Annotated in this window: 52 protein-coding genes and 1 riboswitch; of the genes, 38 read left to right on the forward strand and 14 right to left on the reverse strand. The window is 43.2% G+C overall.

Translation table 11 applies throughout. The annotated features are described in order from the left end of the window. Window positions 1-243, forward strand: a 243-nt coding sequence (locus ACFQ38_RS07185) for a hypothetical protein (protein WP_381480212.1), incomplete at its 5' end; no start/stop codon positions are given. 229 nt (window positions 244-472) lie between these two features. Further along, window positions 473-1723, forward strand: coding sequence for an erythromycin esterase family protein (locus ACFQ38_RS07190; RefSeq protein WP_381480213.1), 1251 nt, complete (start codon window positions 473-475; stop codon window positions 1721-1723). Window positions 1724-1806: 83 nt separating this feature from the next. Here the strand turns inward: ACFQ38_RS07190 and ACFQ38_RS07195 are convergent, their stop codons facing one another. Beyond that, window positions 1807-2172, reverse strand: a complete 366-nt coding sequence (locus ACFQ38_RS07195) for a PH domain-containing protein (RefSeq protein ID WP_381480214.1) — start codon at window positions 2170-2172, stop codon at window positions 1807-1809. 146 nt (window positions 2173-2318) lie between these two features. Continuing rightward, a riboswitch (cobalamin riboswitch) is annotated at window positions 2319-2499 on the forward strand. A 176-nt stretch (window positions 2500-2675) separates the two neighbouring features. On the opposite strand from ACFQ38_RS07195, the gene ACFQ38_RS07200 reads away from it, so the two are divergent. The 7 genes from ACFQ38_RS07200 to ACFQ38_RS07230 all read left to right on the forward strand — a co-directional run bounded on the left by ACFQ38_RS07200 (window position 2676) and on the right by ACFQ38_RS07230 (window position 9367). Next, window positions 2676-4898: a ribonucleoside-diphosphate reductase subunit alpha gene (locus tag ACFQ38_RS07200; RefSeq protein ID WP_381480215.1), complete on the forward strand. Its 2223-nt coding sequence runs from the start codon at window positions 2676-2678 to the stop codon at window positions 4896-4898. Beyond that, window positions 4883-5332: a flavodoxin gene (locus tag ACFQ38_RS07205; RefSeq protein ID WP_381480216.1), complete on the forward strand. Its 450-nt coding sequence runs from the start codon at window positions 4883-4885 to the stop codon at window positions 5330-5332. The genes ACFQ38_RS07200 and ACFQ38_RS07205 overlap by 16 nt, the downstream gene beginning before the upstream one ends. Then, window positions 5278-6339 carry a ribonucleotide-diphosphate reductase subunit beta gene (locus tag ACFQ38_RS07210; RefSeq protein WP_336823529.1) on the forward strand — a complete coding sequence of 354 codons (1062 nt, stop codon included), beginning with the start codon at window positions 5278-5280 and terminating at the stop codon, window positions 6337-6339. The genes ACFQ38_RS07205 and ACFQ38_RS07210 overlap by 55 nt, the downstream gene beginning before the upstream one ends. A 266-nt stretch (window positions 6340-6605) precedes the next feature. After that, complete coding sequence (locus tag ACFQ38_RS07215) at window positions 6606-7430, forward strand: GNAT family N-acetyltransferase (RefSeq protein ID WP_381480217.1); 825 nt, start codon at window positions 6606-6608, stop codon at window positions 7428-7430. 66 nt (window positions 7431-7496) lie between these two features. Continuing rightward, complete coding sequence (locus ACFQ38_RS07220; RefSeq protein WP_381480219.1) at window positions 7497-7898, forward strand: hypothetical protein; 402 nt, start codon at window positions 7497-7499, stop codon at window positions 7896-7898. A gap of 110 nt (window positions 7899-8008) precedes the next feature. Then, window positions 8009-8704 (forward strand): S41 family peptidase, encoded by a 696-nt coding sequence (locus tag ACFQ38_RS07225; protein ID WP_381480220.1) that lies wholly within the window; start codon window positions 8009-8011, stop codon window positions 8702-8704. 153 nt (window positions 8705-8857) lie between these two features. Continuing rightward, window positions 8858-9367 carry a YfiT family bacillithiol transferase gene (locus tag ACFQ38_RS07230; protein ID WP_336823526.1) on the forward strand — a complete coding sequence of 170 codons (510 nt, stop codon included), beginning with the start codon at window positions 8858-8860 and terminating at the stop codon, window positions 9365-9367. Window positions 9368-9453: 86 nt separating this feature from the next. Here the strand turns inward: ACFQ38_RS07230 and ACFQ38_RS07235 are convergent, their stop codons facing one another. From ACFQ38_RS07235 to ACFQ38_RS07245, 3 genes are all read right to left on the reverse strand, one after another. Continuing rightward, complete coding sequence (locus ACFQ38_RS07235) at window positions 9454-10161, reverse strand: ABC transporter permease (protein ID WP_381480221.1); 708 nt, start codon at window positions 10159-10161, stop codon at window positions 9454-9456. Next, window positions 10158-11006 (reverse strand): ABC transporter ATP-binding protein, encoded by an 849-nt coding sequence (locus ACFQ38_RS07240; protein ID WP_336823524.1) that lies wholly within the window; start codon window positions 11004-11006, stop codon window positions 10158-10160. Before ACFQ38_RS07240 ends, ACFQ38_RS07235 begins: the two co-directional genes overlap by 4 nt. A 241-nt stretch (window positions 11007-11247) precedes the next feature. Beyond that, window positions 11248-12261 (reverse strand): LytTR family transcriptional regulator DNA-binding domain-containing protein, encoded by a 1014-nt coding sequence (locus ACFQ38_RS07245; RefSeq protein ID WP_381480223.1) that lies wholly within the window; start codon window positions 12259-12261, stop codon window positions 11248-11250. A gap of 300 nt (window positions 12262-12561) precedes the next feature. Between ACFQ38_RS07245 and ric the strand changes: the two genes are divergently transcribed. The 13 genes from ric (at window position 12562) to ACFQ38_RS07310 (ending at window position 26646) form a co-directional block, all read left to right on the forward strand. Continuing rightward, a complete protein-coding gene (ric, locus tag ACFQ38_RS07250; protein ID WP_381480224.1) occupies window positions 12562-13263 on the forward strand; it encodes an iron-sulfur cluster repair di-iron protein in 702 nt (233 codons plus the stop codon). A 678-nt stretch (window positions 13264-13941) separates the two neighbouring features. After that, on the forward strand, window positions 13942-17556 hold the full coding sequence (locus tag ACFQ38_RS07255; protein WP_381480225.1) for a nitrate reductase subunit alpha: 3615 nt from the start codon (window positions 13942-13944) through the stop codon (window positions 17554-17556). Further along, complete coding sequence (narH, locus tag ACFQ38_RS07260) at window positions 17546-19153, forward strand: nitrate reductase subunit beta (protein ID WP_381480226.1); 1608 nt, start codon at window positions 17546-17548, stop codon at window positions 19151-19153. The genes ACFQ38_RS07255 and narH overlap by 11 nt, the downstream gene beginning before the upstream one ends. Next, on the forward strand, window positions 19146-19715 hold the full coding sequence (gene narJ / locus ACFQ38_RS07265; RefSeq protein ID WP_381480227.1) for a nitrate reductase molybdenum cofactor assembly chaperone: 570 nt from the start codon (window positions 19146-19148) through the stop codon (window positions 19713-19715). Before narH ends, narJ begins: the two co-directional genes overlap by 8 nt. Further along, window positions 19708-20400: a respiratory nitrate reductase subunit gamma gene (gene narI, locus ACFQ38_RS07270; RefSeq protein ID WP_336823518.1), complete on the forward strand. Its 693-nt coding sequence runs from the start codon at window positions 19708-19710 to the stop codon at window positions 20398-20400. The genes narJ and narI overlap by 8 nt, the downstream gene beginning before the upstream one ends. A gap of 27 nt (window positions 20401-20427) precedes the next feature. After that, the gene (locus ACFQ38_RS07275) at window positions 20428-20892 is read left to right on the forward strand and encodes a GAF domain-containing protein (RefSeq protein WP_381480228.1); all 465 of its coding nucleotides are present in this window, start codon (window positions 20428-20430) and stop codon (window positions 20890-20892) included. Continuing rightward, on the forward strand, window positions 20889-21938 hold the full coding sequence (locus ACFQ38_RS07280) for an ATP-binding protein (RefSeq protein WP_381480229.1): 1050 nt from the start codon (window positions 20889-20891) through the stop codon (window positions 21936-21938). Before ACFQ38_RS07275 ends, ACFQ38_RS07280 begins: the two co-directional genes overlap by 4 nt. A gap of 76 nt (window positions 21939-22014) precedes the next feature. Next, complete coding sequence (locus ACFQ38_RS07285; RefSeq protein WP_336823515.1) at window positions 22015-22662, forward strand: response regulator transcription factor; 648 nt, start codon at window positions 22015-22017, stop codon at window positions 22660-22662. 15 nt (window positions 22663-22677) lie between these two features. Then, window positions 22678-23217: a hemerythrin domain-containing protein gene (locus ACFQ38_RS07290; RefSeq protein ID WP_381480230.1), complete on the forward strand. Its 540-nt coding sequence runs from the start codon at window positions 22678-22680 to the stop codon at window positions 23215-23217. A 65-nt stretch (window positions 23218-23282) separates the two neighbouring features. After that, entirely contained in the window at window positions 23283-23447 is a 165-nt protein-coding gene (locus tag ACFQ38_RS07295; protein WP_381480231.1) for a hypothetical protein, read from the forward strand. Between the two features lie 73 nt (window positions 23448-23520). After that, entirely contained in the window at window positions 23521-25032 is a 1512-nt protein-coding gene (locus ACFQ38_RS07300) for a nitrate/nitrite transporter (protein ID WP_381480232.1), read from the forward strand. Window positions 25033-25080: 48 nt separating this feature from the next. After that, window positions 25081-26100 (forward strand): ThiF family adenylyltransferase, encoded by a 1020-nt coding sequence (locus ACFQ38_RS07305; protein ID WP_381480233.1) that lies wholly within the window; start codon window positions 25081-25083, stop codon window positions 26098-26100. A gap of 36 nt (window positions 26101-26136) precedes the next feature. Further along, window positions 26137-26646, forward strand: coding sequence for a MogA/MoaB family molybdenum cofactor biosynthesis protein (locus ACFQ38_RS07310; protein WP_336823510.1), 510 nt, complete (start codon window positions 26137-26139; stop codon window positions 26644-26646). 4 nt (window positions 26647-26650) lie between these two features. Here ACFQ38_RS07310 and moaC read toward each other — a convergent pair whose 3' ends face one another. Next, window positions 26651-27142, reverse strand: coding sequence for a cyclic pyranopterin monophosphate synthase MoaC (gene moaC, locus ACFQ38_RS07315; protein WP_381480234.1), 492 nt, complete (start codon window positions 27140-27142; stop codon window positions 26651-26653). Between the two features lie 120 nt (window positions 27143-27262). Between moaC and ACFQ38_RS07320 the strand changes: the two genes are divergently transcribed. Genes ACFQ38_RS07320 through moaA form a run of 6 tightly spaced genes read left to right on the forward strand, consistent with a single transcriptional unit; the run spans window position 27263 to window position 31277 of the window. Further along, window positions 27263-28519 (forward strand): molybdopterin molybdotransferase MoeA, encoded by a 1257-nt coding sequence (locus tag ACFQ38_RS07320; protein ID WP_381480235.1) that lies wholly within the window; start codon window positions 27263-27265, stop codon window positions 28517-28519. Further along, window positions 28516-29028 carry a molybdopterin-guanine dinucleotide biosynthesis protein B gene (mobB, locus tag ACFQ38_RS07325; protein WP_381480236.1) on the forward strand — a complete coding sequence of 171 codons (513 nt, stop codon included), beginning with the start codon at window positions 28516-28518 and terminating at the stop codon, window positions 29026-29028. The genes ACFQ38_RS07320 and mobB overlap by 4 nt, the downstream gene beginning before the upstream one ends. Further along, window positions 29015-29461 (forward strand): molybdenum cofactor biosynthesis protein MoaE, encoded by a 447-nt coding sequence (locus ACFQ38_RS07330; RefSeq protein ID WP_381480238.1) that lies wholly within the window; start codon window positions 29015-29017, stop codon window positions 29459-29461. The genes mobB and ACFQ38_RS07330 overlap by 14 nt, the downstream gene beginning before the upstream one ends. Continuing rightward, window positions 29458-29691 (forward strand): molybdopterin converting factor subunit 1, encoded by a 234-nt coding sequence (gene moaD / locus ACFQ38_RS07335; protein WP_381480239.1) that lies wholly within the window; start codon window positions 29458-29460, stop codon window positions 29689-29691. The genes ACFQ38_RS07330 and moaD overlap by 4 nt, the downstream gene beginning before the upstream one ends. After that, window positions 29691-30260, forward strand: a complete 570-nt coding sequence (gene mobA, locus ACFQ38_RS07340; RefSeq protein WP_381480240.1) for a molybdenum cofactor guanylyltransferase — start codon at window positions 29691-29693, stop codon at window positions 30258-30260. Before moaD ends, mobA begins: the two co-directional genes overlap by 1 nt. Before the next feature lie 6 nt (window positions 30261-30266). After that, window positions 30267-31277, forward strand: a complete 1011-nt coding sequence (gene moaA / locus ACFQ38_RS07345) for a GTP 3',8-cyclase MoaA (RefSeq protein WP_336823503.1) — start codon at window positions 30267-30269, stop codon at window positions 31275-31277. A gap of 75 nt (window positions 31278-31352) precedes the next feature. Here moaA and ACFQ38_RS07350 read toward each other — a convergent pair whose 3' ends face one another. Both ACFQ38_RS07350 and ACFQ38_RS07355 read right to left on the reverse strand, forming a co-directional pair. Continuing rightward, a complete protein-coding gene (locus ACFQ38_RS07350; protein ID WP_336824311.1) occupies window positions 31353-32882 on the reverse strand; it encodes a solute symporter family protein in 1530 nt (509 codons plus the stop codon). Next, window positions 32879-33262: a DUF485 domain-containing protein gene (locus tag ACFQ38_RS07355; protein WP_336824312.1), complete on the reverse strand. Its 384-nt coding sequence runs from the start codon at window positions 33260-33262 to the stop codon at window positions 32879-32881. The genes ACFQ38_RS07350 and ACFQ38_RS07355 overlap by 4 nt, the downstream gene beginning before the upstream one ends. Window positions 33263-33617: 355 nt before the next feature. On the opposite strand from ACFQ38_RS07355, the gene ACFQ38_RS07360 reads away from it, so the two are divergent. Beyond that, on the forward strand, window positions 33618-33974 hold the full coding sequence (locus ACFQ38_RS07360; protein WP_336824313.1) for a CidA/LrgA family protein: 357 nt from the start codon (window positions 33618-33620) through the stop codon (window positions 33972-33974). Continuing rightward, window positions 33971-34648: an LrgB family protein gene (locus tag ACFQ38_RS07365; RefSeq protein ID WP_336824314.1), complete on the forward strand. Its 678-nt coding sequence runs from the start codon at window positions 33971-33973 to the stop codon at window positions 34646-34648. Before ACFQ38_RS07360 ends, ACFQ38_RS07365 begins: the two co-directional genes overlap by 4 nt. A gap of 360 nt (window positions 34649-35008) precedes the next feature. On the opposite strand, the gene hutG is transcribed toward ACFQ38_RS07365, so the two are convergent. After that, window positions 35009-35968 (reverse strand): formimidoylglutamase, encoded by a 960-nt coding sequence (gene hutG, locus ACFQ38_RS07370; protein WP_381480241.1) that lies wholly within the window; start codon window positions 35966-35968, stop codon window positions 35009-35011. A gap of 83 nt (window positions 35969-36051) precedes the next feature. Here hutG and ACFQ38_RS07375 point away from each other — a divergent pair, with 83 nt between their 5' ends. From ACFQ38_RS07375 to ACFQ38_RS07390, 4 genes are all read left to right on the forward strand, one after another. Next, the gene (locus ACFQ38_RS07375; RefSeq protein ID WP_381480243.1) at window positions 36052-37494 is read left to right on the forward strand and encodes a helix-turn-helix domain-containing protein; all 1443 of its coding nucleotides are present in this window, start codon (window positions 36052-36054) and stop codon (window positions 37492-37494) included. A gap of 195 nt (window positions 37495-37689) precedes the next feature. Continuing rightward, complete coding sequence (gene hutU / locus ACFQ38_RS07380) at window positions 37690-39363, forward strand: urocanate hydratase (RefSeq protein ID WP_381480244.1); 1674 nt, start codon at window positions 37690-37692, stop codon at window positions 39361-39363. Continuing rightward, window positions 39360-40613: an imidazolonepropionase gene (gene hutI / locus ACFQ38_RS07385; RefSeq protein ID WP_381480245.1), complete on the forward strand. Its 1254-nt coding sequence runs from the start codon at window positions 39360-39362 to the stop codon at window positions 40611-40613. The genes hutU and hutI overlap by 4 nt, the downstream gene beginning before the upstream one ends. A gap of 109 nt (window positions 40614-40722) precedes the next feature. Then, window positions 40723-42042: a YjiH family protein gene (locus ACFQ38_RS07390; protein WP_381480246.1), complete on the forward strand. Its 1320-nt coding sequence runs from the start codon at window positions 40723-40725 to the stop codon at window positions 42040-42042. A 337-nt stretch (window positions 42043-42379) separates the two neighbouring features. On the opposite strand, the gene ACFQ38_RS07395 is transcribed toward ACFQ38_RS07390, so the two are convergent. Continuing rightward, the gene (locus ACFQ38_RS07395) at window positions 42380-43174 is read right to left on the reverse strand and encodes a TIGR00266 family protein (protein WP_336824320.1); all 795 of its coding nucleotides are present in this window, start codon (window positions 43172-43174) and stop codon (window positions 42380-42382) included. 66 nt (window positions 43175-43240) lie between these two features. Continuing rightward, on the reverse strand, window positions 43241-44128 hold the full coding sequence (locus ACFQ38_RS07400) for a TetR/AcrR family transcriptional regulator (RefSeq protein WP_336824321.1): 888 nt from the start codon (window positions 44126-44128) through the stop codon (window positions 43241-43243). Between the two features lie 209 nt (window positions 44129-44337). Between ACFQ38_RS07400 and ACFQ38_RS07405 the strand changes: the two genes are divergently transcribed. The 4 genes from ACFQ38_RS07405 to ACFQ38_RS07420 all read left to right on the forward strand — a co-directional run bounded on the left by ACFQ38_RS07405 (window position 44338) and on the right by ACFQ38_RS07420 (window position 49954). Further along, window positions 44338-45855, forward strand: a complete 1518-nt coding sequence (locus ACFQ38_RS07405; RefSeq protein WP_336824347.1) for a DHA2 family efflux MFS transporter permease subunit — start codon at window positions 44338-44340, stop codon at window positions 45853-45855. A gap of 166 nt (window positions 45856-46021) precedes the next feature. After that, complete coding sequence (locus ACFQ38_RS07410) at window positions 46022-47500, forward strand: aldehyde dehydrogenase family protein (protein ID WP_336824322.1); 1479 nt, start codon at window positions 46022-46024, stop codon at window positions 47498-47500. Between the two features lie 65 nt (window positions 47501-47565). Next, window positions 47566-48732 (forward strand): saccharopine dehydrogenase family protein, encoded by a 1167-nt coding sequence (locus ACFQ38_RS07415; protein WP_381480247.1) that lies wholly within the window; start codon window positions 47566-47568, stop codon window positions 48730-48732. A 31-nt stretch (window positions 48733-48763) separates the two neighbouring features. Then, entirely contained in the window at window positions 48764-49954 is a 1191-nt protein-coding gene (locus tag ACFQ38_RS07420; protein WP_336824324.1) for an acyl-CoA dehydrogenase family protein, read from the forward strand. A gap of 130 nt (window positions 49955-50084) precedes the next feature. Here the strand turns inward: ACFQ38_RS07420 and ACFQ38_RS07425 are convergent, their stop codons facing one another. The 4 genes from ACFQ38_RS07425 to ACFQ38_RS07440 all read right to left on the reverse strand — a co-directional run bounded on the left by ACFQ38_RS07425 (window position 50085) and on the right by ACFQ38_RS07440 (window position 53882). Continuing rightward, the gene (locus ACFQ38_RS07425; protein WP_381480248.1) at window positions 50085-51281 is read right to left on the reverse strand and encodes a M20 family metallopeptidase; all 1197 of its coding nucleotides are present in this window, start codon (window positions 51279-51281) and stop codon (window positions 50085-50087) included. A 1-nt stretch (window position 51282) separates the two neighbouring features. Continuing rightward, window positions 51283-52143, reverse strand: a complete 861-nt coding sequence (locus ACFQ38_RS07430) for a MetQ/NlpA family ABC transporter substrate-binding protein (RefSeq protein WP_336824326.1) — start codon at window positions 52141-52143, stop codon at window positions 51283-51285. A gap of 61 nt (window positions 52144-52204) precedes the next feature. Continuing rightward, a complete protein-coding gene (locus tag ACFQ38_RS07435) occupies window positions 52205-52867 on the reverse strand; it encodes a methionine ABC transporter permease (RefSeq protein ID WP_381480249.1) in 663 nt (220 codons plus the stop codon). After that, entirely contained in the window at window positions 52857-53882 is a 1026-nt protein-coding gene (locus ACFQ38_RS07440) for a methionine ABC transporter ATP-binding protein (RefSeq protein ID WP_381480251.1), read from the reverse strand. The genes ACFQ38_RS07435 and ACFQ38_RS07440 overlap by 11 nt, the downstream gene beginning before the upstream one ends. Window positions 53883-54003 lie beyond the last annotated feature (121 nt).

Consider the following 54003-nt stretch of genomic DNA (forward strand, 5'->3'; position numbering starts at 1 on the left):
GAACGGAAAGCGACGGTTGTCAGGGGTTCCCCATTTATTCTCCAACCAGAAAGGGACTATCACAGAAAATCAGTTTTCACTGACTTTCTGGACAGCCCCTACAGTCTGGGTTGTTTTTATGGGGAATATTGGTCAAATGGTGATAAATCTTGGCTGAGCAGTGATAACGATTATCAGAGTGGTGATACGTTTCTCACTATAGGAAATGGCCAGAAATTCATTCCAAATCATCTCGAATTGTAGCCTTTCGATGACTAATTGCTCGAATCGTTGGTAAACACGCCCGCATCGGTGTTAACGGTCGAAGAAACGGTGGTAAACACGTCCGAATCGGTGGTAATGGCTCAAGAATCGGTGGTAAACGTACGTGAATCGGAGGTAAACATAATCTTCGTTGAAATAGACTTGATTCATCCTTCTCGGTTTCCATACTGCCACCATGGGTATGCTATCGATAGAGGAGGGGATTAGTTTGTCGAAAAGATTAGTGTCTGCCATCCAAGAGTATGCCTTCCCGTTAAATGATCAAGCACTTGAGATAGTTTTGAACACAATTGGGGATGCCCGAATGGTCCTGCTCGGTGAAGCAACGCATGGAACTTCTGAGTTTTACAAAGTTCGCATGGCATTATCCAAACGGCTTATTCAGGAAAAAGGGTTCACTATTATTGCGGTAGAAGGAGATTGGCCGTCCGCCCAAGCGGTCAATCGCTATGTGAAAGGTTTTGATAAAGAAGGAAAATCCGCTCAGCAATTGCTGAAACAATCCTTCAATCGCTGGCCGACTTGGATGTGGGCGAATGAAGAAGTTGCGGTGCTTGTTGAGTGGTTGAAACGTGAAAATGAAGGAAAAGCTGCAGCAAATAAAACAGGATTTTACGGAATCGATATGTATAGCCTATATGAATCAATCGATGAATTGCTTCGATTTCTAAGAGAGAATCCACAGTTTCAAGCGGATTTGGAGTTGGCGAAAAAGGCGTTCTCCTGTTTTGAGCCGTATAACCGGATGCCAGAGCATTATGCGCTGTCGACTGCCCACTTCACGGATGAGTGCATAAGTGAAGTTTCCAGTTTGCTGACAACGATCCGTAGCCATGAGGATCTTTATTCGAATGAGCAGGAGAAGGACTTGAATATGACGATGAATGCATTAGTCGCGAAAAATGCAGAATCATATTATCGGGCGATGATGCAGGACGACGCCATCTCTTGGAATATACGCGATATGCATATGATGGAGGCGATCGACGAGATTTTGAACTACCATGGCGACGATGCAAAAATCATCATTTGGGAGCACAATACTCATCTCGGCGATGCTTCGGAAACTTCGATGGCCGACCATAAAATGATTAATGTCGGGCAGCTCATCCGCGAAAAGTATGGAAGGAAGGACACATTTGCCATCGGCTTCGGAACGTATGAAGGATGCGTCATTGCTGGCGAAGGCTGGGGGGAGCCTCATCAAAAAATGAACGTTCCACCCGCCAAATTCAACTCATGGGAAGGGCAGATGCATGCAGCGAATCCTAAGGATCAAGTTATCTTGTTTACAGAGGAAAACCGTCATTTATTCAATGAATGGATTGGCCATCGCGCTATCGGAGTTGTCTATAACCCGGAGTTTGAAGCGTATGGGAACTATGTATCGTCAAGGGTTGGCAGCCGTTACGACGGGTTTATGTTCATGGATAGGACGAATGCGTTGGAGCCTTTGTAAAAAGTATACAAACTGGATTCAGTGGAATCAAAGCTTTACGGAATCCAGTTTGAGTGTCCTTTTTTATTGGATTGTTGGTGATTTTATAAGATTGCATTTGCGATGATTTTATCTAATTTACGGATATCAACTTTTTTATTCAAATTTAATTTAAGCTTGCCTGCTTTTGTCCATAATTCAATTTCAGCATTCAAATCAATTTTTCCTGCATTTTCACTTGAATACATAATGATTGAGCTGAAAGGTATCGTATAGATTTCAACTTTTTTGCCCGTAAGTCCTTGTTTGTCCGCAATTATAAATCTTTTGTTCGTAACAACTGCAACATCACGAATTGTTTTGTATGCAACTTCGGCAACTTCACCTTCAATAAGTAATTCAGCGATGTCATCTGGAACGGGTACTTCTTCTGTGAATGTCCAAGCTGTAATAGCTGTTAAATCGGCCATTTGCAATTCTCCTTTTTTCTATTTATCATCACATATGAAAGATCAAAAGTATAGAAAAAGCTAAAAAACTTTCAAAATATCTTTTTACCTATTTACGATTAAACCACAACATGTTAGGGTAGTAGATGTACATAAGACACAATATATAGTATTGAACGATGGAATGGTACCGTTATCGGTTTAAAAAGGGAATCCGGAAATCCGGAGCTGTCCCCGCAACTGTAATCGCCGACGACCGTCTTGAAAACCACTGCAATCGTGATTGCGGGAAGGGAGACGGGAGAATGAAGCGTTAGCCAGGAGACCTGCCGTCCGTCGTCAAGCAACACTTTCTTCGGGGGTTGAGAGGTGGAAGCGAGCGGGTTTGCTGTTTTCATTTTTCATGAAAGTGTAAATGAGGGCTTCCCGAATTGTTTCCTACACAACATCTATGCGCGATGACGCTGCCGAAGAGGTGGCATCATCGCTTTTTTGCGTTTCATTTTAGGAGGGAGAATCAAAAGATGACCATTTTTACGAGAAAAACAGCAGTTGAAGAGAGACTGACAGCGCTACAGGAAGAGTTTGGGTACGATAAAATTGCATTATTAGAAAAGGCTAGCGAACGCTATAAAGAGCGTAATCCGGGACACAGTGACTCCGAGTGGACAAAAGCAATGATTTTGGAAGCACTTAGCAATATTGATGAAGTTTCTGGCTATTGGACATTCGTGGCAGCGAGGCTTTATTTGCGGGAAATGTATACACAAATAAAGCAGTTATGTGGACGCGAGCCTTATTCGGATTTTGTTGCACATGTTGAAGATCTTGTTGCAAAGGGTCTTTATGCGCCCGAACTTTTGGAGAAGTATACGCGCGAGGAGCTTTCTGCTATTGGGAAATTGATCGACCCGGAAAGGGACAAGCTATTTACATATATCGGTTTGAAAACTTTAATGGACCGCTATGCAGCAGTTGACTATAACAAGCGTCCTGTTGAATTGCCGCAGGAACGTTGGCTCGTCATTGCGATGACGCTAATGCAAAATGAAACGGACGACCGGAATGTCAAAATTGCGGAAGCTTATTGGGCGATGAGCAATTTATATATGACTGTTGCGACACCGACGCTTGCGAACGCGGGCAAGCCGCATGGCCAGTTGTCGAGCTGCTTCATCGACACGGTTGATGATTCATTGTTAGGTATTTATAACAGCAACACGGATGTTGCGAACTTATCCAAGTATGGTGGTGGCATCGGGGTTTATATGGGAAAAGTACGCTCTCGCGGAGCTGCGATTCGAGGTTTTAAAGGTGCATCGAGCGGTGTTTTACCTTGGATTAAACAATTGAACAATACGGCAGTGAGCGTTGACCAATTGGGGCAAAGACAAGGCGCAGTCGCGGTTTATTTGGATGTGTGGCATCGAGACATTTATACTTTTTTGGATTTGAAATTGAACAACGGAGATGAAAGATTGCGTGCGCATGACATCTTTACAGGCGTCTGCCTTCCTGATTTGTTTATGGAGAAGGTAAAAAGCAGGGGAGACTGGCATTTGTTTGATCCGCATGAAGTGCGCACAGTGATGGGCTATTCTCTTGAAGATTACTATGATGAAAAGCGAGGAAGCGGCTCATTCCGTGAGAAGTATGAGGAATGCGTCAATCATCCGGAATTAACAAAAGAAACCGTTCCCGCGATTGAAATCATGAAGCGTATTATGCGCAGCCAGCTTGAAACGGGTACGCCGTTCATGTTTTATCGCGATGAAGTGAACCGCATGAATCCGAATAAGCATGAAGGAATCGTCTATTCAAGTAACTTATGTTCAGAAATCCTTCAAAACATGAGCGCAACGACGTTTGAATCTGTGAAGCTTGAAGATGATGTCATCGTTACGAAATCGAAAGCGGGAGACTTTGTCGTATGCAATCTCTCCTCTATCAATCTTGGAAAAGCGGTTCCAGCAGGCGTTTTAGAAAGGCTGATTCCAATTCAAGTGCGGATGTTGGACAACGTCATCGAGCTGAATAAAATCCCGGTGCTTCAGGCACAACGGACAAACGGGAATTATCGCGGCATCGGCCTTGGAACATTCGGCTGGCATCACCTTTTGGCAATTTCCAATATCCGATGGGAATCGGAAGAGGCAGTACAATTGGCGGATCAGCTTTATGAAAAGATCGCATATTTGACAATCAAATCCTCAATGGAACTTTCAAAGGAAAAAGGGGCATATCCTTTATTCGAAGGATCCGACTGGCAAACGGGAACATACTTTGAGCGGAGGGGCTATGATTCGATGCAGTGGCGTGAACTGCGAGTCGATGTCGCAACAAACGGTATGCGCAACGGCTACGTAATGGCGGTTGCCCCGAATAGTTCAACATCGGTCATTGCTGGCTCGACTGCTTCGATCGATCCGATTTTCAAGCCGTTCTATCATGAAGAAAAGAAAGATTATAGACTTCCTGTCATTGCCCCGGATTTAGATCATAATACGTACGATGTCTATCGCAGATCCGCGTATGTAGTCGATCAACGCTGGTCCATCAAGCAAAATGCAGCAAGGCAGCGACATATTGATCAGTCGATTTCATTTAATATTTATGTTCCGAATAATATCCGGGCTTCTGTGTTGCTTGACCTCCATTTACAAGCATGGGAATCAAACATGAAAACTTCTTATTACATGCGGTCGACCGCTTCGGATATAGAGGAGTGTGAATGGTGCCATTCTTAATCGCTTATGCATCTTGGAGCGGCAATACAGAGGAAGTGGCGGAAATCATTGAGGAGAAGCTGTTACAAGGGGGAATAGATGTAGTAGTACATCGCATCGGTACGGTCCCTGTCCCGGATGTTCGGCAGTTTGATGCAATGATCATCGGCAGCTTTACTTGGGACCGGGGAGCGACGCCTGACGAAGTGAAAGATTTCGTCGCAGACGTTGGCTACAAACCGGAGCATGTATATGTCTTCGGAACTGGCGATACACAATTTGGCGGAGATGATCTCTTTTGTAATGCGGCAGTCAAATTGGCGTGGTTTTATCATTCTGCCATTGCACCGCTCAAAATCGAGCAAAGTCCGCGCGGTTCACAGGAGCAAACAGTCATTGAATGGTCGAAAGGAGTAGTGCAACATTGGAAACACTTACACGCGTTAAAGTGCTGAATCCAGCACATCCAAACAAATCAACGGCAATTTTCGGAGGAAAGGCAAGCGGCATTTTAAACTGGAATGACTTGGCGCATCCGCATTTCTATACACTGCGCCAGCGCATCCGTGCACTTTTCTGGACGGCAAATGAAGTGGATATGACACAAGATGTTAAGCAATTCCCGAATTTATCGAAAGGCGAACAAGAAGCGTTTCTGAAAATCATTGGTTTGCTTGCAACGTTGGACGGTCCGCAAACCGTTATTGCGATGAAAATTGCAGACTTTGCAACGGATCCATCCGTCAAATCGATTATGGCGACAATCGCCGACCAGGAGAGCGAGCATAACCATAGTTATGCATACGTCTTATCGTCGGTCACGACGTTGGACAAGCAGACAGCTTCTTTTGAAATGGGACGTACCGATGAAGTGCTTATGAAACGGAATGAGCGGATTGTGGATATTTACAACGAATTTGCAGAAAATCCAACGATTGAAACAGTGCTGAAGGCAATGATCTACACAACATTGTTGGAAGGACTCTTTTTCTACAGCGGATTCGCTTTCTTTTATAATTTGGCACGCCATCAGAAAATGGTTGGAACGTCTACGATGATTTCTTATATTAACCGTGACGAGCTCCAGCATGGCAAGGCAATTAGTGACATTTTCCGTGCCGCACTATCTGAAAATCCGGAGTACAACACCGAACAGTTCACAGAGTGGATTTACGATCAATTCCGTCATTCTGTCGATCAGGAGATCATCTGGAGCCGCTATGTATTGAAAGACATCGAAGGCATCGATCTCGATGAAATGGCGGGTTACGTGAAATACCGCGCCAACAAAATGCTTCGCATGTTGGGATTAAGCGAAATCTACCCGGAATTCACGGACAATCCGATGAAATGGATCCGCGCCTACGTCGATAATTTTGATGACACGAAAACGGATTTCTTTGAACAGACGTCAAGACAATACGTGAAGACGAGCGATTTGAATGGGTTTGATGATTTGTAAGGCGTTCCGTTTTCAGTGCGAGAAAAGTAAGAACTCATAAAATAAATAGCATTGGGATACAATTCGGAATGAATTTGTATCCTTTTTGCGTTGCCATTCATTCAATTGACATAGAACTCTATTGTCACAATACTTTATAGACAGTTAAGTAAAATTGAACAATTCAGTGTATAATTATTTTAGTGTCTCATATATAGTTATACGAGCTACAGGGTTGGTAGAAATAGCATTGGCAAATAAGAAATAAAAGAGGAGGGAGACGTACTATGATCATAGAATTGGATAAAGCCGAATATCGCAAATGCAGAAAAATATTACACGAACAAGGGCAATTAGAAGCGTTAGCAGTTGTTGAAAATATAAATCCGGGCCGTATTTTTGTGGATGATGGCAACAATCCTGCATCAGGACTGATATGGTTAGGGAATAATGATGGATTCATATTTTTTGGAAGTGAACAAAACGAGAGTTTCACTAGCGAAATAAATGGATTTATTGACAATACAATTAGACCGGAAGCTAAAAAAGTCCAATTGAAATGGTTTGAAGCAATGGGTAATCATGAAAAATGGGGTCCTGTCATAGAGGCAATATTTGAGCATCGTAAGTTGGGAAGTTGGAATCAAAAGGTTTATACACTACACCTGGAAGATTATCGAGAACAATCCGTACCCATTACAGAGTTCGGATATGAAGTGTTGCAGATCGAGGAAGAGCTTTTTACTGATGAATCCATAAAAAATATTGACTTTTTGCAATCAAAAATAGTAGAGTTTTGGCCCTCAGTTGAAGCTTTCTTTAGAAGTGGAAAAGGGTACTGTATCATTCATCAAAATGAAGTCGTAAGTGTTTGTTTTTCAGGTTTTGTCGCTGGCAATGTTCATGGCATTCATATTGAAACCGTAAAGGCTCATCAAGGGAAAAAACTAGCCCAAAGGATCGCCCATCGTTTCGTCAAAGATTGTCTGGAGAACAAGATCATTCCCTATTGGGATTGCATGGAAATGAACAAACCTTCTGTTGCTGTCGCAGAAAGCTTAGGGTTTAAAAATGTGTTTAACTATGTTGGATATGAGTTTCCATTGGAGTGATTGTTCATTTACAGTTTTATTGTGCTATAAATAAAACTATGTATAAGGCTTTGATGGTGATAATGATTGAAAAAATTATTAATATTAATGTTATTTCTGTTACTGGTTGGTTGTTCCAATCAAAGTAATCATTTGAATGTGAAGGAATTGAAAGAGGATCTAAATTATCTGAATGAAAAACTTAATGAAATTCATCCGGATATAGAGAAAATTGAATATGTCTCAAAAAAAGTAGATGAATATAGAAGTTCACTAACAGAAGAAGTATCCGAAAATTATTTTAAGGTGAAGATAATGGAGATACTCGCAATACTTGGGGATTCCCATACGGGTGTGTTAATAGATGAGAAAACGACTAAATTACCGATTCAACTTTTGAATTTGGATTCGGAAATTATTATTATCAGTAGTAGCAGTCAAGTGGCAAAAAAAGGGATAAGGTCCTTCAAATATCAGGGAAAAATATAAACGTAGTAATAAATGAGCTAAGAAAATATATATCTTATGATAATGAAGCTTGGTTTCAGCACCAGATTAATTTTCTGACCCTGGATTTTTTGCTGGAGTCGCTGGGCCTTTTGGAACAAAACAAAATCATTTTAACAGTAGAAAGAGATGGTGAAATAATAGAATATGAAATAGGCTTTGATAAAATTGAGAAAGACAAAGAGGGACCTCCCTATAACTGGGAAATAAAAATGCAAAACAGTATTAAAATAGGATATTTTAAACTAGTTGATTCAATATATAATCAACATTATGAATCGACAATTGATCAATTTTTTGACTCCGTGGATAAAAACAATATAGAAAGTATTTTAATTGATTTAAGGTTTAATAGCGGTGGGGATTCAAGAGTTATAAATTCTTTTTTGAAACACTTAAATGTTGATTCCTACAGACTTTACAACGATTCATCTGTAAGGCAACATAACGGTGATTATTCAAAAGATATTTATATTCTTACGGATTCGGGAACTTTTAGTTCTGGTGCAATGTTTGCAACTATTATGAAAGATAATGGTTTGGGTAAAATTATAGGGGGACCAGTGGGTCAAAACCCTACACATTTTGGCGATCCATTACTGATTGAATTGCCGAATTCAAATATAAAGATTGCAATCTCCCAAACAAAATTTATAAGACCAGCCACTAAGGATGAAAAGAATACTTTACTAATTGATATGCCTATATCGAAAACAGCAGAAGAGCTTTTAAATGAAGAGGATCGGCAATTGGAAAGGGCACTTGATTCAATTGTTAATCAGAACTAAATCACTTATGTTGAATCGAAATGTTTTTTATAGATACTGCTTCTATTTTGAACAGTAAAGGAAGGGCATCTTGGTTACGTTTGGAAATGGTGAAAATTAATGAATAGGAAGAAGAGGGAATGACCTATTTAATTATGAAAAGGGGGATTTAAAATGGATGTGCAATTTCCGATTGGGAAATTACAAGTTCCTGAAAAAGTAAATTTCGAAGATGTTCAAAAATGGTTAAAGGAAATCGAAACCTATACGGACCGATTGCGAGACACTGTTGACTCATTAAACGATGAGGAATTAAGCAAAACTTATCGTGATGGCAGCTGGACAGTTCGTCAACTTGTTCATCATATTGCGGATTCCCAGTTAAATATGTATCAACGTTTGAAGTTGGCTTTAACTGATGAAAATCCCGTAGTGCCCGCCTTTGATCAAGACAAATGGGCTGTCCAGCCGGATACCAACTTGCCTGTAGAAAGTTCGATTAAAATGTTGGAAGGAATCAACGAGCGCGTCGTATCTTTAGGTCATCACTTAACCGAGAATCAATTGGAGCGGATTTTCACTCATCAAGAAAACGGTGAAATCGCAGTTGCAACAAAAATTGCAAAGCTTTGTTGGCACGAAGAGCATCATTTGGCCCATATAAAAATCGCATTATCCAAATGACATCATATGTATCTAATAGGCAGCAAAACCGCTCGGAATAGGAGCGGTTTTGTTTGTTATATAGCATTTCAATAATCCCTCTTCACTTAATCTACCATTCTCCTCCGATAAATAGCGATCGTCAAAACTGCAAATACAACAACCCAGGCAAGAATAACAACCAGATTCGATAAGACATCACCGAATCCTGCACCTGTTTCCACAGCGGTGGCAATTTCGATTAGCTGAGCGTTCGGCATATAGTTAGCCGCCTTTAATACAGGATATTTGTCGGCAAATACAGCGATGAATGAACCGAATGTGAATATGCCGATGACGGGCAATACATAGACGGATGCTTCCATTACTGATTTTGCGAAAAGGCCAACTAATGTGCCTAAAGCAATGTAGAAAAGAGCGGAAATGATGAACGATAGAGTAATAACAAAAATGTTTTGCGGATAGTAATCGCTAAGGAATGCGCTGACTACGATAACGACCATCGTTAGAATGAATGATAGCAAACTTTTGCCGCTCAATATTTCAGCAGTGTTGGCAGGTGATAGCATAAGGCCACGCAACGTATTCTTTTCCTTTTCTTCAGCAATTAAGCAGCTTTGCACAAATGCGCCGACCATTGCAAACGTCATGTTGAAAATCATATAGTACGCGTCAAGCGATTCGACACCTATCCTGCCGTAAAAGGCAGCTAATAAAGGCGGCATGAAAATGACGACTGATACAGCCATATTCCGTGAAAAGTCCTTATAATCCTTTATTAAAATTGCGCTCATCCGCTTCCATGAAAATGTCATATTAGTTCCCTCCCAGTCACTTTTACAAAAATATCCCCTAAAGTCGGCTCATTCGAATGAATCGTTGCTACTTCATTTCGTTTCATATGCTCAAACAAAACTTGGGCTCCTTCAACACCTGTCGGAATAACAAGCTTTTCATCATTTTTCAGTTCAACTGTAATCGTTGAATCAGAATGTTGCTTTCTAAGATTATTTGGTGTATCCAATAACTGGATTTTCCCTTTATTTAGGAATGCAATTCGATTACATAGCGTTTCTGCCTCGTGCATATCATGCGTCGTCAGAAAAATGGTCGTTCCTTTTTCATTAAGAGCACGCAGCCCTTTGTAAATATGCACCGTATTCGCAGGATCTAATGCCGATGTTGGTTCATCCAAAAATAGGAGTTCAGGCTCATGTAGCAAAGCACGAGCAAGCGTCACTCTTTGTTTCATTCCTTTTGATAATGCAGCAACCCGTTTTGATTTCTCATCTACTAAATTGACAGATTCCAACACTTCTTCGATTTTCTTATGAGGCACATCATATAAATCGCAATAGAGCTTCAAATTATCGTAAATTGATAATCGTACATATAGGCCACTATTGTCAGTCAACACGCCAAATCGCTTTCGAAAAGCAGGCTTCTTTAACATTGAGACTGGTTCTCCGAACACCTTCGCAACGCCGCTCGTCGGGTTTAACTGTCCTGTCAATATTTTAATAGTAGTTGTTTTTCCTGAACCACTCGGCCCTAAGAAACCAAAAATTTCGCCTTTTTTAACTTGGAAACTGACACTTTCTATTGCAGTTTGATTGGCGAAAATCTTTTCCAGTCGTTCAACTTCTATAATGTTTTCCATCTCGCTTCCCCCTATGTCGTTTTGAGGTCGATTTGCTAACCTGATTCAAGCTTATAGGAGTGCGGGAGAAGGGGCATTATATTCTCCGTGAAAAGAGCGAATTGGCATCTAATAAGAGCAATTTTCCGGTTGAATGAAATTGTTTTTTTTTATGAACGGAGTCTATTTTGACTTGAAATTTCCATGGATAAGTCACATTTCGTCGAATTATTTCCGGGGAAATAAAACATGATTCTACAAATTAGAGCCCTAACCTATCTCTTAACGTAGCCATTTTTGTTTTTGACAATGGCACATTTGATTTTGGGGCATCATCTAATATGAGACTGTAGCTGTTTCTTGTCCACGTAATAATTTCCCGAACCTTTTGCAAATTGACGATATATGACCGATGGCAACGGAAAAAGCCGAACGGCGACAGTCGCTCTTCTAAATCATTTAATGTGAAAACGCTTGGAAAGGATTCTCCTTTTATATGTAAAAAAGATTGCCCATCACTGCTTTCTATGTAGTCAATCTCCAACGGATCAAATAACACGATTTTATCGTTTACTTTCGTCGGTATTTTTTCTAAACGGACAGGCTGAATAAGTATCGGCTCTGCTATAGTTTCCTCTATATCTTCTTTTGGGTTTTCGATCGAAACATTGTGTAAACCGTTTTCATCTAAACGGTACACTTCATCTGCGCTCGTAATTGCGCTTTCGAGGTTCATTGTCAAAATGAATATCGTTTTTCCACGTTTTTTAAGCGACTGGAGGATCGATAGAAAAATACGTTTTGATTCAAGATCAATGTTTTGGTCAGGTTCCTCTAATAGAAAGATATCTGGATCCTGTAAAAGTACACAGCCAAATTGAACCCGTTTTCTTTCTGAAAAGGATAATTGTTTAATTTTCACTTTACGCATCGCTTCCAATTGAATCGCACGGATTGTCTCATCTACAGATGTATCTGAATGATATAGCCTCTGTGTGAACCGCAACATTTCTTCAACAGTTAACCTTTCATATAATCCACTCTGCAAAAAAAGAAAACCAATTGTTAATTTCTTTTCCGAAAAGCTGCTCCCACCAATTAAAATTTCTCCATTTGATAACACCGTTCTTCCAAGCAACAGTTCGATCAACTGTTCACGGATATTGACGTTTGAATGCACAGCCGCAATTTTTCCTGGATTGACCAATAAATCAAAAGCAGGGAAGATGACCGAATCAAGAACCCGCTTTTCTGCTTTGATAAAGTGAAGTGACACATCATAGCCCCCGTTTTTTGAACTCTTTTTTCTAAAAATAGTATACCAGTATTTGAGTGCTTTCAAAACGCGCTGATGAAAAGAAGGACCGTAATGAACAGATAGATCCAAAGGATCCCATTCGTACTTTTGAACAAAAAGTGTCAGCTTGGAAGCGGCAACATACCAGACTTCGTACTTCCGAACTTTCATCTTTTAACAGATTGCTGCCGAAATAGGCATTTCCCTAATATCGGAAGCATGCAGGCTTCGTTATGATGGGAAGCAAGAAGAGTTGAAAATTTGAAGGAGGAGTTATCGATGAGCCAACTTACAATTGAAACAAATGTCTCTGAAATCGTTACTGTTCTGCCTCAAAGCGCTGATTTGTTCCGTAAGCTGCGGATTGACTACTGCTGTGGGGGCAAAATTTCACTTCGGGAAGCCGCGGAACAAAGGGAGCTTGCCCCGATCGATGTGCTGGCGAAGGTACAAAAAATGGAGGAGAAATGGGTAAGTCGCCAAAGTATGCATCCTTCTTCATTCGGAGAAAAGACTTTGGTTGCTTACATACAAGAAAAATATCATGAAAGCTTGCGTGAAGAGCTTCCGTTATTGTCTCCTTATGTTACAAAGGTGGCCCGTGTGCATGGAGAACGTGATCCACATTTATTGAAGGTGCTGGAGATTTTTAATACATTGCGCAAAGAATTGATCGATCATACCGATGATGAGGATTTAAATGTGTTTCCGATGATACTAAAATTCTTCGAGAATCCGTCAGAAGAATTAAAGTATAAACTTAGACCACATGTAGCGGAGTTAGAAGAGGAGCATGACAATACAGGTGCACTTTTCCATGAGTTAAGGGAAATTACTAATCATTTCACTCCGCCTAAGGACGCCTGCGGAACGTATCGCCTCGTTTATGCGCGTCTCGAACAATTGGAGAAGGATACATTTGAACATGTCCATTTGGAAAACAATATTCTATTTGAACGAGTGAAAACTCATTTAAATTAATGAATAATTTAAAATAATCGATTTTTTGCATCGATTAACGAAGCTTTGTTGATGGGAGTGGAAGTTGGGCTAGAGCAGATCGTTGAGAACACGGTAACGAAGATCGGGTTCTACGAACAAAAGAGAAGTACTAAAAGGGAGGGCGCAGTTTAATTGCTGAGAAAATAGTAGGAACTCATATCCCTTTTTGATCACTTTGTTGGTGGAAAGCAACCATCATAAATGGAAATTAACAATCTCTACGTCTTGTTGTTAACAATAATTGTTAAAGCTAACTTGAATCTTTATGACAAAAAGTTGCCGAAATGGTGACTTTTTTGTTTGAATCATGTGAACAAAACCAGAAATAGGGAAAACCCTAATGGTTCTATTTTGATTAATCTTTAACATGTAACGTATAAGGCGATGATACAGCTTGTTGACAAACGCTCGCATACTGCGAATCGAACAGCGAAGGGTTCGATTTGCCTCTTACGCGCCCTTTATGGAAAGATGTCGCGCATCTATACTGCCTTCCTTGACAAGCGTTTTCAAGCCAAGCTGGGCAAACACCTATCTCATAACTGAAATCCTTAAAAAGACTGTAGACAAAGTAAAAAGATACTTTGACTACAGTCTGGATAGTACGTCTCTTTCTCATGATTACTGCCATTCTGATAGAGGGAGTGAAATGGTTCTATGTCTAAGAACAAGTTTAGTATGAAGTATTTTAAGCCGGTGGAACGCTATTCAGGCAATTGGTCAGTGCTTGAAGAAAAAAGTCGTGATTGGGAAAACATGTACCGTCAACGTTGGTCGCATGACAAAGTTGTTCGTACGACGCATGGAGTTAACTGTACGGGATCTTGTAGCTGGAAGGTTTTCGTAAAGAACGGCATTATCACTTGGGAAAATCAGCAAATTGATTATCCATCATGTGGCCCTGATATGCCGGAATTCGAGCCGAGGGGTTGTNGAGGAAAATTATGGCGTATGTGGAGTGAGGCACTTTCTGAACATAAGCACCCAATTAAAGCTTGGGCGAGTATCGTTGAAGATCCCGTCAAATCGACAGAATACAAAAAAGCGAGAGGAAAAGGCGGGCATGTTCGGATTCATTGGAATGACGCCAAGATTTTAATCGCCGCGCAATTGATTTACACAATCCAAAAATATGGACCTGATCGGATTGCCGGGTTTACGCCGATCCCTGCAATGTCGATGATCAGCTACGCTTCGGGGGCACGCTTCATTTCATTATTAGGCGGTGAGATGCTTAGCTTTTACGACTGGTATGCAGACCTACCGCCATCTTCACCGCAAATTTGGGGAGAACAGACAGACGTGCCTGAATCGAGCGACTGGTTTAACGCAGGTTACATCATTATGTGGGGCTCGAACGTACCGCTCACTCGTACCCCTGATGCGCATTTCATGACGGAAGTACGGTATAAAGGAACGAAAACAGTCTCGGTCGCTCCGGATTATGCGGAAAGCGTTGTCCATGCTGACGATTGGATTTCTCCACACCCGGGTACAGACGCAGCTGTTGCACAAGCGATGACTCATGTCATCTTGGATGAATTCTATGAAAAGCGGAAAGAGCCAATGTTTATCGATTACGCAAAACAGTATACGGATATGCCGTTTTTAATCATTTTCGAAGAGCATGAAGGGGGCTATAAAGCGGGGCGGTTTTTGCGAGCGAGCGACATAGGTCAAGAATCTGAGCATGCGGAATGGAAGCCACTCATATTCGATGAAGTGAAAAATGAAGTAATTGTGCCGAACGGAACGATGGGGCAACGTTGGGAAAAAGATACCGATTGGAATTTGATCCTTGAAAATGAAGATGGCACAAAAATTGAACCGGCGATGTCCGTTGTTGACCACGGCGCCGAATGGAAAGAAATCCAGTTCCCTTACTTTGACAATGGCGGCAATGGCGTTTTCACTCGCGCTATTCCAGCGAAGAAAGTGAAGTGTGCTGACGGAACTGAGCGTTACGTTGCAACTGTGTACGACGTCATGATGAGTCAATACGGCATCCAGCGTTCAGGCAGCAAATGGGATGCGAAAGGCTACGATGATGCCGAATCATTTTACACACCTGCATGGCAGGCGAAGGTAACGGGCGTTAAGCCTGAATTGGTCGTTCAAATTGCTCGTGAGTTTGCTCAAAACGCGATCGATACGAACGGAAGATCAATGATTATTATGGGAGCGGGGATCAATCATTGGTTTAATAGCGATACTATCTATCGTTCAATTTTAAACTTAGTGACGCTGACGGCATCCCAAGGAAAAAACGGCGGGGGCTGGGCGCACTACGTTGGTCAGGAGAAATGCCGTCCGATCGAAGGCTGGAGCACAATTGCATTTGCTCGTGATTGGCAAGCACCGCCAAGATTGCAAAATGGAACGTCTTTTTTCTACTTCGCGACTGATCAGTGGAAGTATGAAGAAGGAGGAACGAGTTCGTTATCTTCACCGTTAGGCAAGAAATCCCGTTACGAGCATCCGGCGGATTATAACGTATTGGCTGCAAGATTAGGATGGCTGCCTTCTTATCCGCAATTCAATCGGAACAGCCTTATGCTGACAGAAGAAGCAGCAAAAGCGGGCAAAAAGACAACGAAAGAGATTGTCGATTACACAGTTGAACAATTAACATCAGGCAAGTTGAATTTTGCAATTGAAGACCCGGATGCACCTGAAAACTTCCCAAGATCATTGTTCGTCTGGCGTTCAAACTTAGTGTCCAGTTCGGCAAAAGGGCAAGAGTATTTCATGAAGCATTTATTTGGGGCATCGTCTGGATTGTTGGCAAAGCCAAATGAGGATATGAAGCCGGAAGAAATCGTCTGGCGGGATGAAGTGGAAGGAAAGTTGGATCTGCTTGTAGCACTGGATTTCCGGATGACGACAACACCGTTATATGCAGATCTCGTCCTTCCTGCGGCAACTTGGTATGAAAAAGTCGATTTGTCATCGACTGATATGCACCCATTTGTTCACCCGTTCAATCCGGCTGTCGATCCATTATGGGAATCGCGCTCGGATTGGGATATCTTCCGGTCATTGGCGGAAACGTTCTCACATATGGCGCAAACGTACTTGCCGGGCATTTACAAGGACTTGGTGACAACGCCATTGGGCCATGATTCCGTTCAAGAAATTGCACAACCATATGGAGAAGTGAAAGACTGGAAAAAAGGTGAGGTAGAAGCAATCCCCGGAAAAACAATGCCTAATATGACAATGGTCGAAAGGGATTTTACGAAAGTGTACGACAAATACATTACGTTAGGGCCCCTTTTATCGACTGGAAAAGTTGGTGCACATGGCGTCTCGTTCTCCGTAGCGGAAGAGTATGAAATGATGAAAGCGATCAATGGCATTTATGAAGATGAAACAATAAAGGATGGCTTGCCGAAGCTCTACACTGCGAAAAACGCCGCGGAAGCTATTCTTACACTATCATCCGCAACGAACGGCCGTGTATCGCAACGTGCTTTTGAAGCTGCGGAAAAAGATACGGGAGTAGAGCTGAAAGATATTTCGGCAGATCGTGCAGCGGAGCGTTTCACGTTTGCAAGCATTACCGCACAGCCGAGGGAAGTCATTCCAACACCTGTTTTCAGTGGCTCGAACAAGATGGGTAGACGTTACTCACCATTCACGACAAATATAGAGCGGCTCGTTCCATTCCGAACATTGACGGGAAGGCAGCACTTCTATATTGATCATGAACTGTTCCTTGATTTCGGAGAATCTTTGCCGGTTTATAAGCCGACTTTGCCGCCGATGGTGTTAGGACCAAAAGACAAGCAGATTGTCGGTGGCCAAGATTCACTCGTTTTACGATATTTGACGCCGCATGGTAAATGGAACATCCACTCGACGTATCAAGATAACCAACATATGTTGACGTTATTCCGAGGTGGTCCAACTGTTTGGATTTCAGATCTTGATGCAGCCGAACACGACATCGAAGACAATCAGTGGCTGGAAGTATACAACCGGAACGGCGTCGTGACGGCAAGGGCTGTTATCAGTCATAGAATGCCGAAAGGGACGATGTTCATGTACCACGCACAGGATAAGCATATTCAAGTGCCCGGATCGGAAATTTCGGCAGAGCGTGGAGGAAGCCATAACGCACCTACACGAATTCATATGAAGCCGACGCAAATGGTAGGAGGATATGCACAGCTCAGTTACGGATTCAATTATTACGGGCCGATCGGTAATCAGCGTGATGAATACGTAGCGGTCCGCAAGATGAAGGAGGTAAACTGGCTTGAAAATTAAAGCTCAAGTAGCAATGGTGATGAATTTGGACAAATGCATCGGTTGCCACACGTGTAGCGTTACATGCAAAACAACTTGGACAAATCGGGAAGGCGCGGAATACATGTGGTTCAACAATGTTGAAACGAAGCCTGGAATCGGATATCCAAAACATTGGGAAGATCAGGAAGTCTATAAAGGTGGCTGGGAGCTTGTAAACGGCAAGCTTCAGCTGAAGTCCGGATCCAAAATGTCCAAAATTGCCTTAGGGAAGATTTTCTACAATCCAGATATGCCCGAAATTAAGGATTACTATGAACCTTGGACGTATGATTATGAAAAGCTGACAACCGCGCCAGAACAAGAGCATACACCTGTGGCAAGAGCGAAATCGGTCGTTTCAGGAGAATATATGGACCTCGAATGGGGGCCGAACTGGGAAGATCAATTGGCTGGCGGACATATTACAGGACCGGAAGACCCGAACATTAAAAAAATAGAAGATGACATTAAATTCAATTTTGAACAAGCATTCATGATGTATTTGCCAAGATTGTGCGAACATTGCTTAAATCCAAGTTGTGTCGCGTCCTGCCCTGCAGGGGCCATCTATAAACGCGAAGAGGACGGTATCGTCTTAGTCGATCAGGAGGCATGCCGCGGCTGGCGCTATTGCATGACGGGCTGTCCGTATAAAAAGGTATATTTCAACTGGAAGACGAATAAGGCGGAAAAATGCACATTTTGCTTCCCGAGAATAGAGTCCGGATTGCCAACTGTATGCTCAGAAACTTGCACAGGCAGAATTCGCTACTTAGGCGTTCTATTATATGATGCAGACCGCGTGTTAGAAGCAGCATCAACGCCAAATCCGCAAGACCTTTATAAAGCACAATGTGATTTGTTTTTAGATCCGAATGATCCAGAAGTGATTGAGCAGGCAAGAAAAGACGGCATCTCGGAAGATTGGATTGTAGCTGCACAAAATTCGCCTGTTTACAAGTTGGCGATTGAGTACAAATTAGCTTTTCCATTACATCCAGAATACCGGACATTGCCGATGGTTTGGTACGTGCCACCGCTTAGCCCGATTATGAACTATTTTGAAGGGAAAGATTCAATCAAAAATCCGGATATGATTTTCCCGGCAATCGAAGAAATGCGCATCCCGATCCAATACTTAGCAAATATACTAACTGCGGGCGATACGGAAACTGTGAAGGAAGGATTGCAGCGTATGGCAATGATGCGTGCTTATATGCGTGCCGTATCGTCAGGAAAAGAGTTCGATGAATCAAAATTAGAGCGGGTCGGTTTGACTGCTCGCCAAACGAAGGCGATGTATCGGCTGCTTGCAATCGGTAAGTACGAAGATCGCTTTGTTATCCCGACTTCTCATAAAGAGGGGAGCATGAACGTATACCGCTCACAAGGTTCTACGGGTTATAACGAACAGATGGGTACACACGGTGAGAGCATCTCCAACTCACCAAGCCAATTTGGCTATTCGATGATGGGTGCTGATGGAAGCTGTGATGGCTGTGGACCGATTGCAAAGGGCAAAACAGGCAAGGAAATTTATGAAGAAAACTTCTACGGGGGGATTTGGCGTGATTGATTTAAACCGCCTTTACGATGAAAAAAGCGTCTTCGACTTTTTCGCTCATCATTTGTCCTATCCCGAGAAACAAATTTTCCATCCTGCGGCATTGGAAGAGTCAATTGACTCTTCTGATCCCGCCTATCCGGACGTAAAAAAATATTGGGACGCAATGCATGAATTAAGTCTTGATGATATTAGACAGTTGTATACAGAGACTTTTGATTTCGAGAAGCAGTGCACGCTGTTCATGACTTATGTGAAGTATGAGGATTCGAAAGAACGAGGGCAAATGCTTGCCCGATTGAAAGTTTTATATGAAATGTTCGGTTTGTTGATGCCGGACAATGAGTTATCCGATTTCCTTCCGCTTATGTGTGAGTTCATCTATGCTGCGGATTGGAAAGGAGATCCCCGTGCCCAGCAGAGCTTTGCCATGCTGTTGGCTGTTATGGAGGATGGCTCCTATCATTTGATGAAAGCACTGGAGAAAATTGAGAGCCCTTATTTTTATCTTGTCAAAGGGATGAGGGAGGCATTTAAGGCTTGTATCCAACAGGAGGTTCTTGCCAATGACTAATCAATTTTTATGGGTGATTTTTCCTTACGTATGCATTGCTGTTTTTATTGTCGGACATATTTTTCGCTACCGTCACGATCAGTTTGGCTGGACGGCTAAGTCTAGTGAATTTATTGAGAAGAAACAACTAATGATCGGAAGCCTTCTTTTCCATGTAGGCATCATACCGGTTATTTTGGGGCATGTTGCAGGACTTGGTATTCCGAAAGAGTGGACACGTGCAATTGGCATTAGCGACCATATGTACCATATGGGTGCTGTTTGGGGAGGCGGCTTTTTTGGAGTTGTCACACTTGCGGGGATGTTCATTTTAACTGCAAGGAGATTTTCGAACAAAAATGTCCGGAAATTGTCTTCGACATCGGATTTAATTGTCAACTCATTGCTTCTCTTTATCGTTTTTATCGGTGTTTACAGTTCTCTCGTGACGAATAATGTAAATCCGGGATTCGATTATCGCGATTCGATTTCCGTCTGGTTCCGTTCTTTGCTCATTTTCCGACCGGATGCAGGATATATGGCGTCCGTTCCACTACCATTTAAAATGCATATTTTAAGCGGTTTCCTTATTTTTGCTATGTGGCCGTTCACAAGACTTGTCCACGTATGGAGCGTACCATTGAATTATGCGGGAAGGAGCTATATTCTTTATAGAAGGTCGCCCGCTAAAGCGACTAGAAGATAAGGTATTTTCAATGAGGAGAAATGGCTTATGAACGAGTGGGCAAATGTTAATTTTCAAGGGGAATTGGAGCGGATCCAGCAATCCTTTGGCTTTGATTTTGTTGGAATCGCGCTAATACAGTCGCCGGATCGGAATTTTGAATTGAGATGGACGAATGTAGTGGGCAATCGGAGTGAGCGTTATCGGCGAATTGTTTTACAATCGGGAAAAGGAGTCGCCGGTTTGGTGTTCAAAACAGGAAAACCAATCTATGTTGGAGATGCTGAGACGGATTTGAGTCCGGACGATCTGTTCAATTATCCAATCATCATGACGGAAAAATTGAAAAGCTTCGGTGCAGTACCGCTTTATAAGTACAATCGGGTGAAAGGTGTATTGCTCGTTGGATTCCGGGCGAAACGAAAACTGACAGAAACGATTTTCGAGCAATTCAAGGAGACAATCAAAGACGGCTTTGGCCCATTTTATGACAAGGAGATGGTGAAAGAATGAAGCGGAACGGTGAAAGCAGCGTCATGAATTTATTGACAAAGCTATACGCTAATTCAGACGAAATCATCTTCTTTTTTGATCGCGATGGCAAGGTTTTATCAATGAATCGGGCAGCTGAGGAAATTTTGGCGGATGATGTTTATGAGCAGATGATGGCGGGAAGCACGAAAGCGATTTGCCGTACATGCAAAGGGTATACGAGTACAGATGAATTGCAGACGTGCCTATCCTGTTATATGTCGAATCCGGAAGAAGATATTAGCTCTTTCCAAGTATATTTCGATACGAAAGGGAAAGGGGTCATCCCTTATTCGGCAAGCATCCAGACGATAGATCCTGAAACAGGCATCCGTGTGTTCATGTTAAGGGACTTGACGCGCCAATATAAGACGCAAGAAGAGCTAAATCAGAAGTTGATGATGAAGCAGATCATTAAGGCGCAGGAAAATGAGCGAAAGCGTATTTCCCGAGAGCTCCATGATAGTGTAGCGCAAGAAATGCTTAGCTCACTCGTTGATTTGCGAGTTTTGAAATATATGAATGTAGAAGCAGACGTACTGAAAAAACTTCAACAAGCAGAAGGCTCTCTTATGCGATTGTTGGACGACATTCGCCATATGTCCGTGGAACTGAGGCCGGCAACGCTTGATGATCTTGGATTGATGGCCGCATTTCGGACCCATTTTAAGTGGATAGAGAAAAACTATGGAGTTGTCGTTCATTTCAATCCGGAGCTTGAAGCGAAACGTTATAACGGAGAAGTTGAAACGGTTGTCTATCGAGTTTGCCAGGAGGCAGTTTTGAATGCGCTGAAATATGCCGGAGTAGATGAAATTGTCGTTAGGTTGTACGAGGCGGATCATATGCTCCATTTACTTGTCATAGATGAGGGAGTAGGATTCGAGATTGACAATAATGCCCCTAAAGGGACAGGTTTGGGACTTTATGGCATGAAGGAACGAGCTGATTTAGTGGAGGCAAATTTGCAAATCCGTTCGGAAATTGGTAAAGGAACGATTGTGCAGTTGGATGTTCCTTTGCGATAGCAAATGCCGATCGATAGTTAAATAGGTTCTTAATAAATGCTGGGCTGACTAAATGAATTTGAAGGAGAATAAAAGAGTGAAGATCATTATCGCTGACGATCATGCAGTCGTTCGCAGTGGTTTCATGCATATTTTGAACTTTCAAAGTGACATGGATGTCGTGGCGACCGCGGCGGATGGACTAGAGGCATATGACCAAGTTGCCAAGCACCGGCCGGACATACTGCTAATGGATTTAAGCATGCCACCCGGCGAAAGCGGTCTCATTGCGACAGGGAAAATTAGAGAGGATTTTCCTGAAACAAAAATTGTTATTTTAACGATGTATGATGACGAAGAATATTTATTCCATGTCCTAAAAAACGGGGCTTCGGGCTATGTCCTAAAAAACTCCCCCGACGAAGAGCTGCTAAAGGCAATCAGGACTGTTTACGACGGAGGCACTTACATCCATCCATCGATGGCCACCTCCCTCGTACGACAATTCGTAACGAAGGATGATAAGGAAATCGAGACGGACCCTTATAAAATCCTCTCCCGACGCGAAATTGAAATTTTACCTTTAGTTGCGAAGGGCTATGGCAATAAAGAGATAGCCGAAATGCTATACATTTCTGTGAAAACTGTAGAGGCTCATAAGTCGAAAATTATGGAAAAACTCAATTTGAAAAGCAGGCCGGAACTTGTGGAATATGCGTTGAGAAAGAAGTTCCTGAACTTCTGAAAGAGGTGTTTCAGTTTGACGACGGAAAATACAGTTCAATTTGATTTGCCCGCATTGCGGGTATTAGAGAACGAACACCAATACTTGTCCTATTTAATGGATCAATGGCATCCGATCGTCTTAGGATTTGAAAGGTATATTTATACAGAAGAGGAGGCCCGCGAAGCATTATCAACATTGCGGCGGCTCATCGTCGACTTCATTGAGCCTTTCAAAAACCATACAGACAAAGAGGAAGAGTTCTTATTTCCAATGCTATCCAAATACATCGGAGACGAGCAAGGCCCAGTTCTTGCGGTCGAGGAAGAACATGAAGAAATCGATGCCTACATCGGACATTTCCTCCACCACACAATGGGCGACTTGCAGGAACTCACGTTGCAAGACATGAAAGACGTCGTAAAGGACGCAGGCGAAGCATTCGAAGTCATTACCGTACACTTCGTCAAAGAGCAATCGATCATCTTTCCGATGGTCATAAACATTTTACGAATCCAAGAACAAGACCAGTTATTTGAAGAATTGTATACACCGATTGTTGAGATAGGTAAGTAAAATGCTATGATTCATTCATTTGAGCATTATCGGGAAAAGAATTTCTTAGTCAAGATGATCTATTAATGAGTGGATTGAAGTGGAAAGCGGCGAAAGGCCAAGCTCTGCCACAAGCTTCGCATTTGTTTGCAACAGTCGTTCTTCTTTACGTCTTTTCCAGCTGTACCTTGAAAGGGGCGAAGCGGCTCGGTGCTTGCACGCGGAAAACGTCCGCCGGGAACGGAAATTAATAGTATTCGATCTTGTTGTAAAAACAAGTGATTCATTATAATTACTCACTACTTTCAGAATGGACTGATCGACATGATAAAAAAAGCGCAGTTGCCATTACAGACAGCCAACTTAGTCATTGGCTTCATGGTATGGGTATTATTATCCTCCTTATTGCCTTTCATTACCGAAGACATATCCATACCGCCTGAAAGATTAGCGATAGTAACAGCTGTACCCGTAGTGTTAGGTTCTGTTTTGCGTATTCCGTTAGGCTATTATGCAAACATTTTAGGAGCAAGAATTATATTCATCATCAGCTTCATCTTGCTTCTCTTTCCAGTGTACTACATAAGTGAAACATCCTCATTCACCGGATTAATTATCGGTGGTACGTTCCTTGGAATCGGGGGAGCAATCTTCTCAGTAGGGGTAACGTCGCTGCCAAAATACTATCCAAAAGAGAAGCATGGTCTCGTAAACGGCATTTACGGGATGGGGAATATCGGAACCGCCGTATCGACATTTGCCGCTCCTGTAGTTGCAACGCAAATTGGCTGGTCGATGACTGTCAAGCTATACCTTATCCTATTGTTAGTGTTTGCTGCTTTAAACTTCATTCTCGGAGATCGCCAAGAAGTGAAAGTGAAGACGCCGATCGTCGAGCAGATTAAAGGTGTCTATAAAAATGAAAAGCTTTGGTTTTTCTCGCTGTTCTATTTCATCACTTTCGGTTCGTTCGTCGCGTTTACAGTTTTCCTTCCGAACTTCTTAGTAACGTATTTCGAACTGGAAAAAGTGGACGCTGGAATGCGGACAGCTGGCTTCATAGTCGTTGCAACATTATTGCGTCCGGTAGGCGGATGGCTTGCCGATAAATTCCAACCTTTGTTCCTCCTAATGGGCTGCTTTGCAGGCTTGACGATTGCTGCCATTTTATTAGCGTTTTCACCGGAGATCGGCCTATACACAATTGGCAGTATGCTTATCGCAACAACTGCTGGAATTGGAAATGGCGTCATATTCAAGTTAGTGCCCTTCTATTTTAATAAGCAAGCCGGAATCGTCAATGGGATTGTCTCAATGATGGGAGGGCTTGGCGGATTTTTTCCTCCGTTGCTTCTTTCGACAATCCACTCAATGACAGGTTCTTACTCTATCGGATTTATGGCATTTTCACAGGTGGCACTCGTCAGCCTCGTATTCGTTGTCTGGCTTTACTACATGGACCGTGTTGCATTAGCGAAAGATGTTTTCGACTCAACGGGCCAAGGAATTTTAGTAACAGATGATAAAGGAAAGATTTTATCGGTCAACCCTGCATTTACGCAATTGACAGGTTATACTGAAGAGGAAGTTATCGGCAGCAACCCGAACCTTCTAAGTTCGGGAAGGCAATCGAAGCAATTTTACACGACGATGTGGAGCATTATTGGAGAACAAGGTGCATGGCAAGGTGAAATATGGAATAAGAAGAAAAACGGCGAAGAGTATTTGGAATTGCTGACGATCAATGAAGTGCGAAACAGTTCCGGAGAAATCGAGCGTTATGTCGGAACTTTCAGCGATATTACACCTTCGCATGAAGAGGGCAGACGATCATAACGATCGGAAGCCCTCGCTTCATTTGAAAAATGAACGGATGTGTGCGAATTGGACAATAGATATTCACGGCAAACACTTTTCAAACCGATCGGGGAAAAAGGACAGAAAAAATTAGGAAAAGCGCATGTTGTCATAATCGGCTGTGGCGCTTTAGGATCGCCGATTGCAGAAACACTCGTAAGGGCTGGAGTTGGCAAGCTGACAATCGCGGATAGAGACTATGTCGAAGCTTCCAACTTGCAAAGGCAACAGTTATTCACGGAGCAGGACGCAATAGAACAAATACCGAAAGTCGTCGCTGCGGAGCGTAGATTAAAGGCGATTCGGCAAGATGTCCAGCTTCGTATGATACTTGATCATGTTGATGGGCCGTTGCTTGAGTCGATTGTCGAGGACGCAGATTTGATAATGGATGCAACAGATAATTTTGAGACAAGGCTTTTAATGAATGACATGGCTTGGAAAAAAGGGATTCCATGGATTCACGGTGCATGTGTCGGAAGTTCGGGGACTGTCTTTTCTTTCATTCCCGGAAAAACCCCTTGTTTTCGATGTTTGTTGCCTTCACTTCCCTCTGTGAATGAAACATGCGACACTGCAGGCATTATTGCGCCAGCAGTGCAAATTGTTGCTGCGAGGCAAACTGCAGAAGCGCTTAAATTTCTGACCGGTAATGAAGAGGCCATGATGACGAAGCTACTCCACTTCGATGTTTGGAATACTACGCAAGTAGAGGCAGGAATTTCGAGGCTTCAAAAAGAGAACTGCGCCACTTGCGGCGAAGCACCGACATATCCTGCGATCTATGAACCGGAGGAAACAGACTACGCTGTTCTTTGTGGTAGAAATGCAGTCCAAGTTGTGCCAGATCGTGATAGAACATTAACGATTCAGGATGGAGTGCGAATTGCTGAACAATTAAATATGCCGTATAAAGAGACACCGTTTTTCGTAGAGTTCCAAGCAGAAGGCTACCGTTATGTTTTGTTCGGCAATGGCAGATTGCTTATACATGGATTGAAGGATAGGCAAGAGGGAAGGAAGCTTTACCATCAATATTTCGGTTAACTTTAGGCAACAACAATGAAAAAAGGAGGAGCATCATTGTCTCATTTAGAGAATACGGTGAAAAAGCCGGTTGCTATTTGTATCTTAACGGTAAGTGATACGCGCACGATGGAGAACGATAAAAGCGGCGCGACGATTAAGCGGATGGCTGAAGCAGAGGGACATTCGATCGTAGACTATCGAATTTCCACAGATGATCCGTCACAAATTAGCAAACACCTACAAGAATGGCTGAAGCAGTCTACAGTAGAAGCAATCATTTTGACTGGCGGTACGGGCATTAGTCATCGGGATCAGACGATTGAAACGGTAACTCCGTATTTTACGAAGCCTTTGGATGGTTTTGGAGAGCTGTTCAGGTTTTTAAGCTATTCGGAGGATGTCGGATCGAAGGCGCTTTTGAGCCGGGCTGTTGCGGGTGCAATCCATGAGAAAGTTTTATTCGCATTGCCCGGCTCTTCGAAAGCGGTTGAATTAGGCATGAGGAAATTAATATTGCCTGAGCTGCACCATATTGTGCGTGAACTGACGAAGCATTTGGACTGATCGATTAAGTTGTCCGCTCAAAATCGCCATTTTTGCCTCCGGTTTTCTTTTGTAGCATCGTTTGGCCAATGACCATTTCTTTGCCGGCAGCTTTGCACATATCGTATATCGTAAGGGCGGCCGCAGTAGCAGCGGTTAGCGCTTCCATTTCGACACCGGTGACACCTTTCGTCTTCACTTCGGCTTGTATAAGCACTTCATAATGATTGGATGTTTCATCTATGTTCCACTCAAAATGGACATCTACGCCTGTAAGTGGAATCGGATGGCACATCGGAATGATAGAGGATGTATTTTTCGCTGCCATAATAGCAGCGACTTGCGCGACGGCAAAAACATCACCTTTTTTATTTGTCCCTTCGGTAATTTGCGAATGGATATCTTGATTGACGATAATGGAAGAAGTGGCGATCGCTGTTCTCGTCGTTACCGCTTTATCGGAAACGTCGACCATTTTAGCCCTTCCTTGTTCATTGAAATGCGTTAGTTCAGACACTAGATTCATCCCCTTTAAGTATTTGGTTCAAGAAGCAGTTCGGAAATCAACATGCGCTTATTGGAGCTGGTGCTCGGCACTTGTTCATTAAATTATATCAGAAGATGGGAGTCGATTCGCTTGGTGGAAATGAGAAAACCGATTCCGGTCGATGAGGCAGTTCGTGCAGTGATGGAACATGCTTCATCTACTGGAATAGAAACGGTTAAATTGGATGAAGCGTATGGAAGGGTGCTTGCAGAGCCGATCATAGCTAAACACGATGTACCGCCTTTTGATCGATCGCCGTATGATGGGTTTGCAATTCGGTCAGTAGATTCAGCCGGTGCATCCGGTAACAATCGGGTTCCTTTTTCAGTCATTGGAGAAATAGGAGCCGGCCAAGTTGCGCAAAAGCCGATCGGTGAAAAGGAAGCATATCGAATTATGACGGGGGCACAATTGCCTGAAGATGCAGATACAGTCGTCATGTTTGAACAAACGACCGAGCTGGATGGCGGTTTTACAATAAGAAAGCCGTTTGAAGCAGGGGAGAATGTTTCGTTCAAGGGAGAGGACGCAAAAGAAGGCGAGTTGCTTATTGAAGCTGGCTCATTGATCCATCCAGGGACGGTCGCGTTGTTGGCTACGTTTGGCTATGCACAACTTACAGTCGGGAAGAGGCCGGTCGCTGGCATACTCTCAACAGGAACGGAATTGTTGGATGTAGCAGATGAATTAGTTCCTGGGAAAATTCGCAACTCGAACGGCCCGATGATTGAAGCGCAGTTAAAAAGGATGGGGATTGAATGCCGTTCCTACGGGATGGCAGCGGATGAGTTGGATACATGTACGGCAATTGTCGAGCAGGCGTTAAGCGAAGTGGATTTCATTATTACAACAGGTGGCGTATCTGTCGGAGATTACGACTATTTACCTGCGATTTATGAGCGGCTTGGTGCAACCGTGCTGTTCAATAAAGTAGCGATGCGTCCTGGTAGCGTGACGACTGTGGCTGTTTTGAATGGCAAGTTGCTGTTCGGTTTATCCGGCAATCCATCTGCTTGCTTCACTGGGTTTGAATTGTTTGTAAGGCCTGCAATTCTAAAGATGATGGGCTGCAATGCGCCTTACATGCCTAAGATGTCAGCGGTTCTATGGGAGGACTTTACGAAACCGAATCCGTTCACGCGTTTTATCCGTGCAACGTGGGAATTTAGAGATGGGAAGGTAATCGCATTGCCCGCGGGATTCAATAAGTCGAATGCCGTCTCCTCAATTGCGAGAGGGAATTGCTTAATCGTTTTGCCAAGTGGAACGAGAGGATATGAGAAAGGCGCTGTCGTTGATCTTTTGCTTATCGGAAGTGAGACTGGCGTTCAGGAGTGGACAGTATGAAGACCCTCCATATCGTCGGCTATAAAAATAGCGGAAAGACGACGTTAATTGCGCGGTGGGTCCGTTTATTGAAGGAAAGAGGTTTATCCGTCTCCGTTTTGAAACATCACGGCCACGGGGGGAAACCACAAATGCCTGATGGAAACACTGACACGATGCAATTTTTGTATGAAGGTGCCGATGCGGCAGCAGTAGCCGGCGGAGGGGCAGTGCAATTCATTTGGAATGAAGAGCCTAATTTCCATAAGCTGAAGGAAATCGCTTCGATCGGTAAACCAGATGTTTTATTAATTGAAGGATATAAACAGGAAAAAGGAGATAAAGTGCTGCTGCTGCGGGACAGATCAGATTGGGAGACGCTTTGTGATCTAGAGGGGATTCGCTTGTTAGTCGGATGTCCCGAAATAGCAGGTGAAGTGAGCCATATTCGAAGCAGAGAAGAAATTGAGGCAATCGATTGTTGGTTTTTAGAGTGGATTGGAAAGGATGATAGCAATGAAACCGTTTGAAATAGTAGAAGAACCGATTGATATTCAAAAATATGCGGATTATGTGTTGCATCCGTCTGCGGGAGCCGTCACGATTTTCACTGGCAATGTCCGTGAATGGACGCATGGTGTACGAACGCTCTACTTGTCGTATGAGGCATACGTTCCGATGGCTGAAAAGAAATTGGCGGAGATCGGCAAGGAAATGGAAGAGAAGTGGCCAGGTATCCGTGTGGCAATTGCCCACCGGATCGGGGAACTGCAAATTTCTGACATCGCTGTCGTCATAGCTGTTGCCTCTCCTCATAGGAAGTCCGCTTACGAGGCGAATGAGTATGCGATCGATCGAATAAAAGAAGTTGTGCCTATATGGAAGAAAGAAATTTGGGAAGACGGCGAAGAATGGATTGGTTCACAGAAAAAATATCCTGAAAGTGGGGTTACGCAACAATGATTAAGCTGCATTATTTTGCGCGGTTAAGGGAATTGACAGGAAAAGGCGAAGAAATGTTGGAACGGGATGAAATAACGGTTCGAGAATTGTTGGAATGGGCAGAAACGACATATCCCGGCTTTGGTGCTGATTATGTCCAAGTCGCTGTCAATGAAGAGTATACATTATTGGATGACATCATTCAGTCCGGTGATGTTTGTGCGTTCATTCCTCCAGTGAGTGGAGGCTAATGAAGACTGCCGGCATTCTTTTAGCAGGCGGTTTGTCAAGACGATTTGGTTCTCCAAAGGCTTTTGCATCGTGGCAAGGCCGTCAATTTTATGAACGTTCAATTGATGCGATTGGGCAGCTTTGCGAAGAACTTGTTATCGTTACGCGACAAGAATTGGTCGATCGATTTCCAAAAGAGCTCCACGTAGTGACGGATATTGAGCCATTCGTCGGAGATGGCCCACTAGCAGGGATATTATCCGGAATGGAAGCTATTGAAGCAGATCGTTACATCGTCTTGCCTTGCGACATGCCATTCACAACAGAAGAGGTCATGAGAGAATTAATAAGACGGCATCATGGTGGTGTAACTGCCGTCGAAGTAGATGGAAAACGCCACCCGCTCTGTTCGATTTGGGATGCTTCTGTTAAGAAAGGGCTTCGAAACGCACTTGAAAATGGCCAGCGAAGAGTAATGATTGTCCAAGAAAATCATGGCGTTCGATGGATAGATGGCCACGAATTGACGAAAAATGCTCGAATATCATTTGAGAATGTAAATACACCGGACATCTTGGAGAGGAGCTGAGGAAAGATGAATCCGATTGTTGATAAATTAGGGCGCCCGATTAGAGATCTCAGAATCTCGGTGACGGACCGCTGTAATTTCCGTTGCACGTACTGTATGCCGAAGGAGATTTTCGGAGATGATTACGTGTTTTTGCCGAGGAGTGAGCTATTGTCATTCGAGGAGATTGAGCGCTTTGCACGGTTGTTTGCTTCTTTAGGCGTGAAGAAGCTTCGGGTAACCGGCGGAGAACCGCTCATGAGACGCAATATGCCGGAATTGATTGCGAAGTTGACGTCGGTCGACGGTATTGAGGATATCGGATTGACGACGAATGGCGTATTGTTGGGACAGTATGCGCAACCGTTGTATGATGCAGGTTTGCGCCGATTGAATATGAGCCTCGATGCATTGGATCCTCAAATTTTTGGCGAAATGAACGGCAGGGGCATTAAACCGGGTCTAATCCTCTCCAATATCGATCGGGCTAAAGAGATCGGTTTTACGATCAAAATTAATATGGTCGTGAAAAAGGGCGTAAATGAAAGTGAAATTTTACCAATGGCTTCCTACTTTAAAGAGCGGGGCATTAGTTTACGGTTTATCGAATTTATGGATGTCGGCAATGACAACGGGTGGAGCTTTGATAGCGTTGTGACGAAACAAGAAATCTATGGCATGCTGAAGGGTCAATACGAACTGGAGCCTACGGAAGAAGCATATTTCGGGGAAGTTGCCAAGCGTTATCGTTATGTGGATAATGGGGCAGAAGTAGGTTTCATTACATCGGTATCGGAATCATTTTGCTCATCATGCACGCGCGCAAGATTGTCTTCTGACGGAAAGCTTTACACTTGCTTGTTTGCTTCAGAAGGGTTTGATTTGCGAGAGCTGGTCCGCGGCGGTAAAACAGATGAGGAACTGCTGCAGGAAATTATCGCGGTATGGGAACGGAGAGGAGATCGTTATTCTGACGAACGGACAGAACAGACGGTGAAAAATAAAAAGAAAATTAATATGAGTTATATTGGCGGTTGAAGAAAGACGGTATTGAAATTAAAAAAACTGAACCCAAGCATGCATTGAGATAAGCATGCTTGGGTATTTTTGTTTTTAATCGCGATACCCGACGTTCGCCCGAACAGTAACTTCGGCATATTTCTTCTCGTCGGTGCTTTTTGATAGCAGCGTTCCTACAATCCCACCTATAAATCCAAGCGGAACAGAAATAATTGCCGGATTTGTTAGTGGGAAAATTGGGTCTCCTACGAAAATTGCAGCCCCTTCAACCGGAGATAAGACATTAGGGCTCAAAGCAACGAGTATCAAAGACGAGACAAGACCAGAGATCATTGCTGTCATTGCACCTGCTGTGTTGAAGCGTTTCCAATAAATCGTATAAAGAATGACTGGCAAGTTTGCGCTTGCCGCAACACAGAATGCAAGGGAAACAAGGAATGCAACATTCATTGATTGTGCAAATAGTGCTAACAAGATGGAGAAGACGGATACCCAAAGTGATGCCTGGCGAGCAGCTTTAATCTGTTGTTTCTCAGTAATATTTCCTTTTTTAATAATTTGACCGTAAATATCATGCGCAAATGCAGAAGCTCCTGTTAAAACAAGTCCTGCAACGACAGCTAAAATGGTGGCGAAAGCAACCGCAGAAACGAATGACATGAGCAAGTCCCCACCTAATGCTTCTGCCAATAGTGGTGCAGCCATGTTTCCTGCAGCATTTGCTCCGACGATGACATCATGTCCAACGAAAGCAGCAGCGCCGAAGCCTAAGAAGATCGTTAAAATGTAGAAAATACCAACGATCCAAGTTGCAGTGACAACCGAGCTGCGTGCTGTTTTCGCATCTTTTACGGTAAAGAAGCGCATAAGAATATGCGGAAGGCCTGCAGTTCCTAACACTAACGCAATCATGAGCGAAATCGTATCAAGCGGAACTGTGTACTTCAATCCTGGTTGAAGGAATGCCTCACCGTGCTCGGTAGCGGTTTTCATTTCTGTAAACATATGTGCAATATTGAAATCAAAACGTGCGAATACAAGAACTGCGATAATGACAGTTCCGAGCATAAGCAATACAGCTTTGACAATTTGAACCCAGCTTGTCGCTGTCATTCCGCCAAATAATACATAGATAGTCATCATGACACCGACAATTAGAACGGCAATCCAATAATCGATGCCGAATAATAATTGAATGAGTGCGCCTGCTCCAACAAGTTGAGCAATCATATAAAAGACAACAATTGTAATGGTGCTAAGTGCGGCCGCGGCGCGGACTTTTTTTGCATCGAAACGGGAGTTGATCATATCCGCCAGCGTATACTTGCCAAGATTCCGCAACGGTTCTGCTACTAAGAACATAACGACCAAGTAGGCAATTAGAAAACCGATGCTGTAGAAGAAACCATCAAAACCGAATAATGCAATCATTCCTGCAATCCCAAGGAAAGAGGCTGCCGATAAATAGTCCCCTGCGATTGCTAAACCATTTTGCCATCCGGTTAATCCGCCGCCCGCTGTGTAAAATTCTCCGGCAGTTTTTGTTCTTTTTGCTGCATAGTAAGTAATGAACAAAGTTAGTATAACGATTGATAGAAATAGAATGATCACTGTGGGGCTCATCGGCTTTCCTCCTTGATTTCCGATTCGATGATGTCATTTGCATCTTTATCGAATGATTGAAATTTTTTCACGTAAACGATGCAAAGCACCCATGCCATAATAAATTGTGCAGTAGCATAAATCCACGCCCAAGAAATGTCACCGATTGCTGTCTTTTCAAGGATGTTTGTGTAAGAAGTTAAAATGGGTAGCATGAAGTAAAAAATAAGAAAAAAGATACTCATTGGAACGATGAACTTGGCTTTTTTAGAGGTTAACGCCTTAAATTTTTGACTTGCCGCGACTTTTTCAAAATTGACCCCACTTTGTGACGTTGTAATGTTCGAGTCTGTTTGTTGAGCAATTGACTCATTCTCTTTGTAAACGCTTTCAACTTTCAAGAATAATACGCCCCCTTTTAATGACAAAATGTTCAAAAAGATGTGTATAGTCTACCTCTTTTAAACGAAATATTCAAAAGTTTTTTTCTCCTTATATCTAGAATGGTTCTTTAGTCTCTCAATTTCATAGTCTGTATTTAGTCTATTAGAGTAGAGGAGGAACAGGCGATAGATTTATTTCATAAAATAGTTTACGTAAACAGTTTTGCTCTTTAAATAAAAAATCCGACCATTTCCCTCCGCATTGACGTTTTTAAAAATGAGCTGTATGCTAGTTCGGAAAGAGCGACAAAACAAGTTCTGTGGATGAGATCTGTCCGTTTTGCCGATAAGTTAGAGAAAGTAGGCGATATGAATGAAAAGGATCATTCAACTCATCTTCATCTTCCTATTCTATTTTCTTGGTGAAGGAATACAACGATGGACTGGATTGCCCATTCCAGGCAGTATGATCGGTTTATTACTGTTGTTGATTTTTTTAATAGTATTCAAGGATGCCAGTGTAAGCACTCATACTGAAGGAGCGCAAATTTTAGTTCGGCATTTTACATTATTTTTTATCCCTGCAACCGTTGGGATTATTTTGTATTTGAATTTATTTAAAACGTGGAATGCGGTTTCAGTGCTAACAACAATGATGAGCAGTTTTCTGACGATTGCAGTGACTGCATTTAGTGTACAATGGTTCATCCGAAGGAGGGAGAGCCGATGAGTTCCGTTTGGATATGGCTATTCGGATTGTTGATTACAGCGGGAACTTATTGGGGAGCGCTTAAGCTTTATGCCGTGTACCATAAGCCATTTATGATGCCATTGATTCCTTCGACGATCGTAATTATTCTTTTTCTTTTACTTTTTAACATTCCGTATGACCAATATATGAAAGGAGCTGAAGTATGGAATTTTTTATTAGGTCCTGCTGTTGTTGCACTGGCATATCCGCTGTATTTTAATTTGCCGACTGTGAAAAAGTTTTTATGGCCTATTTTATTTGGTGTCATTGGAGGAGCGGCGTTTGGCTTATTCAGCGGATATTATTTAAGTTTACTTTTTCAAGTCGACCCGGAAGTTGCGCGTTCCATCATACCGAAAAATGCAACTACGCCAATTGCGATTGAAATATCCAAGTCAATCGGGGGAATCCCATCGTTGACTGTCGTGTATGTGATGGTGACAGGTATTTTTGGAGCAGTGTTTGGTGTACCGATATTGAATTTTTTGAAGGTTTTCCATCCGGTTGCAAGGGGATTGTCAATCGGTATTGCCTCCCACGGAATCGGTACAGCGAAAATGTTTGAAATGAGTAACGAAGAAGGTTCGATAAGTACAGTCGCGTATATATTAACCGCAATTTTCATAACGTTTTTATGCCCGTTACTTTTTTAAAGGAAGTGCTTTGCATCTGTTTTTTGATGCGAGGCATTTTTATAAGTCGTGTATCTCTTCCATGAATTAATTGCTGGATGACAGAATTGTGATACTATTTTAGTAGTGTAGGATTTATCTCTCTTTTTATTCGCACGATGAGGCGAGTTAAGTGCATTCGATCATATGATGTATGTGAGGATGGAAGGGCTTTATGCGTGGGGAATAAGGGTTTAAACGTTTTGCGGGGGGTATGAGTTTGTGATTGTAGTTTATTCCTTTATTGGGGGATTTATGAGCTTGGACTTGGGTTCTGGCGTTTGTAGAATAAATGATGCCTTCAATGAAGGGAAGCCATCCTGCTGATTGGATGGCTTCGTGTTATTGTTTTTCCATGAAGGAGGCGATTGCCTCGTTGACGAAATAGGCGCCTAATTTTTGTGTGCGGCCATTTTCATCGACGGCAGGATTCACTTCGCTTATGTCGAATGAAACCGTCTTTGGGTGTCCGGCAACTTTTCGTATGATCGTACGGACTATTAAAGGGGATAGACCGAACGGTGACGGGGCACTGACGCCAGGTGCGAATGCGGCATTTACTACGTCTGTGCATAATGTGAGCAATACTGCATCTTGTTGTTCGATGAATTCTTCCAATGTAGTAAGGACGTTATCTAGATTGCTGTCAGTCATACGATCTTCGTACTCATAGAGCACTCCTAATTTATCTGCTCGATCGAATAGTTCTTGCGTATTGCCAAATCGTTGAATGCCGGCGACGAAATAGTTCGCATGTTCGTCATGCTCCAATATTTGCCTGAACATTGTCCCGGATGAAGGCTGCTCGTCATACGGCCGCAAGTCAAAATGGGCATCGATATTGACGATTCCAATCGAAGCATTTTGTCCAAATGCATCGCGGATGCCTAAATAATGGCCATAAGCAGTTTCATGCCCTCCGCCTAATATAATCGGCGTTGCACCGGAGGATAAGATCGTACTAACGGCATGTCCTAAGTTTTGCTGGGCTGTTTCCATGTCGCCGTCCGTGCAGGAAATGGTACCTGTATCGAGCAGTTTTTTTGATTCGGGAAATTTCCAAGGAAGCTTTGCCAATTCAGTTCTCAAAGCGTCGGGGGCTTTCGCTGCGCCTAATCTTCCTTTATTGCGACGGACACCTTCTTCACAGGAGAACCCTATAATTGCACAAGTTTCATTGCAATGTTTTAGCTGATCAAGCGGTGCGAGTTCGACAATTTGATGGTAGCGGAAGCTTGCCCGGTCATCTGCATCATCGATTCTGCCTGTCCAAACGGATTGGTTAAATTCCAATTCAATCATCCTTTCTGCAAGACTCCTATATTTCAGTATATAGTTTGGATTCGAAAAATTACAATAGAACGATAGAAAAGGGGTGGCAGTCCATGCATGTAGCTTTGCTCATCCAAGATCCGCTTGAAGCACAAGGGTTGAAATGGCTTCTTACATCGCAATGGAACGATGTGACTGTAGAAATTGTGGAACCAATAGACATTTTAAAAGACGCCTATTTGTGCATTATTGATATGCATTATGTGATGTCGGGAGAAGTGGAGCCACCGGAACATATTCATTGGATCGGCATATCGTCTGATCGGACTTTTCAAACAGTCTATAAGGCGCTTTCATGCAAGGCGGAGGATGTGCTGTTTCGGCCGTTTCAACCGGAGCGTTTATTGAAACAAGTGCAGCAAATGAGGTTTCGATGGAGAAATGAGTCAGAGCAATTAAGAGGCCAAGCATCGTCAAATGAAGAGATGGTTTCTTATGAAGATTTGCTTGTAGGAAATGCTGTTCCGGATAGGCCGGTGACAGTCAGTTTGATTGCACCGTCACAAATTGATGAAATTTCTAATCTCGTCCGTGAAATGAAGAATTTCGATTTCCCGGATCGTTACCGCGTTTTTCCGTTTTCCGATTTTTTGTTTACGATTCATTATTCGCAGGAAGAGGAGCCATTGAGGGAAGCTTACAGCATATTTTTTTCAAATTATAAACGTCAGTCGGATGCTTTATTGACGATTTATTTGCATACAGATAACGGTCAGAGTAATTATCGTGACCTTTATCAAAAGTTGCGCAAGGTGCAAGAAGGAATTTTCTATGACGGATACGATATTTTGTCAATTGTGAAAGAAGAGCTTAAATGGCGTGAAATGGATCCGTTTTTATCTCCATCAGAACAAGAACGATGGGTGGAAATGTTAGAAAAGAGACAGGCTGTTCAAATACGTGAATGGATGGAGAAGGATTTTTTAGCACTATCACCGCCCTTCCCGGATCCTGAAATGATACGTGTGCGATTGACGAGCATTTTAGCGCAAATCAGGAGGTATATGATTGCTCATGCTTATCAGACGCCTTCATTGGAAGCTGCATATCATTCCCTTTTTGAAACGATTATTCGGGAGAGGGTTATGTACCAAATTATCCAGCTGTTCCTATCGTTTGTAAATAAGCTTTTAGAACAGTCGGAACAACAGGCTGCCAATGAAAACCGAATCGTTGATAAAGTACGGGAGCTTATGAAGGAGAATTTTCGGAATGCTTCATGGGGGATGGAAGCTTGTGCTGAAGAATTGGATATTCATAAAAACACATTGAGCCGAAAGTATTCGACAGAAGCAGGTGAATCATTTAGCAAGTCGTTATTGAAAATAAAATTAAATGAAGCGGAAAGACTTTTGAAAAAAACGGATCTGTCCATCGAGGAAGTCTCCCGGGCGGCAGGTTTCACTTATGCAACCTACTTTAGCAAATGCTTCAAAGAGGAAAATGGCATGGCTCCTTATCGTTATCGAAAATTGCAAGGCAGCAGAAAAAAATAACGAATTTAAGCGTAACGGCGATCATTCGTCTGTTATGCTTTTTTGTTTGGAACGTTAAATATATTGAAGAAAAGTATAATTCATAGATGGAAAGAATGAAAAAAGAGTTGCAAAAATATAAAAAAGAGAAAAATGTATAAAATGTTCTCTGAATCTTTCCTATAGAATGAAAGTAAGGAAAGGGAGGTAGTTGAAATGAAAGCGGATACAATGGAGAAGGTTGTTCAATACAGAGGTACTGAATTGCATACGAAAGGCTGGCAGCAGGAAGCTGCATTAAGGATGTTAATGAATAATTTGCATCCAGATGTGGCGGAGCATCCTGAAAAATTAGTCGTCTATGGGGGAATTGGGAAAGCTGCTCGGAATTGGGAAAGCTTCGATGCAATTGTTCGCTCGTTGAAAGAATTAGAGAATGATGAAACATTGTTAGTGCAATCCGGAAAGCCAGTTGTCATTTTCAAGACGCATGCCAATGCACCGCGGGTTTTGATTGCCAATTCGAATATTGTTCCGGCATATGCCAATTGGGATACATTTCATGGGCTGGATAAGAGAGGCTTAATGATGTACGGGCAAATGACAGCGGGTAGTTGGATTTACATTGGTTCGCAAGGAATTGTGCAAGGAACTTATGAAACGTTTGCAGAGCTTGCAAAACAGCATTTTGGCGGTTCGTTGCAAGGGACAATTACAGTAACCGCGGGCCTTGGCGGTATGGGAGGCGCTCAACCGTTAGCCGTGACGATGGCGGGCGGCGTTTGCATTGGAATTGAAGTTGACGAGACGAGAATCGACCGCAGAATTGAAACCCGCTATACAGATATTAAAACGGATTCATTGGATGAAGCGATTCGGCTTGCTGAAGAAGCGAAAGCAGAAGGGAAAGCATTGTCGATTGGTTTATTGGGCAATGCATCCGATATTTTACCGGAGATGATCGTTCGAGGATTCAATCCGGATGTCTTGACTGACCAAACATCGGCGCATGACCCGTTGAACGGATATATACCATCAGGCATGTCTTTGACGGAAGCTGAAGAATTGCGTAAAGCAGATCCGGATGAATATGTGAAACGTTCAAAAGCAGCGATGGCAAAACATGTGCAAGCGATGATTGACATGATGGATAAAGGGGCGGTCACTTTTGACTACGGCAATAATATACGGCAAGTAGCGAAGGATGAAGGCGTGGCACGCGCATTTGACTTCCCGGGATTTGTGCCAGCCTATATCCGGCCGCAATTTTGCGAAGGAAAAGGACCGTTCCGCTGGGTTGCTTTATCGGGGGACCCAGAAGACATACGGAAAACAGATGAAGTCATTTTACGTGAATTTAGCGATAATACACATCTTTGTAATTGGATTAAAATGGCTCAGGAAAAAATTCAATTCCAAGGCTTGCCATCCCGCATTTGTTGGTTAGGGTATGGAGAACGCGCACGTTTCGGGAAAATCATTAATGATATGGTCGCAAGCGGCGAGTTAAGCGCACCAATCGTTATCGGCCGCGACCATCTGGATTCTGGATCCGTCGCTTCGCCGAACCGCGAAACGGAAGCGATGAAGGATGGTTCTGATGTCGTATCCGATTGGCCAATATTGAACGCGATGATTAACGCGGTAGGCGGTGCAACATGGGTGTCCGTGCATCATGGCGGCGGTGTCGGCATGGGTTACTCCCAACACGCTGGAATGGTAATTGTTGCAGATGGAACGAAAGAAGCGGAAGAGCGGCTTGAACGAGTGTTAACGACAGACCCGGGGATGGGCATTGCGCGCCACGTCGATGCAGGCTATGACTTGGCCATTCAAACGGCGAAAGAAAAAGGGGTTCGCATCCCGATGATGGAAGGTGGAAATTCTTGAATAACGTATGGATTAAACATGCAGCACAACTTGTAACAATTGCCGGTGATAATGCGCCGCGGAAGCGTGAGGGAATGTCGGAGTTAGGCATAATTGAGGATGGCAGCGTCTGGATAGAAGATGGCAAAATTGCGGCAGTAGGTACAACTGCAGAATTAGAGCGCATTTATCGGGAACGTGCGGGAGAAGCAGAAGTTGTCGATGCGACGGGAAAGCTTGTTACGCCAGGTCTCGTTGACCCTCATACACATGTCGTCTATGGAGGAAGCCGTGAGCGAGAATTTGAAATGCGCCTTGAAGGTGCAACGTATATGGATATTATGAATGCGGGCGGAGGCATCCATGCGACAACAAGGATGACTCGTGAGGCGACGGAAGAGGAATTGATTGAGCAAACTACGCGAAGATTGGACTCGTTTTTGAAGCATGGCGTAACGACTGTTGAAGGGAAAAGCGGATACGGACTTGATTTGGAAACGGAATTGAAGCAGCTGCGCGCCATGAAGCGTCTGAATGAATCGCATCCGATCGACTTAGTGCCGACTTTCATGGCGGCTCATGCGGTGCCGCAAGAATATAAAGGCAAGGAAGAAGAATATATTGATCGTATCATTGATGATATGCTTCCAGTCGTTGCAGAAGAGAAGCTTGCCGTTTTCAATGATGTGTTTTGTGAAGTTGGAGTATTTACGCCCGATCAGTCAGAGCGTATTTTAGAAGCGGGAAAAGAACATGGTTTAATCCCTAAAATTCATGCGGATGAAATCGAATCTTATGGGGGCGCGGAACTTGCCGCGAAGGTTGGTGCGATTTCAGCTGAACATTTATTGAAAGCATCAGATAAAGGAATCGAAAAGATGGCAGAAGCGGGTGTCATCGCTTGTTTATTGCCGGCGACTGCATTGTACTTGCGTGAAGAAGCTGCAAAGGGCCGGAAGATGATCGATGCAGGCGTAGCTGTCGCAATTTCCACAGATTGCAATCCGGGTTCATCTCCGACAACATCGATGCCGCTAGTTATGAATCTAGCGTGCATTTCCATGCGGATGACACCGGCAGAAGCAATTGTTGCGGCGACAATCAATGCAGCATGCGCTATCGGCAAGCAAGACGAAGTCGGCTCATTAGAAGTCGGTAAGTTGGGCGATGCTGTCATTTGGAATGTAGCAAACTATCAAGAGCTTCAATATTTGTTTGGTGTGAATCACGTTGGTCAAGTTTTGAAAAAAGGGAAACGGGTTGTAGGGTAAGTGATTGCCGGGAATGAAAAGCATTTGGCTTCATTCCCGGCTTTTCAAAAGAGTTTGCCATACGCTATTTTTTCATAAAGGACAGCCTATATATGGGGAGGGAAGTTTCATGGCTCAAATTGGGGTGAAAGAGAAGTCGAGAACGAATCAAGGAATTTGGAAGTTTTTTGTTTTCAGTGCAATTGGCGCGTTTATGTTTTTTGTGCCGGTTGTCATTGACGGAAAAAGTTCCATTATGCTCGACCATATCGTTACATGGTTGCAAAACAATATCGCTGGTGCACTTCCTTATTACGCGCTAATTGTCATACTATCAGGGGCAATCTATCCGTTTGTAACAGGTACATGGAAAAAATCAGCAGTCGATATCGTATTTTCGATATTTAAGGTAATTGGATTAATTGTAGGGATTATGTTGGTATTTAATTTTGGTCCCGCTTGGCTGTTCGATCCTGACATGGGGCCGTTTTTGCTAAATAAGTTAGTGATACCAGTCGGATTGTTAGTGCCGATTGGCGCCATCTTTTTGGCATTGTTAGTGAGCTATGGTTTGTTAGAATTTATCGGGGTTTTATTGCAGCCGATTATGCGCCCGATATGGAAAACACCGGGCCGTTCTGCGATTGATGCGGTTGCTTCATTTGTCGGTTCTTATTCATTAGGGCTCTTAATAACGAACCGGGTATATAAAGAAGGAAAGTATACAGCTAAGGAAGCGGCCATTATCGCAACTGGATTTTCGACAGTCTCAGCTACTTTCATGGTCGTTGTTGCAAAAACGCTTGACTTGATGAGTATTTGGAATTTGTATTTTTGGGTCACATTAGTCGTCACGTTTATTGTAACAGCGATTACCGTTCATCTGTGGCCATTGAAATTCATTAAAGACGAGTATTACGAAGGGGCCGTGCCACAGCCCGAAGTGAAGCCTGATGGTAAGAGATTTTCAGCGGCATGGCAGGAAGCTGTGACAGTTGTTTCAAAATCACCTTCGTTTTTACAAAACATTTCTACGAATTTACGTGATGGACTCGTAATGGCAATGGCGATTTTGCCGTCTATCTTGTCGATTGGACTTTTAGGACTTGTGTTAGCAGAGTTTACGCCGGTATTTGACTGGATAGGTTATCTATTTTATCCGTTTACTGCTTTAGTGCAGTTACCTGAACCGATGTTAGTTGCGAAGGCGAGTGCATTAGGAATTGCTGAAATGTTTTTGCCAGCGGCGTTAGTCGTTGAATCTGCGTTGATTGTCAAATTTGTCATTGCAGTCGTATCGGTTTCGTCGATCATCTTCTTTTCGGCTGTCGTGCCATGCATCGTGTCGACTGAAATTCCGATTTCAATTCCTAAATTAGTCGTTATTTGGCTGCAACGCGTTATATTAACAATATTGATTGTCACACCAATCGCGTATGTATTGCTATAGATATCCGATCCGGATGGTGGATTAGCCGTCCGGATTTATTATTTTGTTCGAAAGAGCGCTTGCTGAATCTTTGCCATGATGGATGAAAAAGGGGATCCGCTTGAAATAATGGTCCGTAATGAGAAAGGGCAGTAGACAGAGTCTTATGGACTGGAAAATGGCGCATGAAGCTTCGAAAGGAATGTCATCGGCAGCGCTATGTCACGCATTTTTTTGACATAACGCAAACGATCGATAATCTTCGGAAAAGCGACACATACGGCTTCTTTTGTAAGGTCCGAATTGTTCAATAGAAAATCCGATGGCGCATCGTTGTGTGCCATCGGATTTTCTAAAATTATTTACCGCCTAACATATTGAACAGTCCGCCTGCGATGCTTCCTTCATCCTTGGAGCCTCCAGGAGTTTGAGGAGCTGCTGCAAATACGCGGCTTGCAAGTCTGGAGAAAGGCAATGATTGTATCCAAACTTTCCCTGGACCTTTTAGGGTAGCGAAAAATAGCCCTTCACCACCAAATAATGCTGTTTTAATGCCTTTTACCATTTCGATGTCATAATCGACATCCCGTGTCATCGCAACGAGGCACCCCGTATCTACGCGCAACGTTTCTCCCGGGTTCAAAGTTTTCTCAATAATGGTTCCTCCGGCGTGAACAAAAGCCATGCCGTCGCCTTCAAGTTTTTGCATGATAAAGCCTTCGCCTCCGAAGAACCCAACGCCAAGCCGTCTTTGAAATTCAACGCCGACTGTCACGCCTTTCGCTGCAGCTAAGAAAGCATCTTTTTGACAAATAATTTTACCGTCATGTTGGCTGAGGTCTACAGGGATGATTTTGCCGGGATAAGGAGCTGCAAAGGAAACGTGTTTTTTGCCCGATCCTATATTCGTGAAAGTTGTCATGAATAAACTTTCACCTGTAATAATCCTTTTTCCCGCACCCATTAACTTGCCCATGAATCCGCCGCCTGAGTTATTCGATCCGTCACCGAAAATGGTTTCCATTTCAATGCCATCTTCCATCATCATTAAAGATCCAGCTTCAGCAACAACTGTTTCTCTCGGATCTAACTCTACTTCTACGAATTGCATGTCATCGCCGTACAACTTGTAATCAATTTCATGATTATTCATCCCTGAACTCCTCCTAAATCATTGTAGTAACCGTTCTACGAGTGATTGGACGGAAAGGTTTCATCATTATGATTGCATTTTATCTATATATTTCCACGTTAAAGAAACAACTTCATTTATACGGTTTGCTTCGTTGGAATCGGCGTATACTTCCCTTAAGGAGCGGTTGACCGATTCTATAATGAAAAGCCGTGGCTCCATTGCTGAAAGTTCCTCTATAAGAAATTCGATATATTGCAGTCGATTATCATGTCCATCTTTTTGTTGACCGTTTAGGAGACTTTGCAATTTAGCAATGAGTTGCTCTTTCATAATGGTTGATGATGTTTCATTTGTGAAAAGATTATCCAAAAAATGTTTACCTAAAAGTGAGTCTTTGTTTTTCATCAGATCAAACATAATGGCATCCAGCCGTCTAATCGTGAAATGAACTAAATCATTTAAATTAATGGATTTAGGAGATGTTGCCGACCAAAAATGGATAAGCTGATGAATCGCACCGTAAATCATGATGGCACAATCGACGACATATTTCTCTGAATCCTTTCCGTAAACATCAATGAGACGTGTTGTAAACCATCGAAGCTCATCGTAATGTAATTGCTTTACAAAATTTCGAAGCTCATCATCGCTCGAATGAAAAACTGCCTCATAAATAGGAAGCAATTTCATTTCTCGATTGAGCCGTAAGCGAATCAGAATTTGCTCGGCTAATATACTTTTATCGTCTTTCCGATTACCGACTAAAATTTCTCTCCGCTGAGCAACGAATGCTTCATGGGCATTTTCTATAATGGCGATTAAACATTCGTTCTTCGAAGAGAAATAATTATAGAAAGTTCCTTTTGAAATCTTGGATTCGTCAATAATATCTTGCACGGATGTTGTAAAAAAACCTTTATTCGTAAAGAGCCTTTGAGCGGTTAATAATACATGCGTTTTACGGTCATTCACTTATATCATCCTTATAAATGTACTGTTGGTTCAATCTTATTTTATCAAAAGGAAAGCACTAACACCAACGATATTTACATTTTTTTATTTGAAAGCGGTTACCAATGTTGATTATTTTGGACTGAGGGTATAAACTATTAAACATGCTGTGAAAATGAGTGCTACAGCTCATGAATGGGGGAATTAAATTGGAAAATAATATACGGAAAATGCACGAAAAGCCTCCTTACGGGATGATTTCCATTCTGTTTTTCGGAGCATTCGTAGCACTTTTAAATAATACTTTATTGAATATCGCTTTGCCGTCGATCATGACAGAGTTCTCTGTGAAACCTTCGCAGGCTCAATGGCTGACGACTGGATATATGTTGGTAAATGGGATTATGATACCTGCGAGTGCGTTCTTCATCCAAAAGTTCACAAACCGCAAACTCTTCATAACAGCGATGATTTTGTTCACACTTGGAACAGCTGCTGCAATCTTTGCACCTAATTTCGGCCTACTTGTCGCTGCCCGCATGCTTCAGGCATCAGGTTCTGCACTTATGATGCCGTTGCTAATGAATGTTATGCTTGCTGCTTTCCCGATTGAAAAACGGGGGACGGCAATGGGTGTTTTCGGGCTTGTCATGTTCACAGCACCTGCAATTGGGCCGACTTTATCGGGCTGGATAGTTGAACATTATTCATGGCGGACACTGTTTGTCATTATTTTGCCTTTTGCTATCATTACGATCATTTTTGCGTTGTTCAAATTCCGCAATATCACACCGAATCGGGAAGTTTCTTTAGACTTCTTCTCTCTTGTCCTATCAAGCATTGGGTTCGGTGGATTGTTGTACGGTTTCAGTTCAGCGGGTGATCAAGGATGGGATGCGCCGATCGTATACGGCACGATTATAATCGGTGCTATTTCTTTGATAGCATTTATTGTCCGCCAGTTGAAAATGAAAGATCCTATGCTCGACTTTAGAATTTATAAGCACCCAATGTTCGCATTAGCTTCCGCAATTTCGATTGTACTATCGATTGCGATGTTCTCTGGTATGATTTTGACACCTCTTTACGTGCAAGAAGTTCGTGGTATTTCTCCTTTCCACTCGGGAATCTTAATGCTTCCTGGTGCAATTGTTATGGGAATTATGTCACCAATTACAGGACGGCTGTTTGATAAATATGGAGCGCGTACATTAGCTATAACTGGTCTTGCAATTACGGTTGTTACGACATTCTATTTAAGTCGTCTTTCCGTAGATTCAGGTTATTACTATTTAATGATGATCTATACGGTTCGAATGTTCGGGATGTCTATGGTAACAATGCCGATTATGACAAATGGTTTGAACCAGCTTCCAATGCACTCCAATCCACACGGAACTGCAATGAATAACACGTTACAGCAAGTGTCAGGCGCAATCGGTTCAGCTTTATTGCTTACTGTTATGACGAAGCGTATGGAGAAATCAGGAGCTGAACTTGCACAATCTGCTGCAGCAGCTGGTCAACTACCGACAGATCCAGCTGCAATCGCTACTATGCAAGAAGAATTAGGTAAACAGGCGATGTTGGACGGCATTAATTTTTCATTCTTTGTTGCAACGATAATTGCAATCGTAGCGTTGATCATGACATTTTTCGTTAAGCGGGTCATGCCACCGAAATTCAAAACTGAAAATAATGCTACGGAAGAAAATATGGAACAAAACAAAGGGACTGCCCAGGATTAATTTCCGGGCAGTTTTTTAATTGTGTTAAAAGAGGCGAAGGTGCTACTTCTTCATAGACAAGCATATGATTTATTGTAGAAAATAAGCAGGGATTTACTATAAGATGTCGAAATAGACAATTTGAAAGCGGTTACAAAAGATTCGAATTTGAAAGGGGAAGTGAGTCATGCAATTGAATAATTATTTTGGTGGTTCATGGCAAGAGGGCGAAGGTGCACGATATACAGCCGTACTGAATCCGGCGACAGGGGAAGAATTGGCGAAAGTGAGGCTGTCGACGAAGGAAGACGTAGACATGGCTGTCAAAGCAGCAAAAGCAGCTCAGAAGAAATGGGCTTTGGTCCCTGCCCCGAAACGGGCGGATTATTTATATACGATCGGCAATATCATGAAGGAGAAAAAGGAGCATCTTTCACAAGTCTTAACGAAAGAAATGGGAAAAGTGATTGAAGAGGCGCGCGGAGAAGTACAGGAAGGCATTGATATGGCATTTTACATGGCAGGAGAAGGGCGAAGACTGTTTGGGGAAACAGTCCCATCTGAGCTGCAAGATAAATTTGCAATGAGTGTCAGGGCACCGATCGGAGTTGTCGGACTGATTACTCCGTGGAACTTTCCGATTGCGATTGCAACTTGGAAGTCATTCCCTGCAATTGTGGCGGGCAATACATTCGTTTGGAAGCCTGCAACGGAAACACCGATGATGGCATATGAAATGGCGCTCATCTTTGAAGAGGCAGGACTTCCGGAAGGTGTTGCCAATATCGTGTTTGGTTCTGGCTCTGAAGTCGGAACGGCGATGATTGAGCATCCGGATATCCGTGTCATTTCCTTCACTGGATCGTCTGACACAGGTCGGCATGTAGCGGAAACGGGCGGTAAGCATTTAAAGAAAGTATCGCTTGAAATGGGAGGAAAAAATGCGGTCATCGTCATGGACGATGCAGATATCGATTTAGCTGTTGAAGGGATCCTTTGGAGTGCTTTCGGAACAGCGGGGCAGCGTTGCACGGCATGCAGCAGGGTCATTGTGCATAAAGATGTAAAGGAAGAGCTTGAACAGAAGCTTGTAGGGGCCATGAAAGGGCTAACGATCGGCAACGGATTGGACGAGTCTGTTAAAATCGGGCCAGTCATTAACGGAAAGGCGCTTGAGAAAATTCAATCATATATTGAAATAGGGAAGGAAGAGGGCGCAACTCTTCTATCGGGCGGCAATCGTTTGACTGATGGGGACTTTTCGAATGGCCATTACTTTGAACCGACACTATTTTCAGACGTGAAATGGGATAGCCGGCTTGCACAAGAGGAAATTTTTGGTCCAGTCGTCTCATTGATTGAAGTGGCAAATTTAGAGGAAGCGATTGAAGTGAACAACAGTGTCATGTATGGCTTGTCGAGCTCGATCTTTTCACGTGATGTCAATAAAGTTTTCCGGGCACAGCGGGACTTGGATACAGGAATCGTTTACGTCAATGCAGGAACGACAGGCGCGGAAATCCATTTACCTTTCGGGGGAACGAAGGGAACAGGGAATGGGCATCGTGATTCGGGCGTAGCAGCATTGGATGTCTTCACGGAATGGAAGAGCATCTATGTTGATTTCAGCGGTAAGCTGCAACGGGCGCAAATCGACACAGAATAATAGGGGTTGAAAAAGTTGCAAGTTGGAATAGGGTAAAGGATTACGTTGAAAAAGGGGATGTTTATATGAAAGTAGTCGTCTTGGGTGCTGGATTAATGGGGAAAGAAGCAGTGCGGGATCTTGTAAAAAGAAATGAGGTTGAAAAAGTCTATTTGGCAGACTTGAACATAAGGCAGGCGGAAAATTTTGCAGAGCAGTTGATGTCGGAAAAATTGGATCTTCTGTCATTGGATGCGACGAATGACGTGCAGCTGCAAGAAGTGATGGCGCTTGGGGATATCGTCATTAACGCATTGTTTTACACATTTAATGAAAAGGTTGCGCGGACGGCGATTGAAATCGGTGTGCATTCCGTAGATTTAGGGGGACATATCGGAGGCGCAACGGATGCGGTATTGGAATTGGCTGATAAAGCGGCTGACAAAGGCGTGACAATTATTCCGGATTTAGGGGTTGCGCCAGGTATGATCAACATCTTATCTGGCTATGGTGCGGGAAAGTTAGACCAAGTGGATAGCATTAAGCTGTATGTCGGAGGTGTGCCAGTCAATCCCGAGCCGCCGCTTGATTATAATGTCGTTTTCTCTCTTGAAGGGGTGTTTGATCATTACACGGATCCTTCACACGTCATCCGCAACGGCAAGCTGATCGAAATTCCTTCATTGTCCGAAATTGAGACGATCCATTTCGATGGCTATGGCGATATGGAGGCATTTCATACTTCTGGCGGCACATCGACATTGACGAAGACGTTCCCGCATGTCAAAACCTTAGAATACAAGACAGTGCGCTATAAAGGCCATGCTGAAAAGTTCCAGCTATTAGTCGATCTTGGCCTATTGTCCCGCAACAATGAAGTGACGGTTGACGGCAGGTCTGTCAAAGTGCGCGATGTCATGCGCGAACAGCTTTCTCCGCAGCTTCGTCTTGGCGATAAATCCGATGCGGTTCTACTCCGTGTCATCGTAAGCGGCGAGGCGCAAGGAATGCCGACGACTTACGAATACAATTTGGTAACGGAAAAGGACCTTTCTGTGAATGAAACCGCGATGGCCCGTGCAACAGCAAATACGATTTCAGTTGTAGCTCAGATGATCGGCAACGGTCAAATTACGAAGCGTGGAGTTCATCCACCTGAAATGATCGTCCCAGGTGAGTTTTATATAGAGGAAATGAAGAAACGCGGCGTAGTCATTCAAGAAACGGTTAAAACACACGAAGCGCATATTTGATAGGACATTATGACTGAAGGGGGATAGGGAGTTGGATTTTGAATTTACAGAAGAACAGAAGATGCTTCGCAAAACGGCCCGTCAATTTGTAGACGATGAAATCATGCCAAATATCCAGCGTTGGGATGCGGAAGGCGGTTTTGATCCGGCAATATGGAAGAAGTTAGCCGACTTAGGTTTTATGGGTGTTTGTGTACCCGAGAAGTATGGCGGCAGCGGCATGGATTACAATTCGCTTGCTATTTTATGCGAGGAGTTGGAACGAGGAGATACTGCGTTTCGGACAGCGGTTTCTGTCCATATCGGCTTGAATTCCATGACGCTTATGCAATGGGGAACCGAAGCGCAAAAGCAGAAGTATTTAATTCCCCAAGCGAAAGGGGAGAAGATTGGCGCGTTCGGTTTGACGGAGCCAGGAGCTGGATCAGATGTTGCTGCGATGGCAACAACGGCTGTACGTGACGGAGATTATTATGTCATTAATGGCCAAAAAACATGGATTTCGCTCTGTGACGTTGCGGATCATTTCCTAGTGTTCGCTTATACGGATAAATCAAAAAAGCATCATGGCATTAGTGCGTTTATCGTTGAGAGGACGACGCCAGGCTTTTCATCGAAAGCGATTAAAGGAAAATACGGCATTCGGGCAGGTAATACGGGTGAGCTGTTTTTCGAAGAGATGCGAATCCCGGCAGAGAATCTGTTAGGAGAAGAAGGGGAAGGGTTCAAAATTGCAATGTCTGCGCTCGATAACGGACGCTTCACGGTAGCTGCAGGTGCTGTTGGACTTATTATGGGGTGCTTGGAGGAAAGTGTGAAGTATTGCCATGAGCGAGAAACGTTTGGCAAGCCGATCGGTAAGCACCAATTAGTGCAGCAAATGATTGCCAAGATGGAAGCGGGCTATCAAATGAGCCGGCTATTAGTCTATCGCGCAGGAGAAATGAAAAACAAAGGGTTACGCAATACGAGAGAAACATCGCTTGCGAAATGGCAAGCATGTGACTTTGCCAATCAAGCGGCAGATGACGCATTCCAAATTCATGGCGCTTACGGTTACTCGGATGAATATCCAGTTGCCCGCTTCCTGCGCAATTCAAAAGCGCCTGTCATTTACGAGGGGACGCGCGAAATCCATACGATCATGCAGGCGGAATACGTGCTTGGCTATAGGGAAGATAAGAAGTTGAGTAATATGCTGCCCGAGTGGCCGTTTGATTGAGGGGAAAAGAAACGAACGAATACGCCATAGTATCAGCAATGTTCGTATCATTGCTTTTATAGAAGCAATGATAAATTATAACAAGCCAAACCGGACAGTACCCGAATAAACGGGATTGTCCGGTTTCTGTTTATTGCTGAGATTTTGCTTCCAACGCTTGCGCGTGACTTTCTATCACTTTACTTAAAAGCGCTGTATCTGTCAGTAAGTCAAGCCCTGTTTTTGCAAGAGCTATTGCGCCGATCAGGAGTGCTTCCATACCACGATCAGATTTGGCTGCTTCGCGGAATGGAACGGTATGTCCAATCAAATCATCATCGCCAATTTTAATATAAGGATGTGCAGTAGGGACTTCATAACTGATATTTCCTGCGTCTGTCGATCCAAGTCCTTTTCTTTTTTCGGTATGGACGGTTTCCCCAAGAGATTCGAGGTGACGTTTCACTGCATCGTCAAGTGCGTCTGTAATGACGAAATCTTTCACTTCATTTTGAAAACGTTCGATTTTGACAGTGGCTCCAGTGGAAAGTGCGGCACCTTCTGCAATATTTCGTATTTTCGCAGCGATTTCTTCTGTTCGTTTCCAAGTGGACGCACGAATGAAAAACCGCGCTGAGGCATATTCAGGAATAATGTTCGGCGCTTCGCCACCATGTGTAATGATGCCGTGTACTCGGACATCTTGCGGCAATTGTTGACGCAGTGCATTAATGCCGTTGAATAGTAATATGACCGCGTCAAGTGCGTTAATGCCGTGCTCGGGTGCACCTGAAGCGTGGGCTGGCTTGCCGTAAAAATGGAAATCCAATGGATCGACAGCTAACGAGTTGGACGTTACACCTGTTTTTCCGGAAGGATGGGCCATCAATGCAACATCTACGTCTTTTAAGTAGCCGTGGCGGACGAAACTTCCTTTTGCACTACCGTTTGGACCGCCTTCTTCCGCAGGTGTTCCTAAGACGACCACTTTTCCGCCAATCGATTCAAGTTCTTTGGAAAGTGCGATTGCAGCAGCAACACTTGTCGTTCCAATAATATTATGACCGCAAGCATGGCCGATTCCTGGCAGTGCATCGTATTCTGCCAAATAAGCAATCGTCGGGCCGGGTTTCGAACTTGAAAACTGTGCGTAAAACGCAGTTTCATGTCCCGCAACATTTGTCTCTACTTCGAACCCTTCGTCACGGAGCAATGTCGTTAATTGTTCGCAGGCAAAATATTCTTCATTACCGATTTCTGGTTTGGCGTGGATTGATAGACTCGTTTCAATAAAGCGTGCACGGTTTTCCGTTATAAATGAATGGATTTGATTCGTTATCGTTGTCATTTTACTTTTCTCCCTTCAATTGTTCGAATGTATCAATTAGCTGATCTTGTGGTATGTTCAACAATATCGATCCGCCTTTTGTTTCTTCTTCAATGGCTTTCTTTACTTGTTCGGACTGGTAAAGCTCGACGATTTTTAAATAGGTTTCGTTTTGTGCATCCTCTGCACGTGCTGCAAAGACATTCACATAAGGCAAGGCATTTTCATTGTCGCCATCTTCCAAAAAGATTGGGTCTTCAGTAGGGTTGAACCCGGCTTGACCTGCAATCCCGTTGTTGATAAGGGATGCTGCGACATCTTGCAAGACACGTGGCGTTTGCTGAGCAACCATAGGGATGATTTCCAAGTTTTTAGGATTCTCTTCTATGGATGTTGTATCTCCAAAAAGTCCAGTGCCTTCTTTTAATTTGATAAGACCTGCAGTTTCCAATAAGCGTAAAGCGCGCCCTAAATTCGATGGGTCATCAGGAACGGCAATTTTATCTCCTTCTTTAATGCCTGAAATATCGTCAAGCTTATCGGAATAAATGCCGAGCGGAGCGATAACAGTTGAACCAATCGGTACGATGTCAACATTGTTCTCTTCGGCAAACTGACTTAAAAATGCAATATGCTGAAAAGAATTTAAATCGATGTCGCCATTGGCGAGTGCATTGTTCGGTAATGTATAGTCCGCGAATTCTTTCAGTTCGATTGTAATGCCTTCTTCTTTCGCTAACTCTTTCAATACGTTCCATTGCTCACCATCCGCTCCGGTAACACCGATTACAACAATATCTTCGTTAGCAGATCCACTTTTTCCGCAAGCGGCAAGAATGGATAGCAGTAAAATTGCTCCAAGTAATTTAATGGTTTTTTTCATGAGAAATCCTCCGATTTTGTATATTTAGTATTTTAAAAACACTTCATTGTGAATGTACAAGTTATCGACGCATCACTTTTTTCGATAAGAAATTGCCAATCCACTGCGCCAATTGTACAAGTACAATTAAGATAACGACTGTAACGAACATGACGGAACTGTCGAATCGTTGGTAGCCATGCGTCATCGCGACGTGCCCTAATCCACCTCCGCCAACTGTACCTGCAACAGCTGAAAAATCGATTAAACCGACTGTGACGAAAGTTAGTCCAAGGATGAGTGGTCCAAGCGCTTCAGGGATCAATACGGTAAAAATGATTTGGCGCGGACTTGCTCCCATTGCTTCTGCTGCTTCAATGACACCCGGATCGATACTGATCAAATTGTTTTCGACGACCCTTGCGACGACAAACGATGCAGCAATTGTCATTGGGAAAATGGCAGCTGCGGTCCCAATCGTCGTTCCAATCACTTCGCGTGTAACAGGCGAAAGCACGAAAAGCAAAATAATGAAAGGGATCGGGCGAATAATATTAATAAAGAAATTTAGTAAAGCAGAAATGAACCGATTTTCAAGTATATTTCCTTCTCTAGTGGTAAACAGAAGGATACCTAATGCCATACCGACAATCGAACTAAAAACCAAAGTCCCTAAAACCATCGTAATCGTTTCACCGGTTGCCTCCACAATACGAATCCAAAACGTCTCCCAATTAACTTTCATTCGTATTCACCTCCACAATGTCCACGATGCTTTTCAATTCTTGGATGCAAGCGATCACTGCATCATGTTTGCCTTCGAATGAAACGACAAGATTGCCAAAAAACTGTTGCTGTAATTCCCGGATAGAACCGTAAACAATATTGAAATCTATTTGATGCTTTCGAGCAACCGTTGATAAGATCGGGTCGCTTGCCCGCTCTCCTTTGAAAAGGATGCGGTACAAAGTGGTTCCTCCTTTTGCCCGCCATACATCAAGCAGTTGTGGGGAAGGCAAGCTTTGATCGGTGGCGGAGATGAATTCTTTTGTTGTTGCGTGCTGCGGATTCGTAAACGTTTCGAACACTTCGCCTTGTTCAATCACTTCTCCCGTCTCCATTACTGCGACACGGTTGCAAATCGATTGGATAACCTGCATTTCATGTGTAATGAGCAAGATTGTAATCCCCATTTCCCGATTCACCTTTTGCAATAGATTCAAAATATCGCGCGTCGTGTTCGGGTCAAGTGCGGACGTCGCTTCATCGCAAAGCAGAATTTCTGGGTCAGTCGCAAGTGCGCGTGCAATGCCGACACGCTGTTTTTGCCCTCCTGATAATTGTTCGGGATAACTTTTCGCTTTATCCGCAAGTCCTACGAATTGAAGAAGTTGTTTTACTTTGGCATTTCGTTCTGCCTTAGGTACCTTCGATAACTTCAAAGGGTACTCGACATTTTGTTCGACTGTGCGGGAAGAAAAGAGATTGAAGTTTTGAAATACCATCCCAATCTTTCTGCGCACTTCCCGTAGCTGTTTCGGCTTTAGTTCGTGCAAGGGAGTTTTTTTGATAAGAATTTTCCCTTCCGTCGGACGTTCAAGGCCGTTGACAAGTCGGATCAATGTGCTCTTTCCAGCGCCGCTGAATCCGATAATGCCAAAAATATCGCCTTCCTCAATGTCAAATGTCACCTTTTTTACTGCTTCGACTTTCTTGTTTCCGACAACAAATGTTTTAGTTACATTTTCGAATGTGATCATAAAATCCCCTCCAAATAAAAAACGGGGCTGTCCAGAAAGTCAGTGAAAACTGATTTTCTGTGATAGTCCCTTTCTGGTTGGAGAATAAATGGGGAACCCCTGACAACCGTCGCTTTCCGTT

The organism is Sporosarcina contaminans, assembly GCF_042679045.1.
In the GTDB taxonomy this organism is placed as follows: domain Bacteria; phylum Bacillota; class Bacilli; order Bacillales_A; family Planococcaceae; genus Sporosarcina; species Sporosarcina contaminans.

Bases quoted from the DNA above. Each gene is read 5' to 3' on its own strand.
- ACFQ38_RS07195 (WP_381480214.1), bottom strand. From the start codon at position 2,172: ATGGCCGATTTAACAGCTATTACAGCTTGGACATTCACAGAAGAAGTA.
- moaA (WP_336823503.1), top strand. From the start codon at position 30,267: ATGAATCCGATTGTTGATAAATTAGGGCGCCCGATTAGAGATCTCAGA.
- ACFQ38_RS07215 (WP_381480217.1), top strand. From the start codon at position 6,606: ATGATCATAGAATTGGATAAAGCCGAATATCGCAAATGCAGAAAAATA.
- ACFQ38_RS07330 (WP_381480238.1), top strand. From the start codon at position 29,015: ATGAAACCGTTTGAAATAGTAGAAGAACCGATTGATATTCAAAAATAT.
- mobB (WP_381480236.1), top strand. From the start codon at position 28,516: ATGAAGACCCTCCATATCGTCGGCTATAAAAATAGCGGAAAGACGACG.
- moaD (WP_381480239.1), top strand. From the start codon at position 29,458: ATGATTAAGCTGCATTATTTTGCGCGGTTAAGGGAATTGACAGGAAAA.
- ACFQ38_RS07425 (WP_381480248.1), bottom strand. From the start codon at position 51,281: ATGACAACGATAACGAATCAAATCCATTCATTTATAACGGAAAACCGT.
- ACFQ38_RS07295 (WP_381480231.1), top strand. From the start codon at position 23,283: ATGAGTGGATTGAAGTGGAAAGCGGCGAAAGGCCAAGCTCTGCCACAA.
- ACFQ38_RS07300 (WP_381480232.1), top strand. From the start codon at position 23,521: ATGATAAAAAAAGCGCAGTTGCCATTACAGACAGCCAACTTAGTCATT.
- hutU (WP_381480244.1), top strand. From the start codon at position 37,690: ATGAAAGCGGATACAATGGAGAAGGTTGTTCAATACAGAGGTACTGAA.
- ACFQ38_RS07230 (WP_336823526.1), top strand. From the start codon at position 8,858: ATGGATGTGCAATTTCCGATTGGGAAATTACAAGTTCCTGAAAAAGTA.
- ACFQ38_RS07240 (WP_336823524.1), bottom strand. From the start codon at position 11,006: ATGGAAAACATTATAGAAGTTGAACGACTGGAAAAGATTTTCGCCAAT.
- ACFQ38_RS07210 (WP_336823529.1), top strand. From the start codon at position 5,278: ATGGTCGAAAGGAGTAGTGCAACATTGGAAACACTTACACGCGTTAAA.
- ACFQ38_RS07205 (WP_381480216.1), top strand. From the start codon at position 4,883: ATGGTGCCATTCTTAATCGCTTATGCATCTTGGAGCGGCAATACAGAG.
- ACFQ38_RS07200 (WP_381480215.1), top strand. From the start codon at position 2,676: ATGACCATTTTTACGAGAAAAACAGCAGTTGAAGAGAGACTGACAGCG.
- ACFQ38_RS07235 (WP_381480221.1), bottom strand. From the start codon at position 10,161: ATGACATTTTCATGGAAGCGGATGAGCGCAATTTTAATAAAGGATTAT.
- ACFQ38_RS07430 (WP_336824326.1), bottom strand. From the start codon at position 52,143: ATGAAAAAAACCATTAAATTACTTGGAGCAATTTTACTGCTATCCATT.
- narI (WP_336823518.1), top strand. From the start codon at position 19,708: ATGACTAATCAATTTTTATGGGTGATTTTTCCTTACGTATGCATTGCT.
- ACFQ38_RS07280 (WP_381480229.1), top strand. From the start codon at position 20,889: ATGAAGCGGAACGGTGAAAGCAGCGTCATGAATTTATTGACAAAGCTA.
- ACFQ38_RS07350 (WP_336824311.1), bottom strand. From the start codon at position 32,882: ATGAGCCCCACAGTGATCATTCTATTTCTATCAATCGTTATACTAACT.
- hutG (WP_381480241.1), bottom strand. From the start codon at position 35,968: ATGATTGAATTGGAATTTAACCAATCCGTTTGGACAGGCAGAATCGAT.
- ric (WP_381480224.1), top strand. From the start codon at position 12,562: ATGAGCCAACTTACAATTGAAACAAATGTCTCTGAAATCGTTACTGTT.
- ACFQ38_RS07375 (WP_381480243.1), top strand. From the start codon at position 36,052: ATGCATGTAGCTTTGCTCATCCAAGATCCGCTTGAAGCACAAGGGTTG.
- ACFQ38_RS07435 (WP_381480249.1), bottom strand. From the start codon at position 52,867: ATGAAAGTTAATTGGGAGACGTTTTGGATTCGTATTGTGGAGGCAACC.
- ACFQ38_RS07390 (WP_381480246.1), top strand. From the start codon at position 40,723: ATGGCTCAAATTGGGGTGAAAGAGAAGTCGAGAACGAATCAAGGAATT.
- ACFQ38_RS07395 (WP_336824320.1), bottom strand. From the start codon at position 43,174: ATGAATAATCATGAAATTGATTACAAGTTGTACGGCGATGACATGCAA.
- ACFQ38_RS07405 (WP_336824347.1), top strand. From the start codon at position 44,338: ATGCACGAAAAGCCTCCTTACGGGATGATTTCCATTCTGTTTTTCGGA.
- ACFQ38_RS07415 (WP_381480247.1), top strand. From the start codon at position 47,566: ATGAAAGTAGTCGTCTTGGGTGCTGGATTAATGGGGAAAGAAGCAGTG.
- ACFQ38_RS07410 (WP_336824322.1), top strand. From the start codon at position 46,022: ATGCAATTGAATAATTATTTTGGTGGTTCATGGCAAGAGGGCGAAGGT.
- mobA (WP_381480240.1), top strand. From the start codon at position 29,691: ATGAAGACTGCCGGCATTCTTTTAGCAGGCGGTTTGTCAAGACGATTT.
- ACFQ38_RS07365 (WP_336824314.1), top strand. From the start codon at position 33,971: ATGAGTTCCGTTTGGATATGGCTATTCGGATTGTTGATTACAGCGGGA.
- ACFQ38_RS07440 (WP_381480251.1), bottom strand. From the start codon at position 53,882: ATGATCACATTCGAAAATGTAACTAAAACATTTGTTGTCGGAAACAAG.
- ACFQ38_RS07275 (WP_381480228.1), top strand. From the start codon at position 20,428: ATGAACGAGTGGGCAAATGTTAATTTTCAAGGGGAATTGGAGCGGATC.
- ACFQ38_RS07360 (WP_336824313.1), top strand. From the start codon at position 33,618: ATGAAAAGGATCATTCAACTCATCTTCATCTTCCTATTCTATTTTCTT.